This window comes from Paenibacillus sp. FSL R5-0486 (assembly GCF_037975155.1).
Classification (GTDB): domain Bacteria; phylum Bacillota; class Bacilli; order Paenibacillales; family Paenibacillaceae; genus Paenibacillus; species Paenibacillus amylolyticus.
Genome location: NZ_CP150237.1, coordinates 3,690,969 through 3,748,639 on the forward strand (window position 1 = coordinate 3,690,969; position 57,671 = coordinate 3,748,639).

The window sequence follows — 57,671 nt, forward strand, 5'->3', positions numbered from 1 at the left end:
GCATTGCTTACCAAACATCTACCTGAATTCATTAACGAGCCATCATTCAAAATGGCTTCCCATTTTACGCTGGACCAGCTCGCAGCCATTCCTCAGGTCGATCTGCCAGAAGACATTTTGTCCGCATTGAAAGCGGATCTTGCTAACGTAACCTTCGAATCTGCAGAGGCTCCTAAAGCGAGGAAAGCTATGAACTCCAAATCCGATTCACTGGCAGGCAAAGTGATTACCATCACAGGTGCTGGCAGCGGTATTGGCCGAGCAAGTGCAGTGTTGATGGCATCGAGAGGAGCCAAGCTTGTTCTGGTGGATTACAACGTAACAACAGGGGAAGAGACTCTTGCGCTTGTGAAGGAGCAGGATGGCGAGGCGATTTTTGTTCAAGCCGATGTATCCAAGGAAGAGGATGTAGAAAACTACATTCAAAAAGCAGTTGAAACGTTTGGCAAAATTGATGTCGCGTTTAACAATGCAGGTATCATTCAGAAGTTCCAACCGTTTCACGAAACGTCTCTAAACGATTTCTCACGAATCATCGACGTTAACCTGAAAGGGATTTTCCTGGGGATGAAGCACGCTCTCAACGTGATGGTTCAACAAGGCTATGGCCATGTGATAAATACAGCATCAACCACGGCGCTTCGAGCTGAGCACAGTCTGGCCGCTTATACAGCGAGTAAACACGGTGTCGCCGGATTGACAAAAGCAGCAGCGATTGAGTACGTCAGAAAGGGCATTAGGGTAAATGCCATCTGCCCTGGGGGTGTAGCCACTTCGCTGACCGCAGCTGTTCCGCAAATGTTACAAGAAAGCGATTATATGCCCGAAGAATTCCCAAATATGAGAATTGGGCGTTTTGCGGAGCCGGAGGAGCTGGCTGAACTCGTAGCATTCCTGGCATCGGACGGATCCAGTTATATGACAGGCTCTATCATTGTAGCAGACGGTGGATTGACACTTTAAGGATTAACCATAAGTCTTTCGATCATGTTTCTAGCGATTTTACAGCAGTTGCGAAGGACACGAACATTGTTCCATTCAAAGTCGCTATTATAGCGGCTTTTTAGTTTTGCCGAAAAGGACAAGAACATTGTGTCATTTCGGATTAGATTGTTATCTAAATATTATCATGACAGAACTTATGTGGAGAGATAAAAACGCGTAGGTGCACTGGGATGTCGTCTGCCTGCGCGAATTTTAGATATCGGTCCATTTATTAATATGCAAGTTAAGATCCAATTATCCAGCTTAAGATCGAGTTATATAAAATGATAGAATGATCAAATAAACTTGAGAGACGGACTAGTACGGCTCATCGAGTAGAAACTTTTGAATACAGATTACTCGAGTGGAACCTTTACATAGACCTTTCCCAACATAGCAAAATCTTGATTAAGGCAATAAGAAGACTTCAAACTCTACTACATAAAGAAGGAGATGATTTAGATATGATTAAAACATCTTTTAATGCAGATTGGTTAGTTGGCTCAAAACCGGGTTTATTTGGTGAGTGGGTAACAGATAAAAAACCTCATAAACTGGTTACTTTACCATATGACGCGATGTGGGCAAATGAAAGACTTAAGGACGGTAGAGGTACTATTGCTTGTTATCCGGAAGGTGAGTATGAGTATAAAAAGTCATTTTTTGTTCCCGAAGAGTACCGAAACAAGCGGGTTACCTTCGAATTCGAAGGCGTATACAACCAAGCGATGGTCTATATCAACGGAGACTTCGCGGGCCAGCATCCCTATGGATATAGCAACTTCTATATAAAGGCTGACCGTTTCCTAAAATATGGTCAAAAAAATGAGATCAGTGTTATTGCTAATAATTACAAAGATTCCCGTTGGTATTCCGGAGCTGGGATTTACCGGAACACAAAGATGATCATTGGAAATTTAGCCCATGTTGCCTTAGATGGTGTAAAGATTACAACACCTGAGGTTTCTGCAGATCGAGCAGTCGTAAAAGTAAAGACAGTCATTGAGAATGAAGGTCTGAGCACTTTGACTGTACAATTGTTGACTGAGATTATTGGTGCAGATGGTACGGTCGTTGCCTCTGACCTTGTTCCGGTCACAACTTTTGCAGGAGAACTGTCAACAATTCGTCAGTCAATGCTTGTTAAGGCTCCAAAACTTTGGAATGTAGACGAGCCCAATCTATATACTTGCAGAACAACTGTTACGAGTGACGATGAAGTGGATCAGGAGCTAACGACTTTTGGTATTCGTACGCTAACTTTAGATACAGATCAAGGATTATGTATAAATGGAAAAGTAGTCAAACTGCGTGGTGCTTGTATTCATCATGATAATGGCGTAATCGGTGCTGCTACAATTGATCGCGCCGAGGAACGACGAGTTGAGATTCTGAAAGAGTCAGGATTCAATGCACTCCGTAGCGCGCATCATCCGATTAGCAAAGCGCTGTTAGACGCTTGTGACCGTATCGGAATGCTTGTTATGGATGAGAGTTTTGATATGTGGAGTTCTGTCAAAACCGATTATGATTATGCAATGAGCTTTCCAGTTTGGTGGGAAAAGGATGTCCAGGCTATGGTGGATAAGGATTTTAACCATCCAAGCGTAATTATGTATTCCATCGGCAATGAAATTCCAGAAGCGGGCAGTTCAATTGGTTCAATATGGGGACGCAAGATTTCGGAGAAAATCCACACCCTTGATCCTACCCGCTTCACCACGAACTCGGTTAGTTTCTTACTGACTGTAATAAAGGATTTGCCCAACATGATGGGGGTTGGGAGCGAGACCCGTCATGCATCCGATAATAGTGAAGCCGCTGGTATTAATACAACTATGAACAATTTGGGTGATGCCCTTGCGGCAATTATCGATGGAGAAATTTGCACTGAGCGAACAGCCGAATCATTTGCTTATGTAGATATTGCGGGCTACAACTATGCAGAGTCACGATATCTTAAGGATATAGAACGGTTTCCTAACCGGATTATCGTAGGAAGTGAGACCTTTCCTAATAAAATCAATGTTAACTGGAATTTTGTAAAAGAGCATGGCCAGATCATTGGTGATTTTACCTGGACAGGTTGGGATTACCTAGGAGAAGCAGGAATAGGGAGAGTTCACTATGATATAGAAGGCCCGACTCACCTAATTCAGAGTACTTACCCGTGGATTTCCGGCTGGTGTGGAGATATTGATATTATTGGTAACCGAAGACCTGTGTCATATTATCGTGAGATCGTATTCGGTCTTCGTAAGGCTCCGTATATCGCTGTTCAGCGGCCTGAACATTATTCTAAAGAAGTAACTCTGTCGGATTGGAGTTGGAGCGACTCGGTCTCTAGCTGGTCTTGGACCGGCTACGAGAATAAGCCAATCAAAGTGGAAGTGTATTCTGATGCAGAAGAAGTCGAGTTACTGATAAACGGTCGTACTATCGGAAAAACTGATATGAGTGAAAAACAAGACTTTATAGCAGAGTTTGACACGGTCTACGAGTCAGGAGAAATTATAGCGGTGGCTTACGTCGGGGGCCAAGAAGTTGGCAGGATGTCAATTCATTCCGCAAAAGGCGATGTCATTCTCAAAGCAGCAGCTGATCGAACGGAAATTAATGCTTCAGATAGTGATTTAGCCTTCGTTATGATCAGCCTGGAAGACGAGCAAGGGAATCTATACAACACGGCTGACCGAAAGGTTAAACTTATGATTGAAGGTCCTGGCCATATTCAGGGTTTTGGTAGTGCCAATCCAGTAACCGAGGAAAACTTTTTTAATGAGGAATATACAACATTCGACGGCAAAGCATTGGCTGTCGTCCGTCCAACTGGCGCAGGCACTATCATTTTGACAGTAGCTGCTGAAGGGTGTATTCCCCAATCTGTTAGAATCAACGCAGTATAACGGGTAACGATAGCCCAATAACAACTGAACTACACCCCATTGTTAGCACCATCTAGCAATTGGAGGTGCAGTTTTTTTGTCGTTCAAACAGCAGCAATACCTTCTGTTTGGATTGCGTTATTTGATCTTAACAATGCGCTATATCTGTTATATGTGCCAGGACATAAAATGAAAGTATAGAAGAGGAAGAGAAATTCAACATGAAGAGTAACGGAGGCGAGTGTTATGGGAGTTGCAGTGAATGAGCAGCATATTAAAGTAGATAATACGCCGACTCAGCCACCCCGGGAAATACCAACGAGAAAGTTAATTGGTGATTCAATGGGACAGTTCGGGTTAAACATTTCAAGTGGATTGTTGGGTTTGATCACGTATTATTACACGGATGTCGTTGGTGTATCTGCCGCGGTAGTCGGTACAGTAATGCTGCTGACCAAAGTTTTGGATGCGTTTGCAGACATCGGTATGGGTGTACTGGTGGATCGAACCAAAACCAAATATGGGCAAGCCCGTCCCTGGTTGTTATGGATGACCATTCCAATGTTCATCTCATTATTCTTAATGTTTTCCGTGCCGGATATAAGTTCCACAGGCAAAATTATATATGCGATTATTACGAATCTGGTGTTCTACATTTTGGTGTTTACTCCAACCTCGATTCCATATACCAGCTTGATGGCGTTAACGACCCGTAACAGTTACGAGCGTTCCTTAATGGGTATTATCCGTTCAAGCAGCGGGTATCTGGCAGGTATGGTAGTTGCCGTTGCATTTGTTCCAGTCGTTACAGCCATGGGGAATAGCAGAAGTGACTGGACGTTGCTCGCAGCAATTTTTGCTGGTGTTGCAGCCATCGGGATTTTCATTTCGTTCCTGTCCAATAAAGAAAAGTACAATAATGTTCAACTGGACGAACTCGGCATGTTTCAGGATAAAACGCCGATTCGTGAAGGACTGAAATTGCTTTTTGCCAATAAATACTGGGTGTACATGTTCTTCGTAATGGCTCTCGCCAACATTTTGTTTGCTCTGGGTGTAGCAGCAGGAAGTTATTATGCCAAGTACATTTGGGGTAATGTCAGCCTGATTGGCATCATGGGCGCTATTGGTTTGATTCCCATTGTTATCGGATTTGCCCTATCTGGACCATTTATCAAACGTTACGGAAAGCGTGCCACGGCCCTCGGCGGTATTGTAATCGGACTCCTCGGAGCAACCGTTCGGTTAGTCGCTCCTGAGAGCATTACTTTGGGTCTGATCTGTTCTATCTTCCAAACGCTTGGTACAATTCCGCTCATGGCAGTAGGTGGAGCAATGGTCACAGACACGATTGAATACGGTGAATGGAAATTTAACAAAAGACTCGTTGGTTTAACGAATAGTGTAATAGGTTTCGGTTCAAAAGTAGGCACAGCCATTGGCACGGCTATGATTGGATGGTTCCTCGCGTTAGGAGGATATGTCGAACAAGCTACAACCCAAGGAGAAGGAGCAAAGCAGGCCATCATCGCGTTGAATATATACGTCCCCATTGTTGTATTCATTCTTCTTGTAGTATTCCTTTACAAAAATAGGCTGGACAAGGAATATCCAACGATTGTTAGAGAGCTTGAAGATAGAAGAAAGGCATAACAAGATTTAAGTGTCCTTACACACAGCCAATCGCTTGTGTGTAAGGGCACTTTTAATTTGATAAAATTAGTTCAAAAAAGCTTGGGTGTTAAGATGGCTGGCAGGTTTTGAAGAGTCTGTGTACCCGGGTAGAGCTGGCTTGCCGCATTAAATTTAATTTTTGCAGTAATATTGGAAAAGTGATTCGTGAACCCTCTCAGCACCAGTTGGCCCTCTAGCCTGGCCAATGGAGCGCCCAGACAAAAGTGAGGTCCTTTGCCAAAGGAGAGATGACGATTGCTGTTGGGACGGTAGATATCAAAGCGGGAAGGTTCGCGAAAATGTCTGGGGTCATTGTTGGCTGCACCCAGCCAGGTTAATATAACGTCTCCTTTTTTCATAGGCACGCCCAGGATGTCTGTATCCTCTACTACCACACGATCAAGTGTCGTTGGAAAACGATACCTTAACGATTCTTCAACGGTATTCTCTATCAGTTCTGGATCTGCGGCAATATCCTGATAGATTCCGGGTTGATCATACATAAAACTGTAGAACAGGCTGTTTATCATGTTGGTCGTAGTTTCGTTCCCAGCAGCAAGCAGGCCCAGGCTAAAGGTAACAACCTCTTCATCGGTCAGTTGATCCCCATCCAGCTCAGCAAGTGTGAGATCGGAAATAATGTCCTCGGCAGGATACTTTCTCTTCTGCTGAACAATGGGGAGCAAAAATTCGTTAAATTCCTGCATAGCAGCATACTTCGCATTCATCTGCTCCTGCTCGTTACCTGTGGCATTGGGGAAAAATAACATGTCAGACCAGGCTTTGATCTGTGCCCGGTGTTGCCTCTCCACCCCAAGCAGATCGGCAATGACAGTAACAGGAAGTGGGACTCCTAGATCTCGAACGATGTCGACATCATCTTTCTCCTTCATCTCAAGCATTAACTCATCAACGATAGCCGCGATTTGAGGCTCCCAGTTTTTCAACTGACGTGGGGTAAAGGCACTAGAGACTAACTTTCTAATATCACGTTGAACAGGGGGATCAACAGAATTGATGTTCACTCTGGTAACTACCGGCGGAACCGGGGATACACTCCGTTTACGTACACTGGAGAACCGTTTCCAGTCTGTTAGAACGGAATTGACATCATCATAACGATACAGATTCCATACCTGTTGCTCCTCGTCAAAATAGATGGGATGATTCTCCAGCATGTACTCATAGTAAGCATATGGATTCCAAAGTTCTTCAGGTGTCTCTAAATTAGATACCTGATGAATAACGATCGATCTGTTATCAGCCTGCATGTCTCCTCGCCATCCTTTAATGTAGTTTGTGGAAATCTCCAAATAATGATAGCCAATCTATCATTATTTGATTTAAAGGTACCATATATTACACTTATTTAGCAATTAAATGAAATGTTTTACTAAATATCAATTATTTAGATATATTCTTGGGTCACAGATAGAGAACCATTTTCATATCAAAATGCAGAAAAATGTCGAATAAAGTGATTGCTAACTAATTTATTGTGTGATATCATGATCCAGTAAACGTTTACATCGATAACGAATTGAATATTAGCAGTGTTTGGCTGTTACTGGTAAAGCAGGCATGACCAAAATGATTTTGCATTTTCCTTATGTGAGTAGGGGAAGGCATATCGTTTTGGTCTTTTTTTATATCCAAATTCAGAAATGAGGCATTGGTATGGATTATCGCAAGTTGGGACAAGAGATAACGGAATTGGTTGGGAAGAAAGATAATATCGCTCGGCTTACGCACTGCGCAACCCGACTTCGGTTCGAACTGCACGACATCTCCAAAGCGGAAACAGAAAAACTCAAAGCACTTCCAGGTGTCATTACCGTTGTGAACAATGGTGGACAATATCAGGTCGTTGTGGGCAATGAGGTGCAGCAGGTCTACCGAGTTATCACTCAGCAGATGGGTTCGGCTACCCGAAGTGCGGAATCCAAATCGGATTCTGGCAAAAATAACAGACCAAAGCAAAAACAGAGCTGGATATCCAGATTCATCAGCGTGATCTCAACAACATTTACTCCGGTAATTCCGGCAATCATTGGCGCGGGTATGATCAAAGCGATATTAGCCGTACTTGTGCTGACAGGCCTCGTAACGACGGAAAGCCAAAACTACTATATCCTTAATACCATTGCGGACGCGGCTTTTTATTTCATGCCAATTCTGCTGGCTTATGGAGCTTCCATTAAATTTGAAACTAGCCCCATTCTGGCGATGACAGTTGCCGGCGTGTTATTACATCCGGGCTGGAGCGCCCTGATGGCGGAAGGAAAAGACGTGTTTTTCATCGGTGTGCCAGTTCGACTAACCGATTACGCGGGCTCCGTGCTGCCGATTATTATCGTCGTTTGGCTCATGTCTTATATTGAACATTTCGCGGATCGGGTATCGCCCTCAATGATCAAATTTTTCACGAAACCAATGATTGTACTATTGATTACAGCACCACTTGCATTGGTGGCGATTGGGCCTTTCGGAACGTACCTGAATGATCTGGTTGCGATGGGTGCAGAAGCGATTAATGCCAGAGCCAGTTGGCTGATCCCTTTGTTAATGGGAACTTTGCAACCATTCCTGATCGTAACAGGTACCGCATGGGCCATGACGCCGATTGCAACTAGCCAACTGACCAAAAATGGATATGAAATGATCAACGGTCCCGGAATGCTCGCGTCCAATATTGCTCAAGGTGGGGCCACCCTTGCTGTAGCATTGAAAACAAAAAACAAAAAACTGAAACAGCTCGCTGCTTCATCCGGTTTCACCGCTGTGCTGGGTATCACGGAACCATCCTTGTACGGTGTAACGCTGAAACTGAAGAAACCCTTAATTGCCGCAATGATCGGTGGTGGTGTAGCAGGGATATACGCTGGTCTGACCGGATTAGTACGTTATGCCTTCGTGTCTCCAGGGCTTGCCGCGTTACCTGCATTCATTGGCAGCAATCCGATGAACATCGTTCATGCCATTGTGACTTGTCTGATCGCTTTTATCGTTACCTTTGCTCTGACATGGATCATTGGTTTTGAAGATCCAGTGGACGATGAAGAAGAAGACAATTCCAACGTTAACGATGACAAGACGCTTTCCGGGCAGCCTGTTCAAGACAACACCCCAGACACTAAGTCTTCTACAATAACAAATGTTAATGTACCGAGCCAAAATGAATTACGCCCACTTACGATCGCCAGCCCGATGCAAGGGGAATTAGTCCATCTAGACCGTGTACCAGACGATGTCTTCTCTTTGGGATTACTGGGTAAGGGTGCTGCCATTATTCCTGCCAAAGGAGAACTGTATGCACCGATCACAGGTGAAGTTACGGCTTTCATGGACTCCAAACATGCGGTCAAATTAAACGGTTATGATGGAGAAGAGGTGCTCATTCATATTGGAGTGGATACCGTCAACCTAAAGGGGAGACATTTTGACTCTTCCATTAAAGTAGGGGATCGCGTACAACGGGGGGACTTGTTGATCCGCTTTGATATCGATGCCATCAAGGCAGAAGGGTATGAAGTCATAACCCCGATCATTATCGCCAATTCGGATCGTTTCTCGGATATTAAGCTGGAGAAGCAGAATCCTGTGGAGGTTGGAGCAACCATTATCCACCTTTCGTAACAACCGTAATATGGTCCCGTCATATATCATGATCAACTTTTAAAATGAAGGAGTGCTTGAGATGTTATATCAACAGATCAAACCATTCCCCAATGAATTTCTGTGGGGAGGGTCTACCTCGGCCTATCAAGTGGAGGGAGCCTGGAACAAAGATGGCAAAGGCCTGTCCGTCATCGATATGTGTGATCATCCGGCTGGAACCGCCGATTTCACGGTTGCGAGCGATCACTATCACCGATTCAGAGAAGACGTGAAGCTTTTTGCAGAGCTGGGCCTCAAAGCATATCGTTTTTCAATTGCATGGACTCGAATCTTGCCTTCAGGCACAGGAGCTGTTAATGAGAAGGGACTCGATTTTTATCACCAATTAATTGACGAATTGCTGCTCCATGGTATTGAACCCATTGTGACCATGTACCATTTCGACTTACCCTACGAGCTTGAGAAAACCGGAGGGTGGAACAACCGGGGGACGATCGATGCCTTCGTCGAGTATGGGCGTATCTTGTTTGAACATTACGGGCATAAAGTGAAATATTGGTTGACCATTAATGAGCAAAATACGATGATTCTCCATCCAGGTGCTATTGGTACACCAAAAGGCGGACGTCTGCCTTCCAGTAAGGAACTGTATCAGCAAAATCATCACATGTTTGTAGCTCAAGGCAGAACGATGCGACTATTTCATGATATGCTCCCGCAAGGCAAGATTGGTCCTGCATTAAACATGACTTCCATGTACCAGGCAACTTCCAAACCAGCAGATGCAATCGCTGCACATAACTGGGAGACGATTCGTGGATGGGGTTTTCTCGACTTATCGGTGTGGGGACAGTATAATCCATTATTCTGGAGTTATTTACAGGAACGCGGCATCGAGCCGGTTATTGAGCAGGGTGACATGGAAGATATCCGGTCTGGCCGCCCCGATCTGGTAGCAATCAACTACTACTCGACGGCAACCATTGCCGCCAGTATGGGCGATGCGTCGGATGTTACAGCTCGTGCAGGGGATCAGCAAATTATGCTTGGTGAGCAGGGAGTTTACCGGGCAACGGAGAATCCTTATACCGAAAAAACAAAATATGGCTGGGTCATCGACCCGGTTGGCCTAAGGCTGACATTGCGTAAGGTATGTGAACGATATGGTCTCCCTATTCTAATTACGGAAAATGGTATTGGAGCCCCGGATGTACTTGAGGCAGATAACACCATTAACGATACGTACCGGATTGATTTTATCGAGAAACATCTGGAACAGATCAGACTGGCTCTAACAGATGGAGTAGATGTGATTGGTTATTGCCCTTGGTCCGTTATTGACGTGGTAAGCACACATCAGGGGTATGGGAAACGTTATGGAATGATCTATGTAAACCGCGGTGAACAGGATCTGAAAGACTTGAAGCGTTTGAAGAAGAAAAGCTTCTCGTGGTATCAAGAGGTCATTAAACAGAATGGCAGATGTATCGGAAATTCGGATCAGGCGGTCACGAAAGAATAAAGGATCGTGATGAATTCATGAGAGTAATCAAAATATTAAATAACAGCTTGCTTCTGACCAAAGATGATCAGGGACAAGAGATGATTGTCATGGGAAAAGGGTTGGCATTCAAAGGCAAAGTCGGCGAGCGACTCGATGAGGAGCATATCCAGAAACGATTCATTCTGCAAAATAATCCGTCTGCCCAGGCTTACGTACGAACCATCGAAAACATGCCAGAAAAACATGTGAATGTCATAAACAAACTGATTACCAATGCAAAAGAAAAGCTGTCTCTTGACGACCAAATCTTCTTTACGCTTATGGATCACTTGTCATTTGCCATTGAACGATGGAAAAAAGGTGTAGCATTACAGAATCGCATGTTATGGGAGATCCAGAGGTTTCATCCTGTCGAATTCGAACTGGGCCTTGAAGCCGTTCAGATGCTGAATCTAGAATTGGGTATCGAACTGCCGGAAGAAGAAGCAGGGAATATCGCTTTTCATTTCGTGAATGCCCAAACGCATGAACAGAATATGGAGCGCACGATGCAATCCGTTAAGATGTTAAAAGATATTTTTAACCTGATTCAATACACCTTTGATATGCAATTGAACAAAAATTCCATCCATTATGTGAGACTTGTCACACATTTGCAATTCTTCATCCAGCGTTTACAAGAAGGACGTCTGGGCAATTCGGCGAAAGATTTCATCTTTCAGCACATGGTGAAGGAGCATCCGCTTGAATACAAATGCGCGGAGATGATCAAAACCTACGTGCAGAATATGCTGGATATCTCCATATCGAACGAGGAATTATTATATTTAATGATTCACATTGCTCGAATTGTGCAGGAGGAACAGGGTGACGAGGGACGATTATAAAACAAAGTTTATATGCCTGTTAGCAGACAGGAAAAAAGAAAGATACTTTCTAACTATGACCGTTTTCTCGTATTTTATCGGGAAACGGTCTTTTATTCTTGCAATTATGTAGCGACTTTTTTGATATTCCACGCGAACGAACTCCAGCTTCCTAAACCCACATGAGATTACCAAGTGATAACATTTTATTGTAATTATTGTAAATTTGTTATATGTAAGCGCTGTCTAAAGAGCTATAATCTATTTATCTGGATGTTAATCCGTTCAGAAATACTTAGACCCAATCAAGAGGAGGAATTGTATGAAACGGTTAGGCCAATGGAATATAACGGCCTTGGTTCTTGTGCTGGTACTCGCCATGCTTCCATTTTCGAATGTCTCACATGCAGCCAAGGCAGTTACGGAAGTGGAGGGAGGTCATTTGAGCACAAACTTTGAAGACGGTACACTTCAGGGATGGACTCCACGTACAGGTAACGAAAGGCTGACAGTGACACAGCAGGAGGCACACGAAGGTCAGTCCAGTATGCTGGTCGCCAACCGTGAGCGTTCCTATCATGGACCGATGTTATCCATGAAGGATCTGCTTAAGCGTAACCAAGAGTACGAAATTGCGGCATATGTAAGACTTACTCAGGAGCCCACCACGGATCAAACATTACAGCTCACCACATATAAAAAAACAACTGCCGAAAGCTGGAACCCAATCGGTAGCGTGAAAATTGCCAAAGCAGAATGGAATACATGGCACAAAATCACCGGAAAATTTCAGTATAGCGATGATCCCACTGAATTGAATTTGTTCATCGAAACACCCTACATCTCTGAAGATAGCGTAGATACGTTATCGTTCTATGTGGATGATGTATCATTTACTCTGGCCGAGCAACTGGAGATTGAAGAAGGGATTCTGTCTCTGAAAGACCTGTATCAAGATGATTTCCCCATTGGTGCAGCGGTGTATCGCTGGCAGTTGGAAGGCGCATATGGACAACTGCTCACAAAGCACTTTAACAGCTTGACCGCAACCTACGAGATGAAACCGAAGTACATGTCTCCTTCCGAAGGTGTTTATGAGTTCGAGGCAGCCGATCAATATGTTCAGTTCGCCGAGGAGCATGGTATGGGCGTACGCGCACATGCGTTGTTGTGGCATATTGATGCAGCAGAGTGGATGTTCAAGGATCCTCAGGGTAACCCTGCGAGTCGAGAATTACTACTTGCCCGGATTCAGGATTACGTTGAAACCGTCATGACCCGATACAAAGGTAAGATCTATGCCTGGGATGTGGTAAACGAGGCGATTGCGGATAGCAATGGTGATGCCAACGGTTTACGTAAAAGTCCCTTTTATGAACTAATTGGTCCGGATTATATTGAGAAAACCTATGAATTCGCTCGTGCAGCCGATCCGAATGCCAAATTATATTACAACGAATACTTCACGGAAATCCCTGAGAAAAGAGAGCATATGTATCAGTTGGTCAAACGACTGAAAGAGAAAGGGCTCATCGATGGTGTGGGTTTGCAATCCCACTATAACCTGGAATCCCCGCCCATCAAGGAAATTGAAAAAACGATCAGCATGTTCGCCGAACTTGGATTGGATATTCAGATCACGGAACTGGATGTGGATAGCGGAATTCCATTTGGTGAAGAGATGTCCGATGAAGTTGCGGTAAAGCAGGCGTATCGATATAAGGAACTGTTGGATTTGTACCAAAAACACAAAGATCACATTTCTTCAGTTACCTTATGGGGACTCCAAGATGAGAAGTCTTACAACAACCAGGCTATGCTGTTTGATTCAGCCCTGAATGCCAAAAAAGCATATTGGGGACTCGTGGATGAATCCAGCTTGCCTGTGTTGACACAGAGAGCCGCCTCACTTTCGGGTAAACCGGATATCAAAAAACAGTCACAAGATCCGCTCTGGAACAAAGCGGTGTCTACTCCACTGAAGGGTGACTCTTCGGGATCAGCCAGTTTCCGCACCTTATGGGATCATAGTAACCTGTATATCCTCGTGGATGTTCAGAATGCGAAGGCAGATGTGAATGACAAAGTAGATATTTTTGTTGATCTCAATAATGGCAAGACCACTTCATATGAAGTAGATGACCGACATGTAATCATTAAGCGGTCGGGCATAGCTGAGGGCGTGGAGCAGCGTTCATATCGTGTACGCGAGACCAAAGCCGGATATCAGGTTGAATTGTCCATTCCGTGGGGTGGTATCCAAGTCGGATCAGAATATGAAGCCGGATTGGATATCCGTGTGACTGATGGCGGTTCAAGTGGGACACAACCTTATAATCCACTGTACTGGAATGATCGAACACAATCTCAGGAACAGGATACAAGCAAATACGGCGTGATTCAACTCGCCCCTATGCCCAAATCTGCACAAGCTGTGCAAGGGATTGTTCAGATTGATGGGAAGAAAGACACATCATGGAATAAGGCTGCACCATTTGAAGTAAAACGGTTGAACCAGAGCGAAGGTGCAGAGGCAGTGGCTCGCGCAATGTGGTCAGGTGAGTATCTATACCTGCTGATCGACGTCACTGATCCAAACATCATTACAGATAGTATCAACCCATGGGATCAGGATTCGGTTGAGATTTTCCTGGACGAGAATCACCAGCGCACACCGTATTTTCAATATGATGATGCCCAGTTCAGAATCAGTGCAGACAATGTGGGAACCTTTGCAGGGGGTGCCTCACCTGGACGCCTTGTAAGTGCTGTGAAGAAAACAAATAAAGGATATCTCGTAGAAGCCAGAATTCATTTACAATCATTGACGCCCAAAGCAGGAAATGTTCTCGGTTTCGAGCTCCAAATTAACGACAACCAGGGCGGAGGTAAGCAGAGCGTAGCCAAGTGGAATGATACGACCAATGAGAGCTGGAGAAATACTTCCCAGTACGGAATACTCACTTTTGTCGGAAAGAACAAACTCGGGCATTAAACCATCGGCAGTAGTTGCAAGAATAGAAACCATCATAACAGTGGCTGAAACTCAACCATTGTTGTGATGGTTTCCATCGTTTACATACGTCACCGAAGGTGATGAGGGAGGATACAATCTGCCTTGACTATATTTAACAGCCCTTGATATACTAAATTGATGTTATTTTTTCTTTTATGGGAATAAGATAGTAATCAACTACATACAACCGTTTGCGAGGGAGCCTTAACCGGCTGAGAGGGTGTTAAACCGACCTTACCTGATTTGGATAATGCCAACGTAGGGATGCAACGATGAAACACTGTACTTGGGTAGCTCATGCGAACCCCCTTGTTTTAGTGTATTTGTCTGCGAAACATCCTATGGATGTTTCGTTTTTTTGTTTTTAAATACGTACATTATGAATTGGAGGAACACATGTTGACTATTTCAGAGAGACTATATCAGGCAGCACAGCCTGTGTGGAAGGAATGTCTTGAGCATCCCTTTGTTAAAGGAATCGGAGATGGTTCCTTACCGGTCGAACAATTTCGTTATTATTTGCTGCAAGACTACTTGTACCTGTTCGATTATGCCCGCGTATTTGCACTAGGTATTGTCAAGTCGCACGACCCCAAATTGATGCAGTTTTTTAGTGAAAACGTAGATAACATCCTGAATGGTGAAATGAAAATTCATCGTTCTTATATGGAGCGATTAGGAATTACAGAGGATCATGTTTTCCAGGTAAAACCTGCCCTGAAAAATGCAGCCTATACTAACTATATGCTCTCTGTTTCCCATGCGGGTGGCATAGCAGAGGTACTTGTATCCATTCTGGCCTGCTCATGGAGCTATGCAGAGATTGGTCAAGTCCTTGCCCAAAAGCCAGGTGCAGCTGATCATCCTTTTTACGGAGAGTGGATCACAGGATATGCTTCCTCTGAATACAACAGCAACAATCAATCCCTAGTGACGTTAACTGATAAGCTATTAGAAGGCTGTAGCGAGGGAACGTACCAACGGATGGAGGATATTTTCGTGATGTGCAGTCGCTTTGAGCTTGATTTTTGGGAAATGTCATGGAAGCTGGAGCCTTAAGTTCACTGTAGTCAATTAAAGTAGAGAGCAGCGGCCATAAACAGTCTCAGGATAGAAATAAGTAGAATACGTAAAGGAACGCTTGCAATAAGCGTGTTTCGTGACGATGCCAAAAAAAGGGCGGATAGTATCCGCCTTTTTTCATTGTTGAAATTCTTGACACAGGGACATTTTGTTCTCTGAAGTCTCTGGCTAAAATCAAAAAGGGTGTCAGGACGGAATGTTCATAGCAGTCTGAATGTTTTTCAGATCGAGCTGAATTTGCTCTGCAATATGGTAAGGGTGGTATAAACCATGCTGCACCATGTAATTTGATATCTTTTCATGAGAATCTATGGCTTCATCGAGCTGTTTCATCAAAATTTGTTTGATTTCGGGGGTGGCACATTCGGTCACAGCCATGGCGTAGTTTCTGACACCGCTCTTGGCGTTCATCAAAAAATCCATTGCGATCACGTCATCGGTCAGCGTATTAAGACCAGTCATGTGTTCTAATATTGGGTTCATTTTTTTATCTCCTATACAGTCGCTTTAGACAGCACTCCACCGAGCTCCTGAAGCTGCTGTTGTGATAAGATCGCATCTTGTTGCAAAATTTGCTTGAGCTCCGGGTCGGTTACCAGAGCTTGCATGGTCTTGGATTTAGTCATACAAACCGTCTTGAACGCAGCTATTTCATGTACCTCGAGCATCTCATGCAAAGCGTATGTGGAATCCATTCAGATTGTCCTCCCATGTATCTATTCATATTTAAGGCTTTAAGATGACTTTAATGCAATCGTCCGTTTTTGTATCGAACACTTCATAGCCCCGTTTGGCCTCGCTGAGCGGAATGACGTGCGTAACAATGTCGCCAGGGTCCACTTTGCCAGACGTAACCAACTCGTACATGTATGGCATGTAGTGAATGACCGGAGCTTGTCCGGAACGGATATTCACGTTTCGCTGCATGATATCACCGAGCGGGAATCCGTTATAACGTCCGCCGTATACCCCAGTGACTTGAATGGTGCCACCTTTGCGAACAGCCTGAGATGCAATGATAAATGCGCTCATGGTGCCGCCTTGCAGTTTCATACCGCTGGCTAGAAATTCAAGATCGCTCATCTTGCCGTCCATTCCTACCGCATCAATGACAACATCGGCGCCGCCTTTGGTCATTTCCTTGAGAGTGTTCCCAATATTCTTATCCTGTTCGAAGTTTACTATTTCCACATTGTTTGTTCGCTTCGCATGCTTTAAGCGGTAATCGACATAGTCGACGGCTATGACCCGCTTAGCTCCTTTCAGCCAGCAGAACTTCTGGGCCAGGAGTCCGACCGGGCCGCAGCCGAGCACAATGACCGTATCTCCATTTTTAACGCCGGCGTTATCTACGCTCCAGAATGCCGTCGTCATGGCATCGGCGATCAAGCTTAGCTTTTCGTCCGGTTGTTCGCAGTTTTCAGGGATCTTAAAGTGGGTAAAATTAGCAAATGGGACCCGTAAATACTCCGCTTGCCCGCCGGGATATCCGCCGGTCGTTCCGGAGTAGCCGAAATATGCGCCCATATCCCCGTGTTCGTTGGAATTGTCACATTGGCTTTCCAGCTGATTTTTGCAAAAAAAGCATTCTCCGCATGCGATGTTAAACGGGATGATTACGCGGTCGCCTTTTTTTACCTTGGTCACGCCAGGGCCCACTTCTTCTACGATCCCCATCGGCTCATGTCCGATGACATAGTTTTCCTGAAGGTTAGGGATCATCCCGTGAATAAGATGAAGGTCAGAACCGCAAATCGCGGTACTGGTGATCTTTACGATCATATCGTCCGGTTTCACAATCTTCGCATCCGGCACCTCTTTGACCACGACATTTTTAACCCCTTGATACGTTACCGCCTTCATGCTTTATGTCCTCCAATATGTTCATCTGGGGTCCGATCAAACATCCCTTTACGTGACGTATCACCCGGGAACAGATTCATCTGCCCGATCATCACCGTATTTTTCGCCGAAAGCTGATCGAGTTGGTACTGTTCGTTCAGCTCATAAGGATGAAACCATTTTTTGCGAATCATGAGCTCCGAAATTTCTTGGTGCATTGCAATTCCCTGCTTCAGATGAGTATGCAACAGGGCTCTTACATCCGGTGAAGCCGTTTCCGTCAGGGCGATGGACAAATTACGTACACCCTCCTTGGCACGAAGAAGGAAGTCCATGGCAAAAGTCATATCTGCCATTTCCGGCATATTCAATGAATTAATCGGATCTAAATAATCGGTATTCATCTGAGTTCCCCTTAATGTGTTATAGGTGTCGGATTATTCGGAACGGGTGCTTGAAAAGGAGCTCTTGCGTAGATTGCTTGCAGCTCAGCAATCTGTTGTATGGATTGAATTACGTCTTTCTGCATTAATGCTTTTAGCTCTTGGTCAAAGACCAGGCCTTGCATAAGTTTCGACTTAGCGATGCAGAGCGTTTTGAAGTTTAACGCTTCATGCAGTTCCATCGATTCGTGCGGCGCTAGCGTTGGATTAGCCATTCAGAAATGATCCCCTCCTTTTTCATCAAGATTAGATTTTCCAATGCATCGGATCTTATACTAATATGGATCACCGGAGAGGTAAGATCCGAATATTCCCATACAGTCGCAGGGATATAAACAAAATCTCAATCCCATACTTATTTCTGTTTAAATGAATGATCTTACTCATGGAAGGAGGAGTCACGGTGCCCAATAAAAACAAAATTGATCTAGCAACCGAAAACGCAAGAAAACCAGCAGAAGATGCACTTAACTCGAGTGTTAGTAATACGCTGGAGCAGCATGCATCTAACGCGGTTTCTGAGGTGCAGACGGCTTTAAATCAGGCAATAAGCTCGTTAAGTGAATCTAATGCGGCAACAAATTCACAAGCGTTGGAGATTGCCAGGCAGCAATTGACCCGAGCAGAGGAATTTTTAGATCAAGCGATAACTTCAGCCAATGCATTAGGTTTACCGGACCAACAATAAAACGGTTTTGGTACTGATAAGTTTGGCAAAGTTTTGCGTTGACGATCGGAGGAAGCATTTTTCCTAGAACACATATAGTTACAGTCAACATGCTTCGGCTTACGCCGAAGTTTTTTGTGTTTTTAAATCTATCGGACAATTTCAAAATGAAGGTTGAAAAAAAATGATTAAGGGAGAGGCATTAGAATATGTCTTGAACATAATTATAGGTAATATCTATTCAACCTTGTTGAGGAGGACATCATACTGCCTATGTTACCTATGGAAGAATATTTTGGTAAGTTAGAACTCGTTCATTCCTTTTACGGGGCTATGCCTACAGGCGTTAGTGTATCCGAAACCGGGCGTATCTTCATTTGCTTTCCGAAATGGGGAGATGACGTAAGATTTACGGTAGCGGAAATTGTTGAGGGTGAGATGCAACCTTATCCTAATGTAGAAACGAATTTGATCAACCCATTGAATATCGTTATGTCCTTCATCAGTGTCCAAAGTGTTGTTGCAGATGGAAGGGGAACCTTGTGGGTACTGGACACAGCTGCACCAAATTTTTCTGAGCCAATTAAAGGAGGAGCAAAATTAGTCGCGGTAGATTTAGAAACAAATACAATAAGAAAAGTATATACATTTGCAGATGATGTAGTCTTGCCAACAACGTATCTGAATGATGTCCGATTTGACTTTCGTGTAGGAAAAGCAGGTTACGCATATATAACGGATTCTTCTTCCAATGGGCCAGGCGCTATTATCGTCGTAAATTTAGAAAACGGAAATGCGTATAGACGGTTGCATGGAGCAAGCTCGACCTCACCCGATCCGTATTTTGTGCCAAAAGTGGAAGGTAAAATTTTGATGAATCGAAACGCGGATGGTTCGACATCTCCGTTTCGATTGGCCTCTGATGGTATAGCGATTTCCCCTGATGGAAAAATGTTATTCTATTGTCCATTAACCAGTCGCCAGTTATTCTCTATCTCAACAGAATCGTTAAGAGACAGAACGATACCGGATTTTAAGTTAAGTGATCTTGTGCAGTATTGGGGAGAGAAGGGTGCATCTGATGGGATGATCACAGACGCTAAAGGAAACGTTTATGCTGGAGATTACGAAAACGATAGTATTCGAAAGATATTGCCAAATGGAATCATGGAAACCATCGCCCATGATCCCCGAATTTTATGGCCGGATACTTTTTCTATTGGTCCGGATCAATACTTATATGTAATTGTGAACCAATTACATAGGCAGGCCAGATTTCATTACGGAAAAGACCTGCGACAAAAACCCTATAGTCTACTACGCATGAACATTGATGAATTACCTGCTCCTACCTTTTGATACATCCCACTTTTCAAAGCAGATTTTAATAGCAGATTATTCAGTTCATTTTGCGGGACCGTAGGCCCTTTATCTAAGGGCAATATAGTAATTCTAATGAACTTAAGATAGGGACAGGTATCAGTTGATGCCTGTCTTTTTGTTTTTTGTCGCCCAAGAGGAAAGCCGGAGACAGATACAAAGGGTAGGGTACCATAATACACTCATTCGATTAAGATTAATCTGGTAGCATGTTGTTCCCGATATTGCTGTTAAACTACAAATTGCCGGTCGTATGATTTTTCGATTACAGGACAAGATATTAACCTTATCACCATTTTATTACTTTGATAAAGGAGACGACCATGGTTGAAAAACACGAGCCTCAAATGAAAAATCATCAAAAGTCTACATGGCTTGATGATTTAAAACAGATATTAAACCATATGGAAGATGCCGAAATCATTGAGCACAAAATAGGTACGAGTGCTTCAGTCCATCTTTTATTTATAAAAACATTAATAGATCAAGAGCGTTTAAACGAGGCGATTATTCAGCCACTTCATCAATCAGGCGGAAATTCGCTTCCTTCATGCATAATCAATTCTGATGTTTCAGAAGTTATATCGATCGAAGATGCTGGGCAAAAAATAATGCAAGGATATATTCTTCTATACGATTCAGTCAACGATCAATGGCTAGGCATACAGTTGGAAAATCCTCTTGGCCGGGCAATTGAACCTTCCCAAACGGAAACGGTTATATATGGAGCGAAAGATAGCTTCAGCGAACAAATCGATAATAACATTACAATGTTGCGCAGACGTTTGCCTATAACGACATTAAAAACGGAAAGCTTCACTATAGGATCACTGAGTAAAACAAAAGTTGTGTTAATGTACATAGACGGAATAATTAATCCGGAATTTGTTTCCCTTGCAAGAGAGAAAATTGAAAGTGTGGATTTCGATCAGTTTTTAGACTCCGCACAGCTTGCAGCTTTTATTGAAGATCATAACCATACGGTCTTTCCCCAGTTTCTACAAACGGATCGGCCGGATGCCTGCGCCTTCGCCTTAGGTGAGGGTAAGCTGACTTTATTAGTCTCCAATTCACCGTTTGCTTTAATTTGTCCCATTACATTATTCCATCTATTCCAATCGCCAGAAGACTACTTCCTTCGTTGGCCGGTAGCCAGTTTTTTACGTTTAATGAGGTATGGAAGTTTTATTATTTCTTTGACGATGATTCCTTTTTATGTTGCGTTAACGACATTTCATTACCAAATGGTTCCGCTGCCGATTCTCTTCGTATTATTGGAATCGAGAAGCAAATTGCCCTTTACTCCGTTTGTGGAAGGAATTTTCATGATCGTAACGCTGGAAATCATCAAAGAAGCAAGTTTGCGAATGCCGACCAAAACCAGTCAAACTCTAGGGGTTATCGGTGGTATTGTCATTGGACAAGCGGCTGTAGAGGCAGGCTTTGCAAGTAAAGTATTAATTGTTTTGATGGGTATATCCGCTATTGCTTTCTTTTTAGTTCCCAATTATCAAATGACAAAATCCATGGTTCTGTTGCAATTGCTTCTTCTTATCCTTGCATCGTTTCTTGGGCTGCCAGGAATCGTGGTCGGGATAATCGGCATTCTTGCGCATCTCCATGCATTAACGTCATTAGGTCAACCTTATTTAGCGCCGCTTTCACCTTTTTATGGGAAGGATTGGATTGACCTCTTTATTCGCGGGCCTTTGATTTGGATGAAAACGCGTCCGCATAATCTAAAACCACTACAGAAATGGCGACAGGAGAAGATGAAGAAATGAAGACTTTATCCCTATTCAATCAAACTTCCACCCTTGGCGGCATCCATTTCCTTTTATTAGTTAATCGAACGCAAATGCATTATTTTATTTTAATCATGCCGGTTTATTTGGTTCATTCCTATATGGTTTGGGGAATTGTCGCCTTGGGGCTACTGTCCCAACTTAATTTGATGATGCTATCCAAATGGTTTACTTCCAGTTATGCATCGAAAGGCTATCAAGGATTTGTACAGCTTTTTGGGAAACGGGCGGTTCAAGTTTTCGCAATACTTGGTTTTGTAATAATACTGTTAAAAATTTCAATCATCACACTGGGTTACGTTGAAATGCTCCATAATTTTATATATCCATCAATGAATAAAAAGTGGCTGATCCTAGTTATTCTTTCGATCAGTTTATTTGTGGCTTCACATGGCATGGAAAAAACATTGCGTTTTGTCGTTATCGCCTTTCTTTGCGGGGCGTGGATCTTAATCATGTTTATTCCCTTTTTCTTTCCAACGATTGCAAATTACCGCGATTTGTATCCTCTAATCCCCACCGAATGGTCAGGACATTCATGGCAGGGCTTGTTGTTTATTTGGTCGGCATTTTCCGGTCCAGTATATTTGGCCTTTATGGTTCCATGGTTAAGCTCCAATAAAAAAATATCAAAATATCTTGTCATTGGAAACATGCTGACGATTATGGAATATTCATTATTGTTCATTGCTTCGGTATTGTTTTACGGTTCAAACTTTTTAAGCAAGATCAACTTTCCGGTAGTATATATGGGAAGTTACATTCAAATGAGTGGTTTAGAACGAATCGATTACATCCTTATCTCTTTCCATATGTTTAATTATGTATTTGACATTTCAATTCTTTTGTTGTGTTTATATGGAGCTGGAAGAGTCTTTATGAAAAAAATGAACAAAAGCACAACTCGGATCGGATTATTGTCGAGTTGGTTTGTCATTTTGATAAGTATTATCATAATGGATCAATGGTTATGGCAAACGGTTCCGGGTCAAAAGATGTTACTGAACATTCAAATCTGGCTTGGTGCATTCATTTATTTACTTGTTCCTACGATCCTTTTCACTATGGTTAAACGAAAGGAGAGTGTGTAGGCATGATACCATACAAGCATTATGGTTTATTGGCGATTGTAAGCCTTATGTGGATGGCCGGTTGCTCTTCTCCATATGCCGAGAACAATATCATCGAAGAGATCGCTCCGGTAGTTTTCTGGTCGGTTGACAAGGGGACGGAGGGGAAGTTTAAAATCAGCACTTTAGTGCCACCACTCATCAAAGAAAAAAAACGCTTTCTCTCCAAGGAAGTTGATCTGTTAAAACAGGGGGGCAAGGAGTTTAATTTAATTTATTATCGGGAATTAAAGCAGGGGCAGCTGCGAATGTTATTAATCAATGAGGAACTGGCAACAAAAGAAGGCATTGAAAAGCTGATCAATACGATATTGGTTGATCCCGATATTTCAATGCATGTCTATTTATTGATTGTCAGAGGCGATTTTGATGAATACATAAAAAATCAATTGACGAAGCAAGAAAACCAAGATTATTTTCTTTATCGGATGTTAAAGCATTACGAGGAACATAACCAAGGTGAAATGAGCATTGTCAATATTCATCAATTCATGAAGATGTTATATTCCCCTCTTAAGGATCCGATCCTGCCGGTTTTTCATGCGGATAAAAACAATTTCAATTACGTAGGAACGGCCTTTTTCCAAAATGATAAAGAAGTAATGGTTACTCAAGACGTAAGTGATGAAATTTTTCAACTTCTGGATAACGATCATTTCTTAAAAGTCTTGGCCATTCCAAAGTTATCTATCAGTTTGGGACGTGTTCGATCCAATATTCGCATGAAACTATCAAGTGACTATTCATCCTTGTCTTTACATGTGGGATTGAAAGGAAGAATTGAGGAATATCAGGGAGAAAAGAATATTCAAAGCGAGGAACAATTGGAACATTTAATTCATGAGATTGAGGTATACCTTGAGGAACAAACGTCAGAATTATTAAAAAGTATGCAACGGTTGAGAGTGGATCCCTTAGAGGTCGGAACACATTCACTTAAGCCTTTTTCTAAACCAATAACGGAAGAGCAATGGTTGAGATATTGGGAAAATATGAAAATTAATGTTGACTTCGACATCAAAATACAGCCTTTGATTAATGTTGAACGGCTGTCGTGATTTAAAAGATGCCCCCTACATGATCAAATACATCATTGTGGGGGCATCTTTTTGTTCAAATCATGTACAAAGAGAGCTTATTACTGCAGCCCGTGGCGGACAAGCCATTTGGATATCTTTAGAAAATGGAAAGTCTAATGATCTTATCGTCAACAATAACAAAATGATAATCCAATAATAGCGGATCGGGTAGACCCGTCTTATCGTAGGTACCATCCAGCTTGCATGTTAACACAATTTCATCACCTATTTTTTTGGCTTTTGTTGGCTCTAACGTTACATTCGCCGCGAAATGGTTTTGATCACTCCATTTCCGAATCGCCTGTTTGCCATTTCGCTTTTTTCCTTCATCCATCACAACGGCATTTTCTGAAAAACAATCTACAAATACTACTGGGTCTGGCTTGTTAGATGCAGTAATGTATTTGGCAATTACAGACGGTAAATGATTGAGATCCATATTGTTCTCTCCCTTTATTAATTAATTATTAGACGGTAGGGATAGTTCCCCCATCTATGACATATTCACTACCTGTAATAGATGCTGCTCGGTCTGAGACCAGAAATGCGACCAGCTCAGCGACTTCTTCAGGAAATCCTGGCCGACCAATTGGAATACCTCCGAGTGAAGTCATAAGTTGTTCAAGGGCACTTTCTCGACTTCCGGTTTCAGTTGCGATCCGATCAATTAATGCGTCAGCTGCTTCTGTCTGAATAAACCCAGGAGACAACGTATTTATGCGAATTCCTTGTGGGGAAAATTCATTTGATAATCCCTTGCTATAATTAGCCAGCGCGGCTTTGGCAGACGCATAAGCCAGTGTAGTTTCATATAAAGGCAAACGTCTCTGGATGGAAGTGAAATGAAGAATAACGCCTGAATTATTTTCTAACATAAGTGGAATTAAGCCACGATCAAGTCGAACTGCTGCGAGTAAATTCCAATTTAATGTATGAAGCCAATCCTCATCACTCAATGCAAGTGCGCCTCCTGGTGGTGTCGTTGATCCACCTACGCAATGGACGATAATATCGATACCTCCAAGTTGCTCTTTTACTGCTGTAATTATTTGCTCTACACCTTCAGGTGTGGCGACATCTGCTTGCACAAATTTGACCGAATTTGGCAAGTCAGCAGATAGGGAACGGGCAGTAGTAAGAACTGTAGCTCCGCCGTTTGCAAGTCTTTTCACAACTGCTTGCCCCATTCCCTTTGTTCCTCCGGTTACAAGCACCCTTTTACCTTTAAATTCTGATACAGAGAACTCAAATTCTTTATGCATAACTATTCCTCCTAGTGATGGTATTCGATGATTAATTTGAAATTGCTCTGTCTCTAAACCTTAATGTGTTGTTCGAGAGGAGCTAGAACTAATACTACACTTGCTACTTTCATAACGTCCAATTTATTATAATAATAGAAATGATGAATATTATTAATATATGGAGGGTTGTTTTAATGGAACTTACACAATTGGAATACTTTATGACCGTTGCACAGCTTGAACATATGACCTTAGCCTCCAAAAAACTCGGTATTACTCAGCCAGCGTTAAGTCATGCAATTGCCAAGCTTGAAAACGAGATAGGAGCTCCTTTATTTGAGCGAAATGGACGAAATATAAAGCTGAACCGAAACGGTACTATGTTCTCTAAATGGATTGGTAGAGCCCTACATAATATTGAAAATGGTCTAAGAGAAATCGAAGAGTGGTCCAATCCGGATACTGGTGTGATTACGTTGTCTTATCTAAATATTCTCGGTGTTGAATTGATCCCTAGCCTAATTCGAAGTTATCAATTGAAGTATCCCAAAGTTCGGTTCGAATTGACACAAGGGAACTTAGGAGATATTGATGAACATCTGGAGCAAGGATTCTCGGATATTATGATTACATCGAGGGAATCTACTTTGAATAATCATCACTGGAAGACGATTAAAAATGTTCCTTTATACATTGTTGTTCCCTCCCAACATCGTTATGCAGCTTGTAGCGCTCTTAGTTTGGCAGAGCTGTCTGGCGAGCCATTTATTGGATTGAAAAACAATTGTGGATTAAAAGCAACGATCATATCCCGGTTCCGACATACCGGATTTTTTCTTGCTTCGGCTTATGAAGCGGAGGACCTGATCACTGTAGCCGGTTTTATAAAGTCGGGTCTAGGTGTATCAGTACTACCTAAGACGTTGGGGTTGATGTTAGATGAATTGGTCTGGATCCCTATTATTGATGAAGGATGGTACTGGGAAATAGGATTAAAGTGGAGAGATGATCATAATATTTCCCCAGCAGCGAAAAGGTTTATTGAATATGTGGATACTTTACATCAAGGAGAATGACCGCCAAATTTTTTAGTTTTGAAAAGAAATTCTGAGAAAACAATCATACTTTATTGTATTTGAACACAAGGAAAAAACCCTTTTACAATCATTGTCAGTACGTTATAATACAATCACCAGGTAGATTGCCCAACAAAAAAGTGAAATATTGTAATATCTAGTCACACCCGGCTCATCATAGTTCTTTGAGCCGCATAACACAACATAATAGATATCGGAGGTATGGTTATGGTCAAGAAGAAAATTTCCACAGCCCTCAGCGCAGCTTTAATCGTTTCTATGCTGGCTACTGGCCTAATAGTCACTATCCAAGGTAACACAACGTTAGAGGTAGCGAAGTCAGCAGGGGATAAAAAGGTTGAAGTTGTTAAAGCATAAGCGAGCCGTTAATTTATTTAGAACATGTTAAGAGACAAGAGCATATTCCTATTGAAGTCGCTATTTTAGCGGCTTTTTTTGTTTTATCGGTAATATTAGGTTTAATACTAACGATATTTTGCTGAACAAGTAAAGAGAAGTTTAGATATAAACATTTTTACATTTGTAAACCATTAGGTTTAAATCATTAAAAAAATGATTAGATCAACTTAAATAAAAATTATTATTTTCTATAACTAATCATAAATTGTGCAAATGTAAACTAAAACAGATATATACATAAAAAATAGTGTTCATTTATACAAAAATACTTTGACAAATGAAAACAGGTGGCTTATTTTGTTAATAAGGAATGCAAATTACTTTTTTAGATTTTAAATAGCCTTAAGGGAGCGTGAATAAAATTAAAAAAGTACATCTATCAGGTGAAAATAGTATCAGCAAAGGTCCAGAAAACTTTATTTATAAAAATGAATACAGACCGCAAATACATTATTCCCCTAAGGGAAATTGGATTAACGATCCTAACGGAATGGTTTATTACGAAGGAGAATATCACCTTTTCTACCAATATACTCCCCATGATACGCAGCCTGACTTCGGCAGAATGCATTGGGGGCATGCAGTAAGTAATGATTTAGTACATTGGGATGAACTCCCACCAGCCATCCCGCCTGGGGAAGATGGAGCGATATTTTCGGGAAGTGCGGTAGTCGATAAGAACAATACAAGCGGATTCTTCAACGAAGCAGGATCAGGATTGGTTGCAATTTATACTAATAATGGTAACAACGCTCAACCCGGTAAAACGCAGGTTCAAAGCATCGCTTACAGCAAGGACAAAGGTCGAACCTGGACAAAATATGAAGGTAACCCTGTTTTATTCCCCACGGAGACGCTAGACTTTCGAGACCCAAAGGTATTCTGGCATGAAGAATCTTCAAACTGGGTAATGGTTCTTGCTGTTAGCGACCGTGTAGAATTTTACACATCTTCGAATCTTAAGGATTGGTCTTTTGCAAGCGGTTTCGGTTCTGATATTCCGGGCATCCATCGTGGAATATTTGAATGTCCTGATGTTTTTAAACTCCAAGTGGATGAGGACCCTAATACCACTAAATGGATTCTGACACTAAGTGTCGGAGATAGAAATGGCGTAAATCCAAACGATTCAGAACCACCCGCAGGCGGTTCTGGCATGATGTATTTTATAGGTCACTTTGATGGTAAGGTTTTTACACTAGATGAAACATTGGAATCATTCGATACAATCCAATGGATAGATTACGGATCTGACTTTTACGCGGCCGTGACCTGGGATGGTATACCGAATGAGGATGGGCGAAAGATTTGGGTCGGCTGGATGAATAATTGGCGTTATGCTTCCACTCTTCCTTCTAAAGAATGGCGTGGCCATATGTCCATCCCACGAGAGATTCAGCTCAGGACGTATTCGGAAGGACTTCGCTTAATTCAAGCACCCATAAGTGAGTTAAATCAACTTAGAAGATCAATTCTGTCTCTACAAGACATTACGATTAAACCAGATATGAACGTTTTGTCTGATGTTTCTGCTACAAAGATGGAAATTATTGCGGAACTCGAAATCGGTAATGCAATAGAATTTGGGTTCAAGGTGCGAAAGTCTTCCTCTTCCAACCAGGAGACAGTCATCGGATATAATGTCTTGAATGAGGAGTTGTTTGTCGATCGAACGAAGTCAAACGCTGTTGATTTCCATCCCGATTTTGCTACAAAACACAAGGCCCCTATGAAGCCAGAGCATAGACGGATACAGTTGAGCATCTATGTTGATTGGTCAAGTGTAGAGATCTTTGGCAACAATGGAACAACTATCATTTCAGACACGATTTTCCCCGACTTGGGAAGTAGAGGGCTGGAACTCTATGCCATTGGCGGAGAACTAAAGGTCGTGTCGCTTCAAATCAATGATCTCGTAAGCATTTGGGAAAATCAACCGAACTGAACTGGTTGTCCAAAACCAATTAAATTTGAACCGACTTTACAATCCTATTAGAAAAGAGGGTATGGAATGAAAGATAAATCTAAATTCGCAATATGTCTTCTGATGGCAACGGGACTAGTTCTTACTTCAAACGGTATTTTTACATCTAAATCAATTGCGGCTAGTGCTGTACTTGCTGATCAGGAAACAAATAAACAGGCAAAGGAGGAGCTTGATATTTTTGAAAGCGCATCCAAATCAAATACCAATCTGATAGGCTGGCAAGTGAAAGGAAAAGGAGGATTAGAGGATACTTCAGAAGGAATCTTGCTAACTTCACAGCCTAAAGAAAATGTAATGGCCATCTCAGAGACAGTGTCCGATGATTTTATCTATGAAGCTGATGTCATGATCAGGGATACGAAGGCGGATGCAACATTGTTGTTTCGATCTAATGAGGATGGCTTTAGCTCGTACATGCTGCAAATCGTTCCGGACGCAGGTCTGATTCGGTTAAGAGATGCAAGAAATGGAGATGGGAAATTAAAGGAGGAGCGTAAAGTTTCTGTTGAAATGGGGCAAATCTATCATCTCAAAGTGAAGGCAGTGGGTTCCTCGCTAAAAGTATATTGGGGCAATCAATATAAACCATTAATTGATGTTCAGGACATTTCGTATCAAAGCGGAAAGCTTGGACTCCATGTATGGGATGGATCCGCCTTGTTTTCGAACATCGTGGTGAGCGATCTGAAAGGTAATTTGGGGACGGTGATTTCTAACAAGGGAAAATGGCAGCCTGATATCAACGGCAAAAGAGGGACGGTAGAACAGGGGAGCATAGCACAGCAAATCTATAACAAAGAGGCGACTGATATGGTTTATGAAGGGAACATTACCCTTCGTCCTGATTCTATTGCAGCTCTCGCATTTCGATCTTCAACCGATGGAGCTGAAGGTTATGAAGCTACTCTTACGAAGGAAGGAGATCAGGTCCGTGTAAGTTTGACGAATACAAAAGGAACAGTAATTGCCAGTTCGCAACGTACTTATCCGAGTCAGATGGGAGCCAAACATCATGTGGAAATCAAGGCAAAAGGAGATCGAATTCAGGTCTTCCTGGACGGATACACTACGGCCGCGATTGACGTGAAAGATTCAACCTACAGGAGTGGAAGTACCGGAATCGTCGTAAAAAAGGGGACGGCTTACTTTCAGGATACTTATGTGACGGAACTGAGCCAATATTACAATGAGATATATCGTCCACAATATCATTACACGCCAATACGTGGTTCAGCGAGTGATCCGAATGGACTTGTCTACTTCGAAGGAGAATATCATCTCTTCCATCAGGATGGAGGAACATGGGCGCATGCGGTAAGTAAAGATATGCTGAACTGGAAACGGCTTCCGATTGCACTTCCCTGGAATGATCACGGACATGTCTGGTCTGGGTCGGCTATTGCGGATATGACAAATGCATCTGGTTTATTCGGAGATTCAGGAGGCAAGGGCCTTATTGCATATTATACTTCCTTTAACCCAGATAGCCCGAATGGGAACCAGCGTATAGGTCTGGCATACAGTAAAGACCAAGGTCGCACTTGGGAGTATTCGAAGGAACGCCCGATTGTGATCGAGAACCCGGGTAAGAGCGGAAATGAAGCTGGGAATTGGGATTTCCGCGATCCGAAAGTGATCCGTGATGATGAGAATAACCGCTGGGTTATGGTTGTGTCCGGAGGAGATCATATTCGTTTCTACACGTCAACGAACTTACTTGACTGGACATTTACAGATAATTGGGGATATGGGGATTACGTCCGCGGAGGCGTATGGGAATGCCCTGATTTGTTCCAGCTTCCGGTAGACGGAACGTCACAGAAGAAGTGGGTTATGATGATCAGTACAGGAGCGAATCCCAAAACAGGCGGATCAGATGCCGAGTATTTTATCGGTCATTTAACAGCTGATGGTAAATTCGTGAACGATAATTCGGCGGGTAAGGTGCTAAGAACAGATTTTGGTAAAGAATTTTACGCTTCGATGTCTTTCGCTAACATGCCTGATCATCGCACAGTGATGATGGCGTGGATGACGAATTGGGACTATCCGTTCGCTTTCTCAACGTCCAATTGGAAAGGTGAACTAACCATTCCGAGAGAAGTATCATTGGTAACAACCAAAGATGGAATTCGGATGACGCAAAGTCCAATCAAAGAATTGGAATCACTGCGTAAACCTTTGTACTCTGCTTCTAACAAGTCGGTGAGTCCTTCTTCCGGGAATCTGCTAAAAGGTATTATTTCAGGTGCTTACGAAATTGAAGCTGAAATTGAAATCCCTGAAACCAGCACAGCGACCGAGTTTGGCTTTAACATTCGTGAGGGTGCAAATCAGAAGACGGTCGTGGGTTATAAGGCAAGCGATAGTAATATGTTTGTGGACCGAACTGCATCCGGTGAAACGGATTTTTCTAACCTATTTAGTAAGAAACATGAAGCGCCTGCGCAAATGGAGAATAATCGGATCAAGATGCGTATTCTTGTGGATGAATCTTCTGTTGAAGCCTTTGGTAACAACGGCAAAGTCGTCTTTTCAGATGTAATATTTCCGGATCCTGCTAGTAGAGCGATGAGTTTTTACGTGAAAGGTGGGAATGTGAACGTTGTTTCCTTGAAAGTGCATCAACTTCAATCTGTCTGGAATGAGGACATTCCTTCAAAAGCTCAAATAAAGATGGATACGAGGGTTCGGGAACTGGGGGTAGGCGAGTCGGATACACTGCAGGCGATGGTCGAGTATGGCCCGGGTCTAGGCGTTCAACCGCTGAAGTGGAATTCCAGTAATAACGAAGTAATAACCATAGACTTGGTAGACAATTCACATGCAGTTATTAAGGCAAAAAAAGAAGGGGAGTCCACAGTCACCGTATCTACTCCGAATGGTAAAGCTTCCAGTAGTGTGCTCATTAAAGTCTCAGGTGGCGAGTTCCGGACAAACCTGAGTGGATGGACTAAAGATCTGTCTGCTGCTTCATGGTTAGTTAGTGAACATGGGATTCGTGGTAAATATTTTAGCGATGCGAATTATATTGCCAAAGAGAAGGCTGGGAATTTTACGTATGAAGCAGACATGAAGCTCGGTGAAACAGGAGGGGCAGGTTCTATTTTGTTCAGGGCTAGCGAAGATGGTCGCAGTGGTTATTATCTGAATCTAGACCCTAACATGAAGGCCATTCGTCTGTTCTATAAAATCAATGGAGGATTTGAAGAACGTCAGGTTCTTGCAAAAGTACCAACGTTCATTCAGCCAGGTCATACGTATAAGGTGAAAATAGAAGCGAATGGTCCGCATATTGTAGTTCACGTAAACAGTCAAAAAGTGATAGATATCATGGATGGTACTTTTGCAGAAGGCCACTTTGGACTGAATGTATTTGGCGGCTCCGCATCTTATCAGAACGTCAATGTGAGCAACAGCGAACCTGTAAACATCACCAAGTCCAGCCTTGTAAATACCGCAACACAGAAATCCATTTATACAGTTAACCTTGTCAACGGGGAGCCGGTTACCTTGCAGGATGCAAGTGTAGCTTCCGTCCAGAAGTGGGTATTTGTTCCGACAGGTGACGAAGAAGGTTCGTATTCGATTCGTACTACGGCCGGTCAGACGCTTGATCTGGATATAGGGCAAAACAAACTTCAGCTATATCATTACTTAGGGTACAACAACCAGCGTTGGCTCCTTCACGAGAACAAAGACGGATCAGTTCATATTACTTCAGCTCATCATCAAAAAGCATTAGAAGTATCGGAAGATGGGACCGAACTTTTCCTAAGTGAACTGAATCCATCACTTGATCGACAAAAATGGATATTAGTAAAATAATCAAAGTTTATTCCATGATGGCGTATCTCATAGATATTCCAATAAAGAAATAAAGAAGTGTCGTGGGAAGGGACATTGTTCAATTCAAGTCGCTATTATAGCGGCTTTTTTCTTTTAATCTTGTCCTAGCAGAGGTTCGATAGCTATCGCTATGCGGATTCGTAAGCTTTCAGTTGGATCTTTGAGTTTCACACCCAGGATTTTTTCACACTTTTCCAGTCGATACACCACCGTATTTCGATGAACGAAAAGTTGCTTGGATGTTTCGACAAGCTGGCATTGTGTATCGTAAAAAGCGTTTAAGGTGCGCAGTAACTCTTTTTTTTCATGTTCGTCTGCAATCTGCAGCAGTCCGTTTAAGGTCGCGTCGTAAAATTGTTTCAGTTCGTTGTGGGGAAGCATGTGGAATAAATATCCGATGTCCTTGGCTTGGTAAGATTGGACAAATTGCTTTCGTTTTAGCCAGTAGCCGAATTGCAATGCATTAACTGCTTCTGTATAAGAATGACGAACGCCGAGTACATTTGATGCAGGTTTGCCAATGCCGATAGACAGACTCAGTCCAGTCTCATGATGCAGCTCTTTAAGCATTCCTGACAGCTGCTCGGTGATTTTCGCCTCATCCCATCCCGACTCAGGAATAGATAACAGAAGGCAGTAGGTATCATGTTTGGTAAACATGACGAAGGAATGATCTAACCCACCAAAAACACGTTTGATGTGCTCGTATTGCTCCTCTTGCTCCGTGACATTATCTCCTTTCGGAGGCGCCGAACCTTCGTAATTAGGAAACCTTTGATGCATGTGATTCACCTCGTCATTACGCATGGTCAGCACGACGCTTGAACGCCCCTTGATAAGCCCACATCTCTTGCCGCGGTTCAGCGCCTCCTGCTCAGAAGTGATATATCCCTCAATCAGATCGGAGAAGAATTCGTTTTTGTGCCTGCGGGAGCGCTCTTTGACAGCCTGTGATTTGGTCAGCTCCATTCCAATGACGTTGGAGGCCTGTTCAAGCGTCAGACCGAAAAGCCCCGTCCATTGATCCGGTGAATGAAAGGATAACAAATAGCCTTCGTGGCGGTAAGTTTTTACTGGATATACAAGCATGCAGCAACGCTCTCGGACTGATGGGTTGATAAAGCACAACGAAGTGGGACTAGAAATATCGGACAAGTGTTGAAGTGTATTTACAGCGGCTGCAGTGAGTTCAGCAACACTTGTATTCTGGTTGGAAGCGGAGATGGTTTGCCATTTGTAGTTTAACAGGATGACTGGGGATGAGAACAGTTTGGACAGGGAATCGATAATGCTGGAAATTCCTTTGCCGCGCATGATCATCTCGGAGAATTTTTTGTGGATGCTGAGTGCATATTGCAGTTCGTCGCTCTTGTTGTTCAGAATCACACTGGTCGATCGCTGCAAAATTTCGCCAAGGGATAGACGGACATCGGAAATTTCGATGATGGGAAATTCGTTCTGATCCGCTTCCCAAAGTATTTCATCAGGGATTGGCAGTTCAAAGCGCTTGGTTTTGATGGCCAACCCCGAGCACTTAAGACGCTGCATGTCCCTGATTAGTTGAATAAACATCTCAGGCTGCTGTTTCATGAAAAAACCGTTGGTCAGCAAGAGCTCGTTTGGCCTTAGAAAGTGAATGATATCCGGACAGTCCATAATGTTGACCGTTTGAACCTCACGTACTAGACCCTTATGCCCCGTAATCACTCTGGCATCATCGTAAATGCCGTTTTTCAGCAAATCTGTCAGCAGCACATCGACCCATCCCTTTCTGGAACAAGTTATTTTATTGTTAAGTAATATAACACTACGATCATGCGGAGTAAATATCTTTGGTTTGATCATCCAAGATTGCTAATTATTTTTATCCTTTTCATCCAATGATTTCTCAGAAAGAGTGAATTATGCTTAAAGTGTTTCTTGCGTGTAACAAAAGCGTACATGAACGGAGGATGTAATGATTGATCTACTTATCACAGATACGGTGATTTCCGGGGATGAAAGGCGAATGGATGTCGGGATATCCTCAGGCAAGATTGCATTTGTCACGCCATGCGGGGAAAGGAAAACCGAAGCGTCTCGTGTAGTGCAAGGCAAAGGGGGCTTATTGCTGCCCGGATTCGTCGAGCCGCATATTCATTTGGAAAAAGCATATTTGCTGGATTCCATGGATCGGGAGGCGGAGTCTCTCCAGGACGCGATTCAGATAACATCCAAACTGAAAAGTTCGTTCACAAGGGAGGACATGTATCGTCGCTCGCTGGGTGTCATTCGGGAAGCCGTCAGGAATGGTGTAACCCATATGCGTTGCCATGCGGAGGTTGATCCGATTCTTGGACTCAGAGCTGTCGAATCTGCTCTTCGTCTCAAACAATCCTTAAAACATCAACTGGATTTACAGGTAGTTGCCTTTCCGCAAGAAGGGGTGTTCAAGAGTCCGGGAACTGCTGAGCTGATGGTAGAGGCCATTCGTATGGGAGCCGATGTGATTGGAGGAATCACTTATCAGGATGCAGACCTGGGGGAGCACTTGGATTTTGCATTTGGTCTGGCAGGGAAGTACGGAAAACCGTTGGATTTTCACGCGGATTTCTCGGTCGATTCCAACGACCGTGCCGTTGTGGAAATCGCAAGAAGGACCATTGCTGCCGGAATGCAGGGGCATGTAGCCGCCGGACATGTAACCTCGCTCGGTTCCCTCCCTGAACACGAAGCTTCGGCTATCGGGGAGCTTCTGTGTCTTGCCGGAATCAGCGTCATTACGTTGCCGATGACGGACCTCTTTTTGAATGGAAGAGAAGGCCCCGAAGGTTATCATAGAGGTCTGACTCCCGTGAAACTGCTGCAGGATTGTGGAGTGAATGTGGCAATTGGCGTCAATAATGTGCGCAACCCATTCACGCCGTTTGGCAAAACAGACCCAATTGAGGTTGCCTGGCTATTGGCGATTACTTCGTACATGGGTGGCAAACGGGATGCGCTCATCTTGACCAACATGCTGACGCATAACGCAGCACAGGCGTTAGGCATTGATAATTATGGCGTTAAGGTTGGCGCTCCGGCTGATATGGTATTGTTCCGAGAGCGGTCGGAAAGGGAAGTTCTGCTTAATAAACCGGAGGCCCGCACGGTTTGGAAATCGGGATTACAAGTAGCTTGTACTGACTCAAAACTTTTGGAATTACCGTGGTTGTCGGATGGGATGGAAACAATCGAATTATGAAGTAAGGGGATGGAGTTATGGAGAAAGGCTTAACACTCGTGAAAAATGTCAAATGGTCGGAAAACCTGTTTGATCTAACGATTGATCAAGCAACTGGACTTATTGTCAGCATTGAAACTGCCGGAACGGATGCGGATCTCACATCTGTAAATATTGCCGGTAGGGCGACAACCGTCATTGACGCGGATGGGCTGCACTATGTACCGCCAATGACAGATATGCATACCCATCTGGACAAGCATTTTATTGGTGAGCCGTGGAAATCTTTGCAGCCGTTTGTCACGCTGCCCGGCCAGTTGGAATTTGAGAAAAGTATGTTGGGGGAACTACCGACCGGGGCGGGAGAACGCGCGAAACGAATGTTGGATTTAATGCTAGCCCAAGGTACAACGGCAATCCGCACACACGTTGACGTGGATCCGCAAATTGGCCTCTCTCATCTTGAGGAGGTCTTGGAAGTGCGTGAGATGTACCGGGGACGCATCGATATGGAAATTGTGGCGTTTCCCCAGCAAGGCCTGCTTCGATCCGACTCCGTTTCCGTCATGCGGGAAGCGCTTCGTGCTGGAGCCAACTATGTTGGTGGTGTGGATCCGGCCGGACTGGACCGCCGGGTGGATGCCAGTCTGGAAGCCATGTTTGAACTTGCGACAGAATTCTCTGCGGGCATCGACTTGCATCTGCATGACCCGAGTCATCTCGGAATATACACGATCAGCCGCTTCGCCGAACTGACAGAACAAGCCGGTATACCCGGCCGTACCGCGGTAAGCCATGCCTACTGTTTGGGCCAGGTTGGGGAAACAGAGGTGCGCTCACTCGCGGAAAGGTTGTGTGCGACCGGCGTAGCCATCATGACGAGTGTGCCCATTGACAGGCCTATGCCCCCCATCAAACTGTTGATGGAAACGGGAGTGTCCGTTCATATCGGTTCCGATAACATTTTGGATTCGTGGAGCCCATTCGGAAATGGCGATATGCTCTCCCGTGGGTCACGTCTCGCTGAAGCATCCGGTTGGGTGGAGGACTTCTGGTTGCTAGAAACGTACAAGCTTATTTCCAATGCGCCATTAACTCCAAAAGTGGGTGAACGAGGCACTTTCTCGTTGGTAAATGCCATAAATGCGATGCATGCGTTGGCTGCAGCACCTCCACGCCAAGCTGTATTTTCGGGTGGTGTGCTTGTTGGTGGTCGAATGTTTCCGAACAGCAGACAGATGGCAGCCATCCATTCGTAACAATCTTTAATATACATGAAGCAACGCATTCTTTTTCAGGTGCGTTGCTTTTTGGCATGAAAAGGCTGATCACATGACGTATAAAACGTTGCTTAATGCAGTTTATGTGATAATACATAACATTTAAATTTAAACAGACTTTTCTTTTGGTGTAATAATCCAAATGAAATCATTTTTTTTAGTGAATCACACCAATGACTGAGGCTTACTTACATCGTATTATTCATATAAGAACAATTTTGAGTCACATAAACTGACATTAATAGAATAGGAGGGATGTTGGAGGAGTTACACAAACCAAACATCATTGTTACGAACAGGGGGAGAGAGACATGCGTCGAGGTTTCCATGCAAACCGCATCCAAAACATCAGAAAGCATGGGCTGTTATTGGTCATGATTTTGCCAGGCATCGTCTATCTGTTCATCAACAATTACTTGCCCATGTTCGGCATTGTGATTGCGTTCAAAGATATCAATTTTGCAAAAGGAATCTGGGGAAGTGACTGGGTAGGCTTCGATAATTTCGCCTATCTGTTCCAAACGCAGGATGCTTGGGTGATTACCCGAAACACGTTACTTTACAACGGCGCATTTATCGTGCTTGGAACAGTGCTCTCCATAGCTGTGGCCGTATTGTTGAACGAGGTAAAAAAGCGATTTGTCTCCCGACTGTATCAAAGCATCATTTTGCTGCCCTATCTGATCTCGATGGTCATTGTCGCTTACTTGGTTCTGGCATTGCTCAACGAGGAAAACGGATTCGTCAACCATTACGTGCTTCCTTTAATGGGGATAGACCCCGTGTCGTGGTATGCGGATTCCGGTAAATGGCCCTTTATATTAAGTGTCGTATATCTGTGGAAAAACGTCGGTTATACATGCATTGTTTATCTGGCCTCAATCGTAGGTATCAGCCAAGAATATTATGAGTCCGCTACGCTGGACGGGGCATCCAAGTGGAGGCAAGTCTGGAGCATTACCCTTCCTCTGCTTAAACCCACGATGGTCATTATGGTGCTTCTTGCAGTGGGACGCATCTTCAATTCCGATTTCGGATTGTTCTATCAGGTTCCGCTGAATTCGGGTGCACTGCAAACGACTACCGATGTCATTGACACATACGTTTATCGTGGATTGATGACTTTTGGGGATTTCGGAATGTCATCCGCTGCCGGACTGTACCAGTCCATTGTCGGTTTTCTGTTAGTATTAACGACCAATGCGATCGTTCGTCGCAAAAACCGGGATTTGGCGCTGTTTTAGCTAAGGGGGAGGACAACATGTATTCAAATAGGATATATCAAATGGCTGTTCACCTCGTGCTCATCATGATGGGAATCGCTGCAGTGTTTCCGTTTATACTTCTGATATCCGCTTCCCTAACCGAGGAACAAGCCATTATCAGGGATGGTTATCGTTTGTTACCGGCTCAATTCAGCTTCGATGCTTATGTGTATCTGTTTAATCAGTATTCGTTGATTCTGCGGTCGTATGGAATTACGACGTTCATCACGGTCGTGGGCACGATCGTTGGGTTGTTGATCACAACCCTGGTCGCTTATCCGCTATCCAGAAATGTGCTTCCGTTTCGTTCGTTCCTGTCATTCTTCGTATTTTTCACCCTGCTCTTCAATGGGGGGCTGGTGCCGATGTACCTGGTTTATACGGACCTCTTCCATTTGAAAGATACCATCTGGTCGCTAATCATCCCGAATTTACTGACCAACGGGTTCTACATTTTGTTGATGCGTAGTTTCTTTTCCACATCAATTCCCGGCGAAGTCGTGGAGTCAGCCTATGTGGATGGAGCCAACGAATGGGTTATTTATTGCAAAATCGTTCTCCCGCTTGCTCTCCCAAGCCTGGCAACCATTGGTCTGATGCTCATGATCTCGTATTGGAACGATTGGTTTAACGGTCTGATCTTCATCAATGACGGAAGCCTCTACAGCATTCAAAACCTGCTTAATCGAATGTTGTCTGATGTCCAGTACTTGCAGCAAAGCAGTTTGTCTGGTCAGACAGCAGTTGTCTCATCCGTACCTCTCGGCAGTGTGAGAATGGCTATTGCCGTAATCGGCGTGTTGCCGCTGATCGCAGCGTATCCGTTTTTCCAGAAGTTCTTCGTCAAGGGATTGACTATTGGTGCCGTAAAAGGTTAGTTATGCTTCGTATCCAAGATGTCTTATCCAAAAGCAAACATGGGGAGTGAATGAAGATGTTCAGAAAAAGATTGCCTGTGGGTTTCATAAAGGTAATGTCCTTAATTTGTGCGGCCCCTCTATTGTTGACGGCATGCGGAAACCCAGACAGTAAGGAGGGGGCAGAACTTGGAAAAGCTTCAGCAACAGACATGTATGAAGTGGTCATGACGTATCCAGCTTTTGGGGATGTAACAGATGTTAAGGAAATTCAGGAAGCCATCACTGATATTACAGCGGAAAAGGTAGGCGCCACCGTGAAGCTCTTGCCTGTTAATGGATCGAACTATGCCAATCAAATGAACTTGATGCTGGCGGGCAGCGAGAAACTGGATCTGGTGTATACCAGCGTTTGGTTCGGCCTTGAATCCCAAATCGGCAGGGGACAGTTACTGCCCATGGACGAATCGTTGAATGAATTTGGTAAAAAGATACTGGAGGCTGTTCCGGAGGAAGCCGCAGAAGCCGGGAAGATGAATGGCGAAACATATGGCGTTCCCAGCATTAAAGCTTGGGCACTTTCCCCCAGTTTTGTGATGGACAAAGAGCTTGCCGATAAACATGCTATTGACCTTAGCGCCATAAAAACCTGGAATGATATCTCTGCTGTATTGCAGCTTATCAAGGACAAGGAGCCGGGTGTCACGCCGATTGTCAGCTATAACTCACAGGAAACACCCGGACAAGCCATGCTGAATTTTGATCCATTGGGAACAGTACCTGGCGTACTGGATTTTGGCGGGGAGGACTTCACCGTGCAGAACCTTTTTGCGACTTCGCGGTTCTCCACAATGGCTGACCTGATGCGTGATTGGTATCAAAAAGGTTATTTCAGCAAAGATGTCGCAACGTCACAGGAAACGGGCTCCAATCTGATCAAGGCAGGCAAAGCCTTCTCGTATATCCGGAATATCAATGAATGTTACTCGGAATCACTTGCGGCTGGGACTGAACTTGTATGCGTCCCCCTTGAGGATTCGTATATGACACGAAATAGCGTAGCTTCCAACATGATGTCTTTGGCAAGGAACAGTGAGCAGCCGGATAAGGCGATTCAAGTATTGGAACTGTTTTACTCGGACGAAGCAGTCATTAATCTGTTTACGAATGGGATCGAAGGCAAGCATTATGTTAAACGGGATAATGACCTAATCGGCAAGCCGGATGGCGTTACTGCAACAGGATACGATTCAAACCAATATGCCGTGGGGAACAATTTCCTGTCCTATATATGGGAAGGGAACGATCCTGACATGTGGGAGCACTTGAGGGGCGAAAATGAGAGTGCCGTAAAATCAAGGGCGATGGGTTTCAGCTTCGACATCAATCCGGTCAAAACACAAATTACCTCGGTGGCCAACGTCCAAAACCAGTATGATGCAGGCTTTCAGACAGGAACTTTTGACCCGTCAGAACTGGGTGCTTATCTCGACAAACTAAAGAATGCAGGCGTAGAGAAAATATTGACGGAAAAGCAAAACCAGTTAAACCAATGGCTTGAAAATAAATAGAAGGAGCTGATCACGCATGTTTAATCCTGTCATTGATGTTCACCACCATATCATCTCTAAAGAAATGCAACGAAAGCAACGGGAGCTGGGAATGGAAATTCCAAGTTTTATGCCGAAGTGGACGCCCGAGATCGGGATGCAAAAAATGGATGTATGTGACATTTCGTTTTCATTCCTTTCAGCCCCGTCAGATCTGACGTTCATCGATCAATCGTCTGCCAACACGTTGGCACGTAAAATGAATGAAGAGCTCGCATCGTATGCTCAACTTCATCCTGAGCGGTATGGTGCATTTGCAACGCTTCCACTCCCCGATCCCGCAGCAGCCATGGAAGAAACCTTGTATGCACTTGATGTTCTTGAGATGGATGGTGTTGCAATGCTGACAAGTTATCAGGGGAAATATTTAAGCCATCCGGATTACACCGAATTGTTAACCGAATTGGATCGACGCAGTGCTGTTGTGTTTCTGCATCCCATCCTTATACCACAAAAAATCGCTGGACTTAGTCCTGCATTGCTTGAGGGCACCTTCGATACAACGCGGGCTGTCACTACGATGGCTGTTCATCGCATTTTCGACCAATATCCATCCATTACGTTCATTCTTCCCCATACAGGGGGCATGGTGCCGTATATCAAATGGAGAATTGCGCTTGCCGCCATCGGGCAAGATTCGATTCAGGTTGAAACAACACCGGAACAATTTCAAGCTGAAATAGCCAAACTGGACCACCTTTATTATGATTCCACGTTGAACCTCGGCACGATCCAAAAGTTGATTGCGCCTGATCGGATTCTGTTCGGAGCGGACATACCTTGGCCAGCGGACAGCGTCCTTCGGATACAGCGGGAGTCGGTATTCCATGAAGCACAGCAGATCAGCGAAGAAAACGCGAAGGCGATCGCTTATGGCAATGCCTTTCGTCTATTCCCCCGTATTTCTAAGCTTTTTGATATAGAGAAAAAGTTAATTTAAAGTGATAGGAAAAGTTAACTCAATAATATTAAGAAAGCAGCTGATCCAAGTGATCGGCTGCTTTTGTTTAACTAACGAGAGGAATCAATCATATATTATATTTTTTCCTTCTTCACTTAGTTTTCTCAAAGATGTAATCATGTGATTAATCTCTTCTTCAGAGTGTCTTTCCCATGAAGCTAATTCAGCTACTATTTTAAGTGGCGATTTAGATCGATATGAACGTGTTGGATTTCCAGGAAACTTTTTATCAGTTACGTTAGGATCACTTTCAAAATCTCCTAATGGTTCTACAATATAAATTCTTTCTTTTGCATTAGATCTTGCCAATTCAGCACCCCATTTGGCAGCATTTAATGTTGCAGTAAAGTATATATGGTTCGAATTTTTTTCTTGGTAATTTGATAAAAATTGTGGTTCTAATAAATCACCAATTTGCAGTTCTGCTTTTGTACCATGAAAAAAAGGACCTTGATCTATGATCACTTTTTTGTCATCCATACGGATCCACCTCGTTTTTAGTTTTGTATTTAGCAGTATAGTGTAGGAATTTCAAAAAAAACAGTCTATAAAAAAATAAAAAATAACGGTATAATTTAAGTAGAGAGAACGATACTGAGTCCAATAACCCAAGTTTAAGAAAGCAGCCGATCAGCGTGATCGGCTGTTTTTGTTTAACTAACGAGCAGGTTAAAAGATAATCCGTTCAAGGCAGGTCTCTGTCCTGGATTATAGAGTAATGTTGTAATGTCAGAGAATATAGTTGATAAGCATTATCATTCATGATATATTGTTAACCAGTAAACTAAATATAATAATTTATTTAGAATAACCCTATTTTTAAAAGAATATTTTTGTTTACAAGTAAATAAGGAGCGATCAAAGAATGATCTCAAAAGATCGAACAAAACAGTTGCTTTATGACCAATTTATTCGTTTTTTACATGTGTATGAGAACCACAAGGATACTGAAATCGAGCATTTCCTAAGTATCGCCCAGCGTGAAAGCATCGAGAAAATCCCTCAGCATTTGACCGCGGTTCATATGATAGATTGCATAGGCAAGCATGAGCCAATTAACAACACGGGTATTGCCGAGGCAATGAATTTGTCCAAAGCAAGTATCACCAAAATTGGCAACAAACTGCTGGAGGAAGGATTCGTCAAACGTACGAAAATGAACGACAACAAAAAGGAGAGCTATTTCCGATTGTCACCGCAAGGCAAAAAAATCTTTGAACTGCATGAACGTCTGCATATACATGAGGCTGAGCGCTTTTATCGTACTCTCGACAAATATTCGGAAACGGAGCTAAAAGTAATCCATCAATTTCTTCAAGACAGCAGTATTAATATTGAATCCAGATAGAACAAAGGAGAGTGAAGCATATGAGTCTGGCGGAATTGATCAGGGAGCGCAGGAGTATTCGTAAATGTAACTCTACGCCGGTGGACCAGGATTTAATTGTAGCATTACTGCGTAAGGCTATAAGGCTTCAACCATCTGTTGAGTCTGGCTCATGGCGTGTAGTATATGCCGGAACTCCAGAAGCACGCAAACGGTTGGTGGACTGCATGCTGGAACAGATGTCACAAAGCAAGCTCGGCAAGTTGATTCCAGGGAAACTTCTGGATGTTTTTAAAAAGAGATTTACCGATATTCCTGCCCACGTCATTGTTATGTCGACTGTAGGACCGAATCGTCTGACCAATGACCGCAATTATGCGGCTGCCTGCGGGGTGATGCAGAGCTTCCAACTGCTGGGCTGGGAACGAGGGTTAGGAATGTTGTGGGATACAGAGTCCATGATTCAGCATGAAGGGTTCTTCAATGGAATTGGCTTACGTGAGGATGAAAGATTTGTTGGTATTCTTCATATAGGGTATTACGACAAAGCGCCAAGAAGTCGGAAAAGAACACCAGCCGAGCAGAAGTGGACCGTATTGCGAGGACAGTCTACATAGAAGAGGAGGATATGAAAATGAAATTGTCAGATTTGGAAGGAGACATGGACGGTCCGAGTGCGTTTTTGGATCAACCGGTATCGCAGGATCTAATCCTTGAGTTGCTCAATCATGCCGTATGGGCGCCAAATGATGGACTCCGAGAGCCGTGGCGATTTATCTTTGCCGATAACCAGTATGGGGACATCATGCAGGGATTACAGAACCAGGCCCCTGCGTATCTTCTGGTCTTGGTGAAGGAAGAGGCGGATCAATATAAGCGGGAAGAGGACTTTGCAGCTGTCTGCTGCCTAATTCAGAATTTCCGCTTGCTGGCTCATGAGCAAAGTCTGGGTGTGCGTTGTACCTTGCATGACTGGATGTACGACCCGAGCCGTACTGAAATGTTTGGTGTACTGAGTAACGAGCGCATTGCTGCGGTTCTGGAATTGGGATACGGTGCAAATCAGTGGAAAGGAAATACGGAGTTACCTGAGACTCAACTTCATTTTGAACTGCTGTAAGGTGGGAACGATGGGATGAGACTCCAAATGGAAAAAATTGTTTTACAATCATTGTCAGTACGTTATACTACAATCATTAGGTGAATTACTCAATAAAAAAAAGAAATATTGTAATTGATTAGTCACCCTCGGCTCGTCATCGTCTTGAGCCACTTATTACATAATAAATATAGGAGGTATGATTATGGTCAAGAAGAAAATGTCCACAGCACTCAGTGCAGCTTTAATCGTTTCTATGCTGGCTACTGGCGTGATAGTCGCTATTCAAGGGACAACAACGTTAGAAGTAGCGAAGTCAGCAGGGGAAAAAAAGGTTGAAGTTATTAAATAAAGCATACGTGAGAGACCTGCTAGAAAGTTAAAAGAACCTCATCTCGGTTAACCCGGCTGAGGTTTTTTTCTGTATCATTAGGCATTGAATAAATGCAGACCTAAGTCCGTGAACGCTTGACCACCATTTACCTTGACGCAAAGTCCAATCTAATGTACACGGAACTGGAAATGACCAACCAGGAAAAACGGCAATCCAAGCAGTCACAGTTAGTTGCTTACTACAAAACACCAGATAACGAGTATTAACAGCTCAACATTACGAGAGGTGAGGAAACGCTTAGCGCAGGGAAAGATATGCTTAATATCGTTATTTATTATGATCTCTTAAGGAATGGAGATTATGAGACAGGTTCTACTGACCATAAGCTCATTATGGAAGTCATTGACCCGAAGCGGGAAATCCATAGAGAAGATATTGACACTTCGTACCGATTTAACCGTTGGCAACAATAGATCATACTTCATGAACTTGAATACCAACTTAAGCAAAATCATTAATTCGAATCAATCTGTATGATGGACCTCTGTCAAGAAAGAGGACACTTACGCTACGGATCTTGCGGTAAATTGCTGTGCAAAACGGGCAGGGGAAAGGTACCCCTACACCAAAACATCATAACTGATTGAGCTTGCTTTCAGGCTCCTCACCATTTTCTACACGTCTTATATTCTTTATAAAGAACTCATATCTTGTTTTATGAAATTTCCGACCATCAGGCATTCCTGCTGTATGGGGAGTAAGTATCACATTACCCAGATTCCGGAGCTCGCTGTCAATCGGAAGCGGTTCAGATTCAAACACATCCAGGCATGCGCCTGAAATATCCCCGTTTTTTAATGCATCAATCAAGTCTCTTTCGTTGACAATGCCTCCGCGGGCTGTATTGATAAAAAGAGTGGTATTTTTCATTTTTTTGAATGCCGCTTTGTTGATCAGCTGTTTGGTTTGCTCATTCAAGGGTACATGTACACTGACTATGTCCGATGTACTTACAAGAGTATCGAAATCCGTCATTTTCACAAAACCATCCGATTGTACAGTGGCATTTCTCGCATACGCCAGCACATTCATGTCAAAGACCCTGCAGAACGTAGCTACTTTTTTTCCAATAGCACCCAAACCGATAATTCCAATCGTTTTTCCTTTTAACTCACTCCCTGTATAGTCCAATTGATTTTCATCCATCTTGTTTTTCATGAAAGTATCAAGAAACGGTATGTTTTTATAATAAGACAATATCAGTGCCATGACGTGCTCGGCCACTGCCTGTGCATTCACTCCTCCAGCATTGGCCACCCAAATGCCGCGCTGTGTACAGGCAGGGACATCCACATTATCAAATCCTGCACCTGTCTGTACCAATTTTAATTTTTTTGCGTTAGAAAGCAGACTGTGATCCACTTTAATATGTTCAGGGATGAGTACCTGGCAATCTTCAATATGATCCAGCATTTCTTTTCCGGGCGGAACAATTACAACGTTCCAGTCTTGCGGAAAACTCCTTGCAATATTTGATTTTGAGGTCTTGCTAAAATAGCCCACTATGAGAATCTTCATTGCTAAACCACCTTTCATAAGCTATACCATTCTTCGAATAAAACCGTTGATGCTCGTCATTTTATCCTTTTAATACAATTTTATCAATAAAATCTCATCACGTTCTATTGAACGGGAATGGAAAAGAATCTGGATAAACAATATACTAGCTATATAGTTTTTTATTGAGGTGAATATCAAATGGATGAAATTGATGAGTCAAAACAAATTGTATTACAAATCGGCGGTGCATTAAAAAAGTATAGAAAAGAAAAAAACATGACCTTAGACGACTTATCAGAATTAACGGGCGTAAGCAAACTTACTCTAGGGAATATCGAACGCGGCGAGACAAATCCAACTTTGGCCATCATATGGAAAATTTCAAAAGGAATATCTTTACCGCTATTGGCTTTGTTCACATCAGAGAAACCTGTTAGTTTGTATCGAGCAGGGGAGGGACTGCGGTTTTCTAATGAAGAGAAAAATTGGATCATTGAACCCGTCTTTAAAAGCAACGATATTGAAATGTGTCGAGCATACTTACAGCCAAATAGCTCGTATTATCCTGAAGGTCATCATGTGAATACAACTGAAATTGCGACAGTAATGACCGGTTCCATTGAGTTACAAGTCAATGGAGAGATTTACACATTGAATCAATATGATACGATCAGTTTTCGTGCAGATTATCCTCACGCTTATACCAATCATACGAATAACGAAACAGTGCTCCATATATCCTTAAAATATGACTTCTAAAAGCCGAAAATCCACTTATTAAATACAACTCCGAATTCCACGATGGGAATTCAGAGTTGTATTTTTTTAATCCATTAAAGTATATTATAAAATAATTATTGTCTATAAAAGTATATTATAATATAATTTTAGTATTCGCGTGGATGTTATAGCAAAGTTTTTCAGCCAACAAGAAGTAAATATAATACGTAAGAAATTCAGGAAGGAGAAATGAAGAATGCCGAATAAACAAAATAATAAATTCGTGCCATCCTCTGTAGCGCTGCTCATTCTCGGCATTATTGTTATTGCAGCTAATTTACGTACTCCCTTAACCTCAGTTGGTCCTTTAGTGGGTTTTATAAGGGATGACGTTCATATTTCAAATACATTAGCAGGCCTGATCACAACGGTACCTTTGCTTGCCTTTGCTTTATTATCGCCTCTTGTACCAAAATTAGGACGGAGGTATGGGGTTGAGCGTATCATTTTGATTGCCCTAATCTTTCTGACTGTTGGTATTGTAATACGATCTTTATCTGGCGCAGTTAATCTATTTATTGGAACAGCAGTTCTTGGATTCGCCATTGCCATATGTAATGTATTATTGCCAAGTATAATCAAAAGGGATTTCCCACATAAAATTGGCTCCATGACAGGAGTTTACTCCATTTCAATGAATTTATGTGGAGCAATCGCATCGGGAATCAGTGTACCGCTATCCATGAATGCAGGGCTAAAATGGCAGGGAGCATTGGGAATATGGGGGATTCTAAGCTTTGTATCAATCCTCTGTTGGTTACCCCAATTAAGAAATCAAACGAAACAAACTGTCACGACGAGTCAACAAATGGCAAGCAACGATGTGAATGTTTGGCGATCCCCGCTTGCTTGGCAAGTAACCTTGTTTATGGGTATACAGTCTATGGTTTTCTATGTATTGATCGCATGGTTGCCTGAAATTTTAAAGCAGCAAGGAATTGACTCCAACCAATCTGGATGGTACCTCTCGATCATGCAGTTAGCGATGCTTCCATTTACCTTTATTGTCCCTGTTATTGCTGGGCGTATGTCTAACCAACGTTTGTTAGTAATCATCACAACCATTCTGCTTTTGACGGGGACGCTCGGACTTCTTTACGGAAGTTCTAATGTCATTCTTTTGTGGATCGTCATACTCGGAATTGGTGGAGGCTTCGCCTTTAGTTTGGCCATGATGTTTTTTGGGTTGCGCACTGAAAATGCGCATCAAGCAGCGGAACTATCTGGCATGGCCCAATCGATCGGATATCTTCTTGCCGCAATTGGTCCAGCCCTTATAGGATATCTGCACGATGCAACAAATAGTTGGAACCTGCCACTTTTCATTCTTCTTGGGGCTTCAGTGTTACTCTTTTTAGTTGGTATCGGAGCAGCAAGTAATCGTGTTGTAGGTAGTCGAAATGGTTACGAATTGCCACGGAAAGGGTGATAACTATGTTTGACAAAATTATGGTGGCCATTGATAAATCTGAAATAACGAACAAACTCCTTGATGCAACCGTTGAAATAGCCCAAAATAAACAAACTCAAGTTACCTTGGTTAATGTCAGCCAGGATTATGTGTCAAATGGCATGACATATGTACCAGAGAATTTTTTGGAAGACATACTGAACGAAATGGAGAAAGAGAGTTTGGAACAGTTGCATCAAGCGAAATCTAAATTAAAGTCTGCGGGGATAAACCCGGAAACTGTTCATCTTAAGGGAGATCCTGGGCATGAACTATTGAATTATGCAAAGGATACCGAGCAACAACTTATTATTATCGGAAGCCGTGGGCTAACGGGCATAAAAGAAATGATGCTTGGAAGTGTCAGCCACAAGGTTCCACAGCTATCAAGTTGCCCAGTCCTCATTGTACATTAACTCCTCCAGGAACTGGGGAACGTTTGTAGTATGAATCAAACAGCGGCATTCCAGGATATTAGTGTCCTACAATGCCGCTGTTTCTATATTCCTATAGTTGCTCACATGCTGACGCTAAAGATGAAAATCCATATTCTATATTAACGCAAAAAACGCCTAAACCTAAGTAAAGCCCTTCTTATGCAACAAAAAGGGCTTTGATCGGATGTTCAAACACTATACTCGAAGGGAATAAAATTAGTTAACGTACTTTCCATAATCCGGTACGGCAATCTGGTCAAACTCATTAAGCAGCTTTTTCAGGCTTGTTGTTAGTAATTCACCAGACATTGGTAGTCCATGGCCAGTTACAGCAACCAATGGCTTTAAACTCTCAAGTTTAACAACAGATTGCTTTGCAGCTTCCCAATCTGTTGTCAAATAGCGAGGGGGTCCACTTATCTCCAATTCCTGATTAAATACTTTATACATATACTCTTGTTTTACAGTAGCAAAAGCATCACCTGCGATTAACGTACCGTCACTTTCCCGATACAATGAAATATGCCCCGGCGAATGTCCTGGCGTATGAATCCATCTAAAACCTGGCATATGGGGTACAGTTCCGTCAGGAGGTAACGTTTGCACATGGCTTCCAAGGTTAATTGGTTCAATCGGAAAAGATGGGGACATCTTCGCTACCAAACCACCTTCAACTGTAGGATCTGGTTCCGGGTAGTTTTTCACCCCTGTGAGGAAGGGGAGCTCCAACGGATGTGCATAAACCGGAACTTCCCAGTGTTTGACAAGTTCGATCACCCCTCCGACATGATCAAAGTGTCCATGGGTCAAGATTACCGCTTTGGGGCGGCTGTTTACTCCGAAACGCTCCTCAATGACAGAGATTATTTCATTTGCTGACTTTGGCATTCCCGCATCTACTAAAACGAACTCGTCAGATTCCGGCTTACCCACTAGACAGATATTGACGATTTGGATAGTATAGCAAAATAAATCAGGTAATATTTCAATCCCCACACCATTTCCTACTGAAGTTACGGGGACGAACTTGTAATCTGTACCGTAATTCAATTCCTGATTCATTACTCATCCTCCTTAAAGTTGTTGAAATGACTTGCTGTAGTATACCCAGAAGTTTAAAAATCATCCGACTTCCATAGCCTCCACAGATCGATATATAAACAAACTGTCGATAGACCAGAATAGAGTCACAGCTTTCATTCATGTCGCTATACAAGCAGTTTTCTGAAGCAAACCATGGAAAACTGCAAATAATATATCACCAACAATTGGTTAATCACACATTTACATAAAATTAAGGGTTAATTAAATACTAAAAGTTGTAATTTACTTGAAAGGAGGACAACCATGTTTTTTTATCGAGAAGATTTGATCAACATGATCGTCCCGGACAAGCCCGATCCGGCTGCCGCAAAAGTGTTACAGGAAACCCTTGGCGGACAATTTGGTGAAATGCGAACCATGATGCAGTATTTTTTTCAGAGCAGTAATTTCCGTGGAAAAGGACAGCAGTATAGGGACTTAATTCGTGTGGTGTATTTATGGAGGAATTAAGCCATGTGGAACTGGTGCAACAGACAATAAATCAATTGCTGACCGGAGCTGGAGCCGAGGGAGTAGGAAATGCAGGTATTGATGGAGCTCCGCTGGACGAAGCGATTAAACATGCCAATCCACATCATTATATTATGGGCGCTCAAAGTTCACTGCCTGTAGATGCTGCCGGGAATCCATGGCTCGGGAACTATGTGTATGATCATGGCAACTTGGTAAGCAATTTGCTCGATAACGTTGTGCTGGAATCAACCGGGGTATTACAAAAAACACGGATCTATGAAATGAGCAACAACAAAGCGTTCCGCGAAACTTTGGCATTTCTAATCGTTCGTGACAATGCTCACCAAAACGCTTTCGCTAAGGCACTGGAGACATTAGGCGTCAATTGGGGCAAAGTATTTCCTGTTCCTAATTACGATATCAACAAATATCCAGAGTGTCAGAAATATGTTGACCTCGGATTCCACAATGCCCAATTTAACTTCCGTTTGGACAATACACGAATTGCTGAAGTATACAGCGGTCAAACACCTAGTCGTAATGGCGGTGAGCTACAAGTCACGGAACCTCCTCAGGGATTCCCACTTCCGTATATGCCGGAACTTCCTAATGAGCACAGTCCAGGCTTGCATGATTTAAATACTTAAAGAGAACGAATTAAGGAAACAGACAAAAAAAGAACCCATAAACTTGGGTTCTTTTTTTATAATGAAATTAAGGTAGTCGACGATCATCACAACCGTTGCGAGAAAAAACGATAGCTGGTAGTTAAAGCACATGGCCTGTCTAATGACAACAACATAATCTGTTATCGATTGGAGTGATCGGATACTTTTTTGCGCATTCCCGCCAAACCTAGTAATCCAAGTAAGCCCAGCCATCCCCAATCCATACCATTATCGTTATCCGTTGAATTTGCCCTTACACTGTTTGGTTGATAATTAGAGCTGTTGTTTTGGTAGGTGTTAATACCTCGTCCATCTTGGGTTGCTTCATTTACACCGTGAGCAGAGGCAGGTACAGCCAATGCACCTAATAAACAAATGGATACAACAAAAGTTGTTATTTGCTTCTTCATGAAAGTTCCCTCCTGTATGTGTGATGAATTTAATTTCTCCAAAAATCTGTTCTTTATTCCATCGGTATTTTATTACTTTTGAATATGTTCTCCATGAACATGGAACTATACTTTGGTGGGAAATAAAATATGAAGGAGCTGTTATGATGGGAATATTAAGTGGTAATCCAAAAAATGAACCTATGCATTATGGTGAAATCTTCAGCGTATGGCAATGTTCAACGGTTGCAAAGGGAGCTCTTTCCTTCTACCAAGCCTTTTTGAATCACGCAGGAGATAAGGATCTGAAAAAAATAATCGATGCACTAATTGATCAAGCTAAATTAGAAATTAAAGAGTGCGATACCCTGCTGAAAGATAACGGAATTGCACCAACACCAGCCTTACCAGAAAGACCTCCAGTAAAGCTGGAAGACATTCCTGTTGGTGCCAGATTTACGGATCCGGAAATAGCAGCAAGTATTGCTTCTGATACTTCAATGGGATTAGTGGCGTGTAGTCAAGTTATGGGCCAATCCATTAGAGAAGATATTGGAGCCTTATTTGCAAAATATCACGTTACTAAAATCGCTTTAGGCCTTCGTATTCTTCAAATGAGTAAAGAAAAAGGGTGGCTTATTCCTCCACCTCTTCAGGTGAAGAGACCAGAAACAGTTGAGGCTTAAATCTCTACTGACTCTGACGTTCAATGGGACAAGTCGATAGATAATTTGTAGTGACGGAGTATGCAATTGCATTTGTATAAAGGGACCCCTTCTATAAGGTTATGTTGTTCCCCCGCTGTGGGCAAGCAGGGGAACAACATAATGATTAAGTAAGTATGATAATAATTCTTACTATAAGGTCAAAGATCATAAGAGTTCACATAAAATACTGTAAATTGCAATCTAGAACTCTCTTTAAACTAACGAAAAACGCTAATTCAATCATCTATAAGATTAAAATCTCCAAATAGAAGCAAACTAGATTTAATAGCTCTCATTGGAGGTTTTATTTATGTTGATAAGCGAATTATGGTGATTGTATGAGGCATGTTTTAAGATTTATGGATTACAAAATATGAATGAGGAGTACACAGGGAGGAGATAGAAAAGTGTCGAGGGACAAGAACATATTCCCATTGCAGTCGCTAATTTAGCGGCTTTTTTATGTTATCGGTACAAGTTCGTGTCACGTGCCAAGACAAGAACTTGTACCGCTTACCGAATGGACAAGAACATGGTCCGATTGCCTGGAGGCAGGTACCATTTCTATAGAGATCAAATCAAGTATACATTACCTGCCGGAAATTTCCTTCAAGGAGATTTCTTGTTCCTCCAGCAGTCGTTTCAGCTTTTGGCGCTGCCGTTTTTCCTTCTGACGGCGCTCTTTGTCCTCAGCCTTTAGAGCCTTGAGCAGGGAGAAACACATACCGATAAGGACAATAGCGAACGGCAATGCGGTTACAATGGATGCCGTCTGGAGGCCAGTTAACCCCCCGCTGATTAGCAGTACTACCGCAATGGAGGACTGCATGATTCCCCAGGTTAATTTCACTCTTGTACTCGGGTCCAGTTTGCCATCTGAAGTGAGCATGCCCAGTACAAAGGTAGCTGAATCAGCCGACGTAATAAAGAAGATCATGATCAGCATTGTGGCGATGAATGCCACGATCGTGCCCAAAGGCAGCTGCTCCAGCATAAGGAATAAAGCGGTTGTCGTATCTTCCTTGACAGCCTCCGCCAGATGAGCGGCATTGAACAATTCCATGTGAAGTCCTGTTCCGCCAAAGACGGAGAACCAGATAAATCCGAAAAGACTTGGAATAACCATGACGTAAATTACAAATTCCTTTATGGTTCTTCCTCTGGATACCCTTGCGATAAAAGTGCCGACAAAAGGAGCCCACGAGATCCACCATGCCCAGTAAAATAACGTCCATGCTCCAATCCAGGTTTCTCTTGAGAACGGCGTCAGTCTCAAACTCATGTTAATAATATTCTGCATGTAACTGCCCAAGGTTGTTGTGAATGTGTCAAATATAAAAGAAGTCGGTCCAGTCACCAATACAAACAACATCAATAACAAAGCTATAACGAGGTTGACGTTGCTCAGAATCTTAATACCTTTATCCAGACCGGAGGTTGCCGAGATTAAAAACAGTACGGTTACAACTATGATAATGACAACCTGAGACAGAGTCGAGTTAGGAATACCAAATAAGTGATTCAGACCCCCGCCGATCTGAAGAGCACCCAATCCAAGCGAGGTCGCAACACCAAAGATGGTGGATATGACCGCCAGAATATCAATAACCTTACCAAGCCAGCCTGAAGCAAGTCGCTCACCTATCAGAGGAATAAAGGTGGAACTGATCAGCCCTTTGTATCCTTTCCGGAACTGGAAGTAAGCAAGTGCTAAGCCGATGACGGTATAGATAGCCCAAGGATGCAGCCCCCAGTGGAAAAAGGAATAACGCATTGAAAGTATGGCTGCTTGCGTTGTTTCGGGTACCGCCCCCTCAGGTGCAGACAAATAGTGGGACAGCGGTTCAGCAACTCCCCAGAAAACCAGCCCAATGCCCATACCTGCGCTAAACAGCATGGACAGCCAGGAAACCGTAGAATACTCCGGCTCATCATCGTCATCCCCAAGCCTAATACCCCCAAACCGGCTGAACGCCAGATAAAAAGCAAAGATCAGGAAGAACAGTGTCGCTAGCAAATAAAACCAGCCAAAATTCTGAATAGAGAAGTTGTAGGCAACATTAGCCACATCCGCTAGCTGATCAGGAGCGACGGCTCCCCATATTGCAAACAGTGCAACGATGATAATTGTGATTGTAAATACCATGATGAGACCTCCATTATGTAAGCTTCAGCCAACTGTTTCCTTAGTATGTGCTAGTCCAACTTGTAATATTTCGAAAAGCTAGCTGTTGATAAATTAAAACAAACCGCCATGTAATGAAACACTCAGCGGTTTGTTTTGATCTTGCCTGAATAATATATGGCCTATAATCTCTTGTTAATCTGAGATATTGTATCATCTCATCTAACTAGTTTTATTCATTTATGAAAAGAAATCTGAAGAAGGCTGACTGTCATCGTAAATTTACAGATCCTTCAGATTAAATTGCATGCGTGTAAGCATGTCGGCCATCATTGCAACTTCTTCTTCACTGAAATCCAGTATCATCTGATGAAGAAACTGGTTTCGATCCTGCTTGAAATCGGCGATATGTGTTAGCCCTTGTTCTGTTAACCGGACGAAGGTTTCCCGATGATCGTCGGGGTTTCTTCTTCGTGACACCAAACCGTCTGCTTCCAGTTGCTTCAAATGGCGTGTAACAGCAGCACTGTCAATATGAATGGCCTTCTGCAAATGGCTTTGTGTAACTTCTTCATGAAGATAGAGATGATACAGCAGAACGTATCGTGAGGAGCTGATCCCCGTACAACGTTCAAATTTAGGTTTCAGCTGATTGCTTATATTTTTAAGTAATATTAATAAGGTTTCTTGTTCCAGCGAACAATTCATGTTTGCCCCTCCTTGAATGGTGCCGAATGTCTTGAAAAGCTTCATGATAACAAGGCAGATTCCTTCCAAGACATTCAGCAACTAAAGGCAACTATATCACAATGTGGAGACTGCTCGCACTATCGCTTTGAATCATGCCCAAAACGTGGTCTCTTCGGCTGGCATACGGTAGGAGGTGTATCCCTCGCTTGCAGCTTTTCCAATTGTCAGTAGCATGACTGGTACATAGCGTTCTTTATCCATGCCAAACACTTCGGCAATTTGGTCTTTTTCATAACCGCCGACTGGATTGGTGTCATACCCATGTGCACGGGCAACCAGCATCAATTGCATGGAAACCAGACCGGCGTCAAGCATAATGACATCGTTCATTTCAGCATCGGACATGTTGTTATAGATCGGTTTGAATGCCTTCAACTGAAAGTCCTTAACATCTTGTGGCATTAAGCCATGCTCAACAGCTTTTCCATAGATGTTTTCTGCATAATCGAAATTGTTTTTGTCTGCAAACACAGCAATGACAGCAGAAGCTTGAGCGACTTTTTCTTTGTTAAAGCGGGACAGTGGGACGAGTTTTTCTTTTCCCTCTGGAGTATCCACCACAAGGAAGCGCCAAGGCTGCATGTTGATGGAGGAAGGGGCAGTGCTAGCTTCATTGATGATTTGAGTCATTTCTTCCCTGCTGATTTTTACGGATGAATCGTATGTCTTAATGGAGCGGCGTCCATAAATAATTTCGTTAAAATCGTTTGTTTGTTGGTATGGTTTCATAATAATTACTCTCCCTTTATATTTTGTTGAGCTATCAATGTTTGACTAGTCAATTGTTGATAAGTCAAATATAAGCGAAAACTAAGTCCATTTCAATAGTTTTTTTATGTAAAATTATAACAATAACTAACTATCGGGAAACGATAACTCAATTAAATCAAAGGAGGCAGCCGATCAAAATGATCGGCTGCCTTCATTCAACTAAAGAGCAGGATTTTTAAAAACCTTCTTATATACTCTTTTTTAAAAATGGACCTTTTACGTTTTTGTTTACAAGGTTTTATCGATTACAATAGATAATTTGTAGTTAGCATAATGGTTTAACTCTAATAAAAATTGGTTTAAGGCTTCGTTACTTGGAAACCTGCATTCAAGCAGATAGCATCCATCACCGCTTATTTTGTAATTATTTAGGATGTGATTCTCTTTAGCACGAATGAATGAGAGAAAAGGTTGATGGTGTGTATCTTTAATATAGATATTTAGAAATGCATACGTAAAACATCCTAATTTTGCTTGATTAACTTTAATGCTGTATCCCTCTATAACTCCAGTATTCTCAAGTTTTTCTACCCGGGCCGCTGCTGCAGGTCCAGTTAGGTGAACTCTTTCCCCTAATTCTTTCATCGTAATTCGACTATTTTGGCTAAGCTCTTCAATAATTCGTTTATCTGTTTGATCCAAATCAAACACATCTCCTTTAAAAAATAAAGTAAAAAGACCAATACACTTTATTTAATCTGTGTATTTGAAGTTTGCATCTAGTATAAACTTATCATTGTCAACAAACAAAATTAAAAAACAGAAGGAGAATTATATATAAATATGCACATTCAACTGGTTCGAAATGCAACAATCATTGTTCATTATGCAGGTAAAAAGTTCCTAATCGATCCATTACTCGCGGACAAGGGTTTATATGATCCATTCTCGGCGGGGATCAGAGAGGATCTGAGAAATCCTATAATTGACTTGCCCATGTCCGTTTACGATATCGTTAAAGATGTCGATGCTGTTATTCTGACTCATTTGCATCTAGATCACTACGATGATATAGCAAAAGCAGTGCTTCCAAAAGGCACCAAAGTTTTTGTACAAAACGAAGAAGATGCTAAACAAATTGAAAGTGACAGTTTTCAACAAGTAGAAGTACTTACTGAAGATACCGTTTTTGAAGGTATTCAGTTAATTAAAACAAAAGGCGAGCACGGCAGAGGGAAAGATTTATTAAAAATGATGGGACAGGTATGTGGTGTTGTCTTCAAACATGCCAATGAGAAGACGTTGTACCTTGCCGGAGATACAGTATGGTATGAAGGTGTTCGAAAAGAAATCATTTCCCATACTCCTGAGATTATCGTGTTGAACGCTGGAAATAATAGTTTGCATGATTGGGGCTCACTTATAATGGGCAAAGAAGATGTTTACGAGGTGTATAAGGCGGCTCCCAACGCCAAAATTATCTCTGTCCATATGGAAGCAGTTAATCATTGGACATTATCTAGAAAAGAACTAAAAAACTTTGGAGAAGAAAAGGGATTCACATCTAGCTTATTCGTTCCCGAAGACGGCGAATCGTACACTTTTTAATTTGCCCTGCGGGAGGATATGCAATGAATCAAACGAATCCTAAACTGTGGACGAAAAACTTTATTATTCTTTCATCTATCAATTTCATTATGACATTAATTTTCTTTTTATTAAACGCGACAATCACTCTTTATGCAATTAATGAATTTGATGCATCAACCGGCCAAGCTGGTATCGTCGCAGGTATTTTTATCATCGGTTCTTTATTAGGGCGTTTGTTTACAGGACGTCTTATACCTTCCAAAAAAATCTTGATGATCAGCTTATTTTTATTAATTTTAACAACATTACTTTATTTCGTTCATCTCAATGTTAACTTTCTCATATTAAATCGGCTTTTAAACGGGATCACAGTGGGTGTTATCTCTACAATTGTGAGCACGGTTGTTGTATTTAGCCTTCCTGTATCACGAAAAGGTGAAGGGATAAGTTATTTTGCCAT

Annotated in this window: 50 protein-coding genes, 1 pseudogene and 1 riboswitch (1 of these 52 only partly in view); of the genes and pseudogenes, 34 read left to right on the plus strand and 17 right to left on the minus strand. The window is 42.7% G+C overall.

What is annotated here, in order from left to right:
• Positions 1–189 precede the first annotated feature (189 nt).
• From MKY01_RS16375 to MKY01_RS16385, 3 genes are all read left to right on the plus strand, one after another.
• On the plus strand, positions 190–963 hold the full coding sequence (locus MKY01_RS16375) for a glucose 1-dehydrogenase (RefSeq protein WP_282322165.1): 774 nt from the start codon (positions 190–192) through the stop codon (positions 961–963).
• Positions 964–1,448: 485 nt separating this feature from the next.
• Positions 1,449–3,890, plus strand: coding sequence for a glycoside hydrolase family 2 TIM barrel-domain containing protein (locus tag MKY01_RS16380; RefSeq protein ID WP_282321284.1), 2,442 nt, complete (start codon positions 1,449–1,451; stop codon positions 3,888–3,890).
• Between the two features lie 225 nt (positions 3,891–4,115).
• Positions 4,116–5,522: a glycoside-pentoside-hexuronide (GPH):cation symporter gene (locus tag MKY01_RS16385; RefSeq protein WP_282321283.1), complete on the plus strand. Its 1,407-nt coding sequence runs from the start codon at positions 4,116–4,118 to the stop codon at positions 5,520–5,522.
• Positions 5,523–5,593: 71 nt separating this feature from the next.
• Here MKY01_RS16385 and MKY01_RS16390 read toward each other — a convergent pair whose 3' ends face one another.
• Complete coding sequence (locus MKY01_RS16390; protein WP_282321282.1) at positions 5,594–6,814, minus strand: cytochrome P450; 1,221 nt, start codon at positions 6,812–6,814, stop codon at positions 5,594–5,596.
• A 406-nt stretch (positions 6,815–7,220) separates the two neighbouring features.
• On the opposite strand from MKY01_RS16390, the gene MKY01_RS16395 reads away from it, so the two are divergent.
• The 5 genes from MKY01_RS16395 to tenA all read left to right on the plus strand — a co-directional run bounded on the left by MKY01_RS16395 (position 7,221) and on the right by tenA (position 15,606).
• Complete coding sequence (locus MKY01_RS16395) at positions 7,221–9,179, plus strand: beta-glucoside-specific PTS transporter subunit IIABC (RefSeq protein ID WP_339282630.1); 1,959 nt, start codon at positions 7,221–7,223, stop codon at positions 9,177–9,179.
• Positions 9,180–9,240: 61 nt separating this feature from the next.
• Positions 9,241–10,683 carry a glycoside hydrolase family 1 protein gene (locus MKY01_RS16400; protein ID WP_339282632.1) on the plus strand — a complete coding sequence of 481 codons (1,443 nt, stop codon included), beginning with the start codon at positions 9,241–9,243 and terminating at the stop codon, positions 10,681–10,683.
• A 17-nt stretch (positions 10,684–10,700) separates the two neighbouring features.
• Complete coding sequence (locus tag MKY01_RS16405) at positions 10,701–11,552, plus strand: PRD domain-containing protein (RefSeq protein WP_307412459.1); 852 nt, start codon at positions 10,701–10,703, stop codon at positions 11,550–11,552.
• Positions 11,553–11,853: 301 nt separating this feature from the next.
• Positions 11,854–14,526, plus strand: coding sequence for an endo-1,4-beta-xylanase (locus tag MKY01_RS16410; RefSeq protein WP_339282634.1), 2,673 nt, complete (start codon positions 11,854–11,856; stop codon positions 14,524–14,526).
• 206 nt (positions 14,527–14,732) lie between these two features.
• Positions 14,733–14,830, plus strand: a riboswitch (TPP riboswitch).
• 116 nt (positions 14,831–14,946) lie between these two features.
• Positions 14,947–15,606: a thiaminase II gene (gene tenA, locus MKY01_RS16415; RefSeq protein WP_339287192.1), complete on the plus strand. Its 660-nt coding sequence runs from the start codon at positions 14,947–14,949 to the stop codon at positions 15,604–15,606.
• Positions 15,607–15,816: 210 nt separating this feature from the next.
• On the opposite strand, the gene MKY01_RS16420 is transcribed toward tenA, so the two are convergent.
• From MKY01_RS16420 to MKY01_RS16440, 5 genes are read right to left on the minus strand one after another with little or no spacing between them, the layout of a single operon-like run.
• Positions 15,817–16,113, minus strand: a complete 297-nt coding sequence (locus MKY01_RS16420; protein WP_036615415.1) for a spore coat protein — start codon at positions 16,111–16,113, stop codon at positions 15,817–15,819.
• Between the two features lie 11 nt (positions 16,114–16,124).
• On the minus strand, positions 16,125–16,325 hold the full coding sequence (locus MKY01_RS16425) for a hypothetical protein (RefSeq protein WP_076210515.1): 201 nt from the start codon (positions 16,323–16,325) through the stop codon (positions 16,125–16,127).
• 31 nt (positions 16,326–16,356) lie between these two features.
• Positions 16,357–17,493 carry a zinc-dependent alcohol dehydrogenase gene (locus tag MKY01_RS16430; RefSeq protein WP_036615410.1) on the minus strand — a complete coding sequence of 379 codons (1,137 nt, stop codon included), beginning with the start codon at positions 17,491–17,493 and terminating at the stop codon, positions 16,357–16,359.
• Complete coding sequence (locus MKY01_RS16435) at positions 17,490–17,876, minus strand: spore coat protein (RefSeq protein ID WP_047843178.1); 387 nt, start codon at positions 17,874–17,876, stop codon at positions 17,490–17,492. The genes MKY01_RS16430 and MKY01_RS16435 overlap by 4 nt, the downstream gene beginning before the upstream one ends.
• An 11-nt stretch (positions 17,877–17,887) precedes the next feature.
• On the minus strand, positions 17,888–18,130 hold the full coding sequence (locus MKY01_RS16440; RefSeq protein ID WP_036615405.1) for a hypothetical protein: 243 nt from the start codon (positions 18,128–18,130) through the stop codon (positions 17,888–17,890).
• A gap of 188 nt (positions 18,131–18,318) precedes the next feature.
• Here MKY01_RS16440 and MKY01_RS16445 point away from each other — a divergent pair, with 188 nt between their 5' ends.
• From MKY01_RS16445 to MKY01_RS16465, 5 genes are all read left to right on the plus strand, one after another.
• The gene (locus MKY01_RS16445) at positions 18,319–18,603 is read left to right on the plus strand and encodes a hypothetical protein (protein ID WP_339282636.1); all 285 of its coding nucleotides are present in this window, start codon (positions 18,319–18,321) and stop codon (positions 18,601–18,603) included.
• 252 nt (positions 18,604–18,855) lie between these two features.
• A complete protein-coding gene (locus MKY01_RS16450; protein ID WP_339282638.1) occupies positions 18,856–19,941 on the plus strand; it encodes an L-dopachrome tautomerase-related protein in 1,086 nt (361 codons plus the stop codon).
• 344 nt (positions 19,942–20,285) lie between these two features.
• Positions 20,286–21,746 (plus strand): spore germination protein, encoded by a 1,461-nt coding sequence (locus tag MKY01_RS16455; RefSeq protein ID WP_036615397.1) that lies wholly within the window; start codon positions 20,286–20,288, stop codon positions 21,744–21,746.
• Positions 21,743–22,858 carry a GerAB/ArcD/ProY family transporter gene (locus tag MKY01_RS16460; RefSeq protein ID WP_076253194.1) on the plus strand — a complete coding sequence of 372 codons (1,116 nt, stop codon included), beginning with the start codon at positions 21,743–21,745 and terminating at the stop codon, positions 22,856–22,858. The genes MKY01_RS16455 and MKY01_RS16460 overlap by 4 nt, the downstream gene beginning before the upstream one ends.
• Positions 22,859–22,860: 2 nt before the next feature.
• Positions 22,861–23,955 carry a Ger(x)C family spore germination C-terminal domain-containing protein gene (locus MKY01_RS16465; RefSeq protein ID WP_036615391.1) on the plus strand — a complete coding sequence of 365 codons (1,095 nt, stop codon included), beginning with the start codon at positions 22,861–22,863 and terminating at the stop codon, positions 23,953–23,955.
• Positions 23,956–24,073: 118 nt separating this feature from the next.
• On the opposite strand, the gene MKY01_RS16470 is transcribed toward MKY01_RS16465, so the two are convergent.
• Complete coding sequence (locus MKY01_RS16470; RefSeq protein ID WP_036615388.1) at positions 24,074–24,415, minus strand: nuclear transport factor 2 family protein; 342 nt, start codon at positions 24,413–24,415, stop codon at positions 24,074–24,076.
• 28 nt (positions 24,416–24,443) lie between these two features.
• Entirely contained in the window at positions 24,444–25,238 is a 795-nt protein-coding gene (locus tag MKY01_RS16475; RefSeq protein ID WP_036615385.1) for an SDR family oxidoreductase, read from the minus strand.
• A gap of 176 nt (positions 25,239–25,414) precedes the next feature.
• Here MKY01_RS16475 and MKY01_RS16480 point away from each other — a divergent pair, with 176 nt between their 5' ends.
• From MKY01_RS16480 to MKY01_RS16495, 4 genes are all read left to right on the plus strand, one after another.
• The gene (locus MKY01_RS16480; RefSeq protein ID WP_076253196.1) at positions 25,415–26,296 is read left to right on the plus strand and encodes a LysR family transcriptional regulator; all 882 of its coding nucleotides are present in this window, start codon (positions 25,415–25,417) and stop codon (positions 26,294–26,296) included.
• A 228-nt stretch (positions 26,297–26,524) separates the two neighbouring features.
• Positions 26,525–26,674, plus strand: coding sequence for a hypothetical protein (locus tag MKY01_RS16485; protein ID WP_164783315.1), 150 nt, complete (start codon positions 26,525–26,527; stop codon positions 26,672–26,674).
• A 394-nt stretch (positions 26,675–27,068) separates the two neighbouring features.
• Positions 27,069–28,661 (plus strand): glycoside hydrolase family 32 protein, encoded by a 1,593-nt coding sequence (locus tag MKY01_RS16490; RefSeq protein WP_339282643.1) that lies wholly within the window; start codon positions 27,069–27,071, stop codon positions 28,659–28,661.
• A gap of 66 nt (positions 28,662–28,727) precedes the next feature.
• Complete coding sequence (locus MKY01_RS16495; RefSeq protein WP_339282644.1) at positions 28,728–32,531, plus strand: GH32 C-terminal domain-containing protein; 3,804 nt, start codon at positions 28,728–28,730, stop codon at positions 32,529–32,531.
• 114 nt (positions 32,532–32,645) lie between these two features.
• Here the strand turns inward: MKY01_RS16495 and MKY01_RS16500 are convergent, their stop codons facing one another.
• Positions 32,646–34,307, minus strand: a complete 1,662-nt coding sequence (locus MKY01_RS16500) for a PucR family transcriptional regulator ligand-binding domain-containing protein (RefSeq protein ID WP_339282645.1) — start codon at positions 34,305–34,307, stop codon at positions 32,646–32,648.
• Positions 34,308–34,509: 202 nt separating this feature from the next.
• On the opposite strand from MKY01_RS16500, the gene MKY01_RS16505 reads away from it, so the two are divergent.
• The 6 genes from MKY01_RS16505 to MKY01_RS16530 all read left to right on the plus strand — a co-directional run bounded on the left by MKY01_RS16505 (position 34,510) and on the right by MKY01_RS16530 (position 41,706).
• Positions 34,510–35,775, plus strand: coding sequence for an amidohydrolase family protein (locus MKY01_RS16505; RefSeq protein WP_339282647.1), 1,266 nt, complete (start codon positions 34,510–34,512; stop codon positions 35,773–35,775).
• Positions 35,776–35,792: 17 nt separating this feature from the next.
• Positions 35,793–37,013: an amidohydrolase family protein gene (locus tag MKY01_RS16510; protein WP_339282649.1), complete on the plus strand. Its 1,221-nt coding sequence runs from the start codon at positions 35,793–35,795 to the stop codon at positions 37,011–37,013.
• 332 nt (positions 37,014–37,345) lie between these two features.
• Complete coding sequence (locus tag MKY01_RS16515; RefSeq protein WP_339282651.1) at positions 37,346–38,278, plus strand: ABC transporter permease subunit; 933 nt, start codon at positions 37,346–37,348, stop codon at positions 38,276–38,278.
• 17 nt (positions 38,279–38,295) lie between these two features.
• Positions 38,296–39,177, plus strand: a complete 882-nt coding sequence (locus MKY01_RS16520; RefSeq protein ID WP_338706110.1) for a carbohydrate ABC transporter permease — start codon at positions 38,296–38,298, stop codon at positions 39,175–39,177.
• 56 nt (positions 39,178–39,233) lie between these two features.
• Positions 39,234–40,727 (plus strand): ABC transporter substrate-binding protein, encoded by a 1,494-nt coding sequence (locus MKY01_RS16525; protein WP_339282653.1) that lies wholly within the window; start codon positions 39,234–39,236, stop codon positions 40,725–40,727.
• A 16-nt stretch (positions 40,728–40,743) separates the two neighbouring features.
• Positions 40,744–41,706 (plus strand): amidohydrolase family protein, encoded by a 963-nt coding sequence (locus MKY01_RS16530; RefSeq protein ID WP_282321264.1) that lies wholly within the window; start codon positions 40,744–40,746, stop codon positions 41,704–41,706.
• Between the two features lie 84 nt (positions 41,707–41,790).
• Here MKY01_RS16530 and arr read toward each other — a convergent pair whose 3' ends face one another.
• Positions 41,791–42,207, minus strand: a complete 417-nt coding sequence (gene arr, locus MKY01_RS16535; RefSeq protein WP_127549338.1) for an NAD(+)--rifampin ADP-ribosyltransferase — start codon at positions 42,205–42,207, stop codon at positions 41,791–41,793.
• 385 nt (positions 42,208–42,592) lie between these two features.
• On the opposite strand from arr, the gene MKY01_RS16540 reads away from it, so the two are divergent.
• The 4 genes from MKY01_RS16540 (at position 42,593) to MKY01_RS16555 (ending at position 44,505) form a co-directional block, all read left to right on the plus strand.
• Entirely contained in the window at positions 42,593–43,075 is a 483-nt protein-coding gene (locus MKY01_RS16540; protein WP_017688279.1) for a MarR family transcriptional regulator, read from the plus strand.
• A gap of 20 nt (positions 43,076–43,095) precedes the next feature.
• A complete protein-coding gene (locus MKY01_RS16545) occupies positions 43,096–43,671 on the plus strand; it encodes a nitroreductase (protein ID WP_339282654.1) in 576 nt (191 codons plus the stop codon).
• Between the two features lie 17 nt (positions 43,672–43,688).
• On the plus strand, positions 43,689–44,174 hold the full coding sequence (locus MKY01_RS16550) for a nitroreductase family protein (protein WP_339282655.1): 486 nt from the start codon (positions 43,689–43,691) through the stop codon (positions 44,172–44,174).
• 184 nt (positions 44,175–44,358) lie between these two features.
• Complete coding sequence (locus MKY01_RS16555; protein WP_164783312.1) at positions 44,359–44,505, plus strand: hypothetical protein; 147 nt, start codon at positions 44,359–44,361, stop codon at positions 44,503–44,505.
• A 615-nt stretch (positions 44,506–45,120) separates the two neighbouring features.
• On the opposite strand, the gene MKY01_RS16560 is transcribed toward MKY01_RS16555, so the two are convergent.
• Positions 45,121–46,065: an NAD(P)-dependent oxidoreductase gene (locus MKY01_RS16560; protein ID WP_339282658.1), complete on the minus strand. Its 945-nt coding sequence runs from the start codon at positions 46,063–46,065 to the stop codon at positions 45,121–45,123.
• Positions 46,066–46,245: 180 nt separating this feature from the next.
• On the opposite strand from MKY01_RS16560, the gene MKY01_RS16565 reads away from it, so the two are divergent.
• The 3 genes from MKY01_RS16565 (at position 46,246) to MKY01_RS16575 (ending at position 48,693) form a co-directional block, all read left to right on the plus strand.
• Positions 46,246–46,806, plus strand: coding sequence for an XRE family transcriptional regulator (locus MKY01_RS16565; RefSeq protein ID WP_339282660.1), 561 nt, complete (start codon positions 46,246–46,248; stop codon positions 46,804–46,806).
• Positions 46,807–47,023: 217 nt separating this feature from the next.
• Positions 47,024–48,256: an MFS transporter gene (locus MKY01_RS16570; RefSeq protein ID WP_339282662.1), complete on the plus strand. Its 1,233-nt coding sequence runs from the start codon at positions 47,024–47,026 to the stop codon at positions 48,254–48,256.
• Between the two features lie 5 nt (positions 48,257–48,261).
• Positions 48,262–48,693 (plus strand): universal stress protein, encoded by a 432-nt coding sequence (locus tag MKY01_RS16575; RefSeq protein ID WP_339282664.1) that lies wholly within the window; start codon positions 48,262–48,264, stop codon positions 48,691–48,693.
• Between the two features lie 237 nt (positions 48,694–48,930).
• On the opposite strand, the gene MKY01_RS16580 is transcribed toward MKY01_RS16575, so the two are convergent.
• Positions 48,931–49,776, minus strand: coding sequence for an MBL fold metallo-hydrolase (locus MKY01_RS16580; RefSeq protein ID WP_339282665.1), 846 nt, complete (start codon positions 49,774–49,776; stop codon positions 48,931–48,933).
• Positions 49,777–50,061: 285 nt separating this feature from the next.
• Here MKY01_RS16580 and MKY01_RS16585 point away from each other — a divergent pair.
• A pseudogene (locus tag MKY01_RS16585) lies at positions 50,062–50,918 on the plus strand (manganese catalase family protein).
• A 161-nt stretch (positions 50,919–51,079) separates the two neighbouring features.
• Here MKY01_RS16585 and MKY01_RS16590 read toward each other — a convergent pair.
• Positions 51,080–51,349, minus strand: coding sequence for a WGxxGxxG family protein (locus MKY01_RS16590; RefSeq protein WP_339282667.1), 270 nt, complete (start codon positions 51,347–51,349; stop codon positions 51,080–51,082).
• A 146-nt stretch (positions 51,350–51,495) separates the two neighbouring features.
• On the opposite strand from MKY01_RS16590, the gene MKY01_RS16595 reads away from it, so the two are divergent.
• The gene (locus MKY01_RS16595) at positions 51,496–52,014 is read left to right on the plus strand and encodes a DUF3231 family protein (protein ID WP_339287194.1); all 519 of its coding nucleotides are present in this window, start codon (positions 51,496–51,498) and stop codon (positions 52,012–52,014) included.
• Positions 52,015–52,624: 610 nt separating this feature from the next.
• On the opposite strand, the gene MKY01_RS16600 is transcribed toward MKY01_RS16595, so the two are convergent.
• The 4 genes from MKY01_RS16600 to MKY01_RS16615 form a co-directional block, all read right to left on the minus strand.
• Positions 52,625–54,181: a BCCT family transporter gene (locus tag MKY01_RS16600; protein WP_339282669.1), complete on the minus strand. Its 1,557-nt coding sequence runs from the start codon at positions 54,179–54,181 to the stop codon at positions 52,625–52,627.
• A gap of 261 nt (positions 54,182–54,442) precedes the next feature.
• Entirely contained in the window at positions 54,443–54,868 is a 426-nt protein-coding gene (locus MKY01_RS16605; RefSeq protein ID WP_339282671.1) for a MarR family transcriptional regulator, read from the minus strand.
• A gap of 132 nt (positions 54,869–55,000) precedes the next feature.
• Entirely contained in the window at positions 55,001–55,639 is a 639-nt protein-coding gene (locus tag MKY01_RS16610; protein ID WP_339282673.1) for a nitroreductase family protein, read from the minus strand.
• Between the two features lie 270 nt (positions 55,640–55,909).
• Entirely contained in the window at positions 55,910–56,323 is a 414-nt protein-coding gene (locus MKY01_RS16615) for an Lrp/AsnC family transcriptional regulator (protein WP_127549329.1), read from the minus strand.
• A 141-nt stretch (positions 56,324–56,464) separates the two neighbouring features.
• On the opposite strand from MKY01_RS16615, the gene MKY01_RS16620 reads away from it, so the two are divergent.
• Positions 56,465–57,229 (plus strand): MBL fold metallo-hydrolase, encoded by a 765-nt coding sequence (locus MKY01_RS16620; RefSeq protein WP_127549327.1) that lies wholly within the window; start codon positions 56,465–56,467, stop codon positions 57,227–57,229.
• A gap of 23 nt (positions 57,230–57,252) precedes the next feature.
• Positions 57,253–57,671: the start of an MFS transporter gene (locus tag MKY01_RS16625; RefSeq protein WP_127549325.1), read on the plus strand. Its footprint extends 766 nt past the window's final position; only the first 419 of its 1,185 coding nucleotides appear in the window; its start codon is at positions 57,253–57,255; its stop codon lies off the right edge, out of view.

Bases quoted from the DNA above. Each gene is read 5' to 3' on its own strand.
- MKY01_RS16505 (WP_339282647.1), top strand. From the start codon at position 34,510: ATGATTGATCTACTTATCACAGATACGGTGATTTCCGGGGATGAAAGG.
- MKY01_RS16610 (WP_339282673.1), bottom strand. From the start codon at position 55,639: ATGAAACCATACCAACAAACAAACGATTTTAACGAAATTATTTATGGA.
- MKY01_RS16385 (WP_282321283.1), top strand. From the start codon at position 4,116: ATGGGAGTTGCAGTGAATGAGCAGCATATTAAAGTAGATAATACGCCG.
- MKY01_RS16565 (WP_339282660.1), top strand. From the start codon at position 46,246: ATGGATGAAATTGATGAGTCAAAACAAATTGTATTACAAATCGGCGGT.
- MKY01_RS16475 (WP_036615385.1), bottom strand. From the start codon at position 25,238: ATGCATAAAGAATTTGAGTTCTCTGTATCAGAATTTAAAGGTAAAAGG.
- MKY01_RS16515 (WP_339282651.1), top strand. From the start codon at position 37,346: ATGCGTCGAGGTTTCCATGCAAACCGCATCCAAAACATCAGAAAGCAT.
- MKY01_RS16435 (WP_047843178.1), bottom strand. From the start codon at position 17,876: ATGAATACCGATTATTTAGATCCGATTAATTCATTGAATATGCCGGAA.
- MKY01_RS16520 (WP_338706110.1), top strand. From the start codon at position 38,296: ATGTATTCAAATAGGATATATCAAATGGCTGTTCACCTCGTGCTCATC.
- MKY01_RS16465 (WP_036615391.1), top strand. From the start codon at position 22,861: ATGATACCATACAAGCATTATGGTTTATTGGCGATTGTAAGCCTTATG.
- MKY01_RS16530 (WP_282321264.1), top strand. From the start codon at position 40,744: ATGTTTAATCCTGTCATTGATGTTCACCACCATATCATCTCTAAAGAA.
- MKY01_RS16545 (WP_339282654.1), top strand. From the start codon at position 43,096: ATGAGTCTGGCGGAATTGATCAGGGAGCGCAGGAGTATTCGTAAATGT.
- MKY01_RS16555 (WP_164783312.1), top strand. From the start codon at position 44,359: ATGGTCAAGAAGAAAATGTCCACAGCACTCAGTGCAGCTTTAATCGTT.
- MKY01_RS16560 (WP_339282658.1), bottom strand. From the start codon at position 46,065: ATGAAGATTCTCATAGTGGGCTATTTTAGCAAGACCTCAAAATCAAAT.
- MKY01_RS16595 (WP_339287194.1), top strand. From the start codon at position 51,496: ATGGGAATATTAAGTGGTAATCCAAAAAATGAACCTATGCATTATGGT.
- MKY01_RS16550 (WP_339282655.1), top strand. From the start codon at position 43,689: ATGAAATTGTCAGATTTGGAAGGAGACATGGACGGTCCGAGTGCGTTT.
- MKY01_RS16580 (WP_339282665.1), bottom strand. From the start codon at position 49,776: ATGAATCAGGAATTGAATTACGGTACAGATTACAAGTTCGTCCCCGTA.
- MKY01_RS16590 (WP_339282667.1), bottom strand. From the start codon at position 51,349: ATGAAGAAGCAAATAACAACTTTTGTTGTATCCATTTGTTTATTAGGT.
- MKY01_RS16380 (WP_282321284.1), top strand. From the start codon at position 1,449: ATGATTAAAACATCTTTTAATGCAGATTGGTTAGTTGGCTCAAAACCG.
- MKY01_RS16460 (WP_076253194.1), top strand. From the start codon at position 21,743: ATGAAGACTTTATCCCTATTCAATCAAACTTCCACCCTTGGCGGCATC.
- MKY01_RS16600 (WP_339282669.1), bottom strand. From the start codon at position 54,181: ATGGTATTTACAATCACAATTATCATCGTTGCACTGTTTGCAATATGG.
- MKY01_RS16440 (WP_036615405.1), bottom strand. From the start codon at position 18,130: ATGGCTAATCCAACGCTAGCGCCGCACGAATCGATGGAACTGCATGAA.
- MKY01_RS16510 (WP_339282649.1), top strand. From the start codon at position 35,793: ATGGAGAAAGGCTTAACACTCGTGAAAAATGTCAAATGGTCGGAAAAC.
- MKY01_RS16575 (WP_339282664.1), top strand. From the start codon at position 48,262: ATGTTTGACAAAATTATGGTGGCCATTGATAAATCTGAAATAACGAAC.
- MKY01_RS16390 (WP_282321282.1), bottom strand. From the start codon at position 6,814: ATGCAGGCTGATAACAGATCGATCGTTATTCATCAGGTATCTAATTTA.
- MKY01_RS16375 (WP_282322165.1), top strand. From the start codon at position 190: ATGAACTCCAAATCCGATTCACTGGCAGGCAAAGTGATTACCATCACA.
- MKY01_RS16605 (WP_339282671.1), bottom strand. From the start codon at position 54,868: ATGAATTGTTCGCTGGAACAAGAAACCTTATTAATATTACTTAAAAAT.
- MKY01_RS16485 (WP_164783315.1), top strand. From the start codon at position 26,525: ATGGTCAAGAAGAAAATTTCCACAGCCCTCAGCGCAGCTTTAATCGTT.
- MKY01_RS16395 (WP_339282630.1), top strand. From the start codon at position 7,221: ATGGATTATCGCAAGTTGGGACAAGAGATAACGGAATTGGTTGGGAAG.
- MKY01_RS16480 (WP_076253196.1), top strand. From the start codon at position 25,415: ATGGAACTTACACAATTGGAATACTTTATGACCGTTGCACAGCTTGAA.
- MKY01_RS16525 (WP_339282653.1), top strand. From the start codon at position 39,234: ATGTTCAGAAAAAGATTGCCTGTGGGTTTCATAAAGGTAATGTCCTTA.
- MKY01_RS16455 (WP_036615397.1), top strand. From the start codon at position 20,286: ATGGTTGAAAAACACGAGCCTCAAATGAAAAATCATCAAAAGTCTACA.
- MKY01_RS16425 (WP_076210515.1), bottom strand. From the start codon at position 16,325: ATGGATTCCACATACGCTTTGCATGAGATGCTCGAGGTACATGAAATA.
- MKY01_RS16400 (WP_339282632.1), top strand. From the start codon at position 9,241: ATGTTATATCAACAGATCAAACCATTCCCCAATGAATTTCTGTGGGGA.
- MKY01_RS16420 (WP_036615415.1), bottom strand. From the start codon at position 16,113: ATGAACCCAATATTAGAACACATGACTGGTCTTAATACGCTGACCGAT.
- MKY01_RS16470 (WP_036615388.1), bottom strand. From the start codon at position 24,415: ATGGATCTCAATCATTTACCGTCTGTAATTGCCAAATACATTACTGCA.
- MKY01_RS16405 (WP_307412459.1), top strand. From the start codon at position 10,701: ATGAGAGTAATCAAAATATTAAATAACAGCTTGCTTCTGACCAAAGAT.
- arr (WP_127549338.1), bottom strand. From the start codon at position 42,207: ATGGATGACAAAAAAGTGATCATAGATCAAGGTCCTTTTTTTCATGGT.
- MKY01_RS16430 (WP_036615410.1), bottom strand. From the start codon at position 17,493: ATGAAGGCGGTAACGTATCAAGGGGTTAAAAATGTCGTGGTCAAAGAG.
- MKY01_RS16570 (WP_339282662.1), top strand. From the start codon at position 47,024: ATGCCGAATAAACAAAATAATAAATTCGTGCCATCCTCTGTAGCGCTG.
- MKY01_RS16450 (WP_339282638.1), top strand. From the start codon at position 18,856: ATGTTACCTATGGAAGAATATTTTGGTAAGTTAGAACTCGTTCATTCC.
- MKY01_RS16540 (WP_017688279.1), top strand. From the start codon at position 42,593: ATGATCTCAAAAGATCGAACAAAACAGTTGCTTTATGACCAATTTATT.
- MKY01_RS16410 (WP_339282634.1), top strand. From the start codon at position 11,854: ATGAAACGGTTAGGCCAATGGAATATAACGGCCTTGGTTCTTGTGCTG.
- MKY01_RS16620 (WP_127549327.1), top strand. From the start codon at position 56,465: ATGCACATTCAACTGGTTCGAAATGCAACAATCATTGTTCATTATGCA.
- MKY01_RS16495 (WP_339282644.1), top strand. From the start codon at position 28,728: ATGAAAGATAAATCTAAATTCGCAATATGTCTTCTGATGGCAACGGGA.